Raw genomic sequence first — 55,852 nt, 5'->3', positions numbered from 1 at the left:
ACGATGTGCCTGAGCCTGATCGATCCGGCCACCGGACGCATCCGGATCGCCAACGCGGGCCACATCCCGCCGCTCGTGGTGCGGGACGAGGGCACGGCCACGTACACCGACGTGCGGGGACCGCTCCTCGGCCTCGGCCTCGACCGGCCGCCGCCGAGCGAGCTGATCCTGGAACGGACCGAGCGCCTGCTGATGGTCACGGACGGCCTCATCGAGACGCGGGGCATGGACCTCGCGGTGTCGATGGAGCAGCTGCGGATCGCGGCGGCGGGCGCGCCGCGAGGCGTCGCCGAGCTGTGCGACACGCTCCTCGCGTGCTTCGGGCACGAACGCGAGGACGACATCGCGCTGCTCGCGCTGCGCAGGACCAACTGACCTCGCACGGCGCGGGACGGCTTGCGGTGGACCGCCGAATTAACCGCCGCACGGGCCTGTACCCACACGCTTACCCGTCAGTACATTGACGCCATGTCTAATACGCAGAGCCGGGAGCCGAAGCCCGTCGCGTCCGAGCACATACCGCTCAAGGCACGCAAAGTCTCCTTCTCCTGGGAGGACACCCCGCTGCACTGGGTGCCTGGCGACCCCTTCGCCACGCACACGATCAACGTGCTGCATCTGCTTCTCCCGGCGGGCGAACGCTGGTTCGTCCACGTCTACAAGCAGGTCCTGCCGTACATCCGTGACGACAGGCTCCGCGAGGACGTGATCGGCTTCATCGGTCAGGAAGCCATGCACGCGCAGGCCCACGACGAGGTCCTGCCGCACCTCAAGGAGCAGGGCCTTGACCCCACGCCCTACACCGCCCAGGTCGACTGGCTCTTCGAGAAGATGCTCGGCGACAGGACGCTGCCGCCCGGCAAGGCCCGCAAGTGGTGGCTGATGGAGCGCGTCGCGATGATCGCGGCCATCGAGCACTACACCGCCTTCCTCGGCAACTGGGTCCTGAACGCGGACGAGCTCGACCGCAGGGGCGCCGACCCGACGATGCTGGACCTGCTGCGCTGGCACGGCGCGGAGGAGGTCGAGCACCGCTCCGTCGCCTTCGAGCTCTTCATGCACGTCGACGGCAGCTACCGCCGCCGCGCGCGCACCTGGGCCACCGCCTTCACCGCCCTGGTCTTCCTCTGGCAGCGCGGCGCACGCTTCTTCATGGAGAACGACCCGACACTCATCGGCGGCAAGGCGTCGTTCAAGGACTTCTACCAGGGCGGAAAGAAGGGCACGCTGCCCACGACGCAGGACATGATCCGCTCCATCCCCCGCTATCTCAGCCGCGCCTACCACCCCTCCCACGAGGGCAGCACCGCACAGGCCGTCGCCTACCTCGCCTCGTCCCCGGCGGCCACCGCCGCCGAGACCGCGACGGAATCGCTGCCGAAGGGAGCCCGCTGACATGCCCCGCATCCGCACCGTCCTGCTCGTCACGGGCGCCGCCCTGCTCGCCAAGCGGGCCATGCGCCGCCGCATCGACGCCTCCCCGCTGTGGCCGCTGCCCGCCCTGGAGGAGCCGGTCTCGGGCCGGCCGCGCTCCCGCGCGCTGCGCCTCCTCGTCACCCGCCACGAGACGATCGCCGAAGGAGTCGTACAACTGCGCCTGGAAGGCGACCACTTGCCCGCCTGGAAGCCGGGCGCCCATCTGGACCTGGTCCTCCCCTCCGGCCTCGTCCGCCAGTACTCGCTGTGCGGGGACCCGGAGGACACCTCCTCGTACACCGTCGCGACCCGCCTCATCGGCGAGGAGCAGGGCGGCCGCGGCGGCTCCCGCGAGGTGCACGAGCAGCTCCAGGAGGGCACGGAGGTCGAGGTGCGCGGCCCGCGCAACCGCTTCCCGCTGGCCGACGCCGAGACGTACGTCTTCGTGGCGGGCGGCATCGGCATCACGCCGATCCTCCCCATGCTGCGAGCAGTCGAGGCCGCGGGCCGAGAGTGGCGGCTGCTGTACGGGGGCCGCTCCCGGGCCTCGATGCCGTTCCTGGAGGACGTGGAGAAACTGGCGGGCACGACGGAGGGCCGGCTCACGGTCGTCGCGGAGGACGAGGGCGGCCGCCCCGACCTCGCCGCATTCCTCGCGGACCTCGCGCCCTCCACCGCGGTCCACGTCTGCGGCCCGGAAGGTCTGATGGAGGCGGTGGCGGCGACGCTGCCCGAGGGCGCCGAGCTGCACCTGGAGCGCTTCACGCCCCACACCTCCACGGAGGGCAACGGCACCTTCGAAGTGGAACTGCGCCGCAGCGGACGGACCCTCTCCGTGGCCGCGGACACCACGGTCCTGACCGCGGTGCGCGCGGAGCTGCCCAACACCGCGTACTCCTGCGAGCAGGGCTTCTGCGGAACCTGCCAACAGCGGGTCCTGGAAGGGGAGATCGACCACAGGGACGAACTGCTCACGGACGCCGAGCGCGCCGACTCGATGCTGATCTGTGTGTCGAGGGCGAGCGGTGACCGAATCGTCCTGGACATGTGAGACATCACCGCCATCATGTGAACGGTCGGGGCGCACCGGCCCCTTGGACGGCCGGATCTGCTCGGTAAGGTGTTCGCATGACTACCGGGGTGCGCCGCAGAATGGGTGTCGAGGAGCGGCGGCAGCAGTTGATCGGGGTCGCGCTCGACCTGTTCAGCCACCGCTCGCCCGACGATGTGTCCATCGACGAGATAGCAGCGGCCGCGGGCATCTCGCGACCGCTGGTCTACCACTACTTCCCGGGCAAACTCAGCCTGTACGAAGCGGCGTTGCAGCGCGCGGCCGACGATCTCGCCGAGCGCTTCGTGGAGCCGAGGGAAGGCCCGCTCGGCGCGCGCCTGCTGCGCGTGATGGGCCGCTTCCTGGACTTCGTGGACGGCCACGGCCCCGGCTTCTCCGCGCTGATGCGCGGCGGCCCCGCCGTCGGCTCTTCCACCACCAACGCGCTGATCGATTCGGTGCGGCAGGCGGCGTACGTCCAGATCCTCACGCACCTGGGCATCACGGACCCGTCCGCCAGGCTCGAACTGGTGGTCCGCTCCTGGATCTCGCTCGCCGAGTCCACGGCACTCATCTGGCTCGACGGACGCCGCATCCCGCGCGCCGAGCTGGAGCTGCAACTGGTGCACGACTTCGCGGCGCTCGCGGCCGTGAGCGCCGCCTACGACGACGAGATGGCCGCGATCCTGCGCCGCATCCTCGTCGAGGAGCCGCCGGACGGACCGTTCGCCGAGCTGGTCACCCGCCTGGTCGGCCTCGTCCCGCAGGAGCAGAGCAGTTGAACCACCGCATGGCCGGCGAAGAGGACATCCCCACCCTCGTCGCCCTCTACGACGGCGCCGCGCACTGGATGCGGGCCCGGGGGATCGACCAGTGGAAGCCGGGCGAGAAGGGCGCGGAGCACTTCCGCGGGCGGATCGCGTCGGACGAGGTCTGGCTCGCCTACGACGGCGAGATGGTCACCGGGGCGTACGAGGTGTGGTGGGCGGACGAGCCCGCCTGGGGCGAACAGCCGCCCGTCGCGGGCTACGTGCACCGCCTGATGACCCGGCGCGGCGCCCCGGCCGGAACGGGCCGCGCGATGCTGGCGCGCGCGGAACGGCGGATAGCGGAGGTGGGCAGGGAGCGCTGCCGCCTGGACTGCGTGTCGACCAACCCGCGGTTGCGGGAGTACTACGAGGCGGCGGGTTATGCCGTGGTGGGGGAGCTGCCGGGGAAGGTGGCGGTGGACGGGAGCACGTACGGCGTGATGCTCCTGGAGAAGGATCTGCGGGGCCCGGTCCCGTCCGCCTGACGGCTCAACGCAGCGTCGACACCTTCGTGCCGTCCGCGAGGCGCCCGGTGAGCCCGGCGCGAGCGCCCTGCTTCAGGGGCGCGGCCACGGTGTTGCCGGGGGTCTGCGAACCGCCGGACGCCCTGAGCGAGACGACGTCCTTGCTGCCGCCTCCCAGCAGGTACCAGTTCCCGGCGCGGGACTTCCACCGCACTCCCGCGAGCACCGAAGGCTCCCGTGCCCCGCATGCCGCGGAGTCCTCCGCCTTCGCCGCGACCGCTGCCGCGCCCGCCGCCTGGAACTGCGCGAGGGCCCGGCCTCCGTCGCCCCGCCATGTGTCGGCCCGGGTGCAGAGCCAGGCCGCGGAGCCGTTCGCCTCGGGCAGTGCCTGACGCGCGTACTGCCAGGAGTTGACGGACCGCACGCCGTTCGAGCGCGCGTCCGCGAGCGAGCAGGCGGCCGACGACCAGTTCGCGGCCGTTGCCTCGCGCGGAGCCTGCGGGCGGCCCGCGGTGAGATGGGCGGGGACGAGTTCGCCGAGGTCGGTGGAGAGACGGTTCACCCCGCTGTCGTCCCGCAGCTGCAGGGCGTTCCATGAGGTGCACGAGCGTGCTTGCGCCGGACTGGCGAAGGGCTCCGTGACCCCCTCGCCGTCCCGCTTCAGGGCGTCGGCGTTCCCCTCCGGCTTCAGCAGGTCGCGTACGGCGACTCCGCCGACCCAGGGCGCGGTCAGGTAGCGGACGTTGCCGTCGACCCGGCTGACGATCAGGGCTCCCGACTCGGCGCTGGTCGCGCCGTCCACGCGCGCGAAGTCGAGCGCGGCTCCGCTGGTGCCGTCCTTGGGCTCGGCGTACCGCACGATGCGCAGTCCGTCGTACAGCAGCACGACCCGTGCCGCGTCGACCTCGCCGGCGAAGAGCAGTTGCGCGGGTCCGGGAGGCGCCCCTGCCGCCGTGCCGGGCGTGGCGGAGACCTGCACCGATTCTCCCGGCCGTGCCCAGACGGCAAGGGCCCGCCGCAGCAGGGCGTGGTCGTCGATGAGCGCGCCCCGGGCGGGCCACACGGAGAAGTCGGCGCGGGCGGACTTCTTCCACGTACTGGCCGCGACCTTCGTCAACTGGCCAGGATCCAGGGCGGCTTGGCCCGCCGGGTTCCTCGCGTACGCGGGCGCGGCGGCTCCGTCGGGACCCCACCCGTCGCCGGGCAGGCCGAGCAGCGCCCCGCAGACCAGGGCCGCGGCGAGCGCGACGCCCGCGGCCTTCATGTGCTGCCTGCGGCGCATGAGGTCGGTGGGCCGCGCCTGGAGTGAGCAGGGGTCGAACTCGGGGGACCTGAGCAGGTCGTACGCCGCGTCCACGCCGTCGGCCTCGGCCATCGCGGCCGCGGGCTCGTCGACTCCGGCGGCGGCGAGCACCTTGCGTACGTCGCCGTCGGGGAGGCGTTCGAGGCCGCGCAGTACGAAGGCGGCCCGGGCGGGGCCCGAGAGCGCTGACAGCTCCTGGTCGAGGGCGAGTTCGTCGGCGCCTCCCGACCGCGGGAAGAGCCTCAGCCCCCAGACCTGCGGCAGCAGCGGCGGCAGCTGTGCGCGCTTGGGCCAGGCCTTCCGCCGGAGCGGAAGCCCCGCGTCGAGCGCCGTGCCGACGACGCGCAGCCGTACGTACGCGTACCCGGGGTCGCCGCCCCGCCCGTCCCCCGAGCGCTGCTCCGGGACGACCTCCGCATCGCCCGGCCTGCGGCTGCGGGGCAGCGCGCGCTGGGTCAGGGCGTGGGCGGTCAGGACCCGCCGGTTGCGCCCGAGGCTGGGCGTAAGGACCAGATAGGCGAGCCGCACCAGGCGTGGGTAGTGCTCGACGAGGGCGGCCTCGGCCTGCTCGACATCGACGACGCCGGAGAGATCATGGGGCGGGGAGGGGGACTTCACATTCGACGACACGTTCAGCAAAACGAGCGAATCGTCGGATGGTCACCTCTCTGTGAGCTCTCGAGCATAGTTGCCCATCGACCGCTGGTACCGGGGGAGGTGGGGCGCGAGGGCGCCGAGAACGAGGGCTAGGCCTTCGCGCTCACGCCCGAGGCCGGCGAGGCAGAGGGCGAGGACGGCGCGTACGGCATCGTCCAACTCATCGCTGGGGCGGTCGAGTTCGGCTTCGAGCAGTGCTACGCCTTCCTCCGGGTGGCCGATGTTCCGCAGGGAACTGGAGAGTTGGATCACGGTGCGGCGCCGCCGGTATCCGTCGATGCCGCGCTCCAACGCCTCGCGGTACAGGGGTACGGCGCGGTCGGAGTGCCCCGTGGAATCGAAGGCGCAGGCGCGCTCGAAGGAAGCGACAGGACTGCCGCCCGGCAACTCCTCGACCAACGCTTCGATGACCTTCCGGAACTCCTCGCCCCGGTCGTCGTACTCCTCAACCGTGGCCCACGCCTCGGCCAACCGCTGCTCCCACGCAATATCCATGGCCACACTTTCGCACGGGGTAACCATGCCGGGAGGTGACTCCACCGAACAGACCTTTCCCACCCACCCACCCGATTACCCCGCAGCGACCACCGAACAGCCGCAGTCGGCAGCGCGCCCCCCGGCCAAAGAGGACCGCGCCCCCCGGCCAAGGGGACCCGCCCCGCCCCACAGCCGGACGGCACCCGCCCCCGCCAAGCCCCGCATGGAACCCTCAGGTCACCCCCCACCCGCTGAACTCCACCGTCCCCCGCTCCCCATCGCCCCCGTTGGTCGCGCTCATGAACAGGCCCACGTCCTGCGCCGCCGCAACCCCCGGCACCGGCACGCTCGTCACCACCCGCCAGTTGGCCCCTTCGTCCGTCGAGCAGGAGCCCGTCACCGCGTTGCCCGTGCGCTCCAGGCGTAGCAGTACCGGTGCCTTGATCCCCGTGATGCGCTTGTACGTGTCCAGGGTTCCGTCGCCGTTCGTGTCGTACGACATGACCACCCCGTTCGCCGGAGTGACCGCGAGGTTGACGAAGCCCGGGGAGCCCGGCACCTCCATCGCGTTGCGTGCGATCAGGCCCGCTCTGGCCCAGGGGCCCGTCACCGCCTGGGCGTCGACCCGGACCGTCACCGAGACGCCGCCGCGCAGCGCGCCCTCCCGGTACAGCGTGCCGAACTCCGTCGTGCCCTTCCACAGGTCCGTGCCCGCGCCGTTGATCGCGTAGCGGCCGCTCAACTCCCCGAAGACCGCAGCGTTGTTGGAGTACTTCTTCCAAGCCGCGCCCACCGGCCCCGCCTCGAACAGCACGCCCTCGTGGACGGCCTCGACCCGCCGCTCGCCGGCCGGCCCGTACCGCACCTCGATCTCGTACGGAAGCGGCCGCAACGGACGGTCCAGTGGTGTTCCCGGCGCGCTCGCCCGCCACGCCACCTTGCCCGTGCCCCCGGGAGCGACCCCGGGCAGCGACACCGGGCCCAAGGGCTCCGCGTCGATGCCGGTCAGCCGGAAGTCGACGCGTCCCGTGGCCCGCAGCCCGTTGACGTTGCGGAAGACCGCCTCGAGGCGTGCGTGCCCGCCGGGCGGCAGCGACGGCGGGTCGGCGACGACCTCCAGCGACCCTTGGTAGGGCGCCCGGGCCAGCACGTCATGGACCCGTGAAGCGGTCCGGTACGGGTCGCCGATTCCCCGCAGGGGATAGTCCTTGCGCTCCCGGGTCCACGGCTCCTCCACCGCGAACCAGTCCACCGCCCGCGGCTCACGCCCCGCGGCCAACGCGTCGGCCAGCTCGTCGAGCCACTTCTGCCAGCGGGGCACGTAGAAGTCGGCCATCAGGCCTGACCACTCACGGTTCCCGTACTCGTGCAGCTTCCCGCCGTCGGACGTCGCCCGGTCGCCCCACACCGTGATCAGCACCTTGGCGGTCCGCTCGAACTCCGCCCGCTCGGCGTCGTTCGTCCCCATCCTCCGTGCCGATTCCACCCAAGGGCCCAGGAGGAACGCCGAGTTGGTCGCTGTCAGCTCGTCGGACAGCCGCATCAGCCGCAGCCACAGCGTCGACAGCGCGCGGAAGGTGTCCGCGTCCTTGCGCCGGTACGCGGTCCGAAGCTGCGGCAGCAACTGCCGGCTCCGGTGCGCGAGCGCCTGCCGGGCCACGTCCACCAGGTCGTACCGGTACGCCGCACTGCCCCGCAGCCCTCCACGTACCCCGAGGAGCCCGGCGAACGCCGCGTCGAACCGGGCCGGGTCGTACGTCAGCGCACTCGGCGCGTACTCGGCGGCGCGGTTCGCCGCCAGGTCGGGACGGGCCGCGAACAGCGAGTCGTGAGGGTCGCTCCGCTCGATGGCGGTGTGCCGGTAGGCGGTGTCGTGCAACGCCCGCCAGGCGCGCAGCGCGTCGGAGTCACGGCCGCCGTAGCGGAAGCCCGCGTACCCGTCGAACCACGACTTCAGGTCCAACTTGTCCTTGGACCAGGCGAGTTCGGAGAAGAGCTCGAAGGCGGCCGGGTCCCGGTCCGTCGCCTCCGGCATGAACGCCGTGCCCACGAGCGCGCTGCCGCCCTTGTCCCGCCACGCGAAGAACTTCTCGTTCCAGATGTGCGCGCGGGCGCCGATCGTCGTACGGCCCCCGAAGTTCGGGATGGTCCCGAACGCGTAGGGGGTGCCACCCCAGTCCTTCTCGCGGTCGGTGACGCTCGTGAACCGGTCGGAGACCCCGTCCACGATCAGCATCCGCCGCCGGTCGATCGCGTCGAGCAGCTCGGGCAGCGGATTGGACTGCCAGCCGAGGATCACCCAGGTCGCACCGGGGCGCGCCTTGTGCAGGGCCGCTTCCACGCCGCGCGCCGCGTCCGGCACCGGCACGTCCCCCGCGGTGCCGCCCTCGTGCAGCAGGTCCATCTTGAAGTTCTCGGCGGCCCCGAAGAGCTGCTCCTGGTGCCGGTAGAAGGAAGCGGCGACCTTCGCGAAGGACGAGGTCCTGGGGTCGAGCCAGTCGGGCCGCTTGAACCCGTGCCAGGTGCCCTGCGGCACCACCCGCGCGTCCCCGCCGTTGCGTGCCACGAAGCCGTCGGGGACGTGCCCGTAGTAGCCGGGAAGCACCGGCGCCATCCCCAGCGAGCGCAGCCGGTCCACGATCTTGCGACCGAGCTCGGCGCGGTCCGTGATGACTTCGGGCGACAGCGGCCCGCCGTACCCCGAAAGGTTCTGCAGCAGCCACCACGCCTGGTGCGAAGGCGCCGGCAGCCACGCGCGCGCCTCCGCGTCGCTGTAGCCGAAGTCCTGGAGAACCCGGTGGTAGACGGCCTCCGCCCCCGCGATCACCAGGACCTCGTTGCAGCCGTGCAGCGCGAGCACGTCGATCATCCGCTCCCAGTACGCCCAGTCGGCGTGCGGCGCGGTGTACCCGTCGTTCGTGTCGTTGAGGGCGAACCGGTGCGGCAGCGAGGTGGACCGCTCCAGCGGGCGCGAGGGCGCGGGCAGCCTGCGCGGCAGGTCGAGCTGGCTGCCGTTCCATGCGACATGGGCTCCGCAGACGTACTTCAGATACCAGTGGACCCCGGTGAGCAGCACGGCGGGCGTCGTACCGGACACATCGATCCGCCCGGTCGTGCCCGAAACCCGGAATCGGTCCGCGCCGCCCTTCGCGGGGACGAGTCTGAGACGGAACTGCTCCGCGTGATGCGGCAGGAGTCTGTTGAGCGCTGAGCGCGCGGAATCCGTATCGAGGGCGAGGGCGGGGCCCTGGACGGGCCCGTCGGCGGCGTGGGACGGAACCGTCACCCCGCCGATGGCGGCACCGAGGCCGATGGCCCCGGCTGTGCCGAGCACGGAACGTCGGGATGGATCGGACATGTGTACCCCCTGGGTCGGATGGTGCGGCGCACGGTATCCGCGTGGCGTCGTGCGCTCAACGGTGCATACGGAGATGGCGAGTTCACCTCGCCCGAAGGGACTGGTGGGACGATGAAGGCAGCGCGAAAGCCGCTTGCGGGCGCAGGCAGGGGCATGCGGGGGCGCATGCGTACGGGCATGGGTGTGGGACTGCTGATGATCCTTGTGGCATGCGGCTCCGACGGCGACGACGCGCCGCCGGACACGGCGAGCGGAAGCCTGGAGCAGCTGGCGGCCAAGGCGCGATGCAAGCCGGACATCCAGACGGACGCGGCCGAACTGCGGCAGGCCACCTGTGACAAAGGTGCCCGCCGCTACGTCCTAGTAACCTTTACAAATGCCCGTGGCCAGGCCGAATGGTTCGACGAGGCGGCCGATTACGGCGGTACGTACCTCGTCGGCGAGAAGTGGATCGCGGTCGGCGACGAGAAGGTGGTCATGCGGCTGCGCGGCCGGCTCGGTGGGACGGTGGAGAAGTCCTCGCACCACTCGGGGAGTAGCGGTGGTGGGGATCACGAGGACAAGAGCCCGGGGCACTCGGGCCACTCCGGTCACCAGTCGAGCTGACCGCGCAGCGGTACGGGGGTCAGCGCGGCTCAGTTGCAGCGCTGACCGCTGTTGATGCACTTGGCCATGCGGTTCATCAGCCTCTCGTCGAAGACGTTGATGAAGTCACCGTGATCGGTGATCGGCTTGTGCAGCTGCTCGGGGAACGAGTCGACGGCGAATCCCGGCCCTGGCGGCACGTCGTACACGATGCGCTGCACCAGCTGCGGAATGGCCTTGAACCCCTGCGGGCACGCGCCGCTCTCCGCGTCGGCGAAGGCCACATGCGTACGGTGGTTGGCGCTGTCGGTGTTCTGGCCGTCCCAGCAGCTCTGGAAATTGAACGTCCGGACGACCTGGCTGCCCTCGGGGCAGATCGGATACTTGTCCTTCAGCTGCCGGTCCTCGAAGCCGGTGCAGCTCCAGGACGCGTTGGCGTTCGCGTCACCGTTGGTCAGCGCCTTGGCGTCACCGGTGATGATGCGCAGGAAGCGCGGCATCGCGACGACCTTGCTTGTCGGATTACCGGCGAATTTCAGCGTGACCGAGGTCGGTGTCTGGATCTGGCCGACGTTCTGGTCCTTGCCGCCGCCGTCCGCGTCGGCGTCATTCTCGTCCTCTCCGTTCTGCAGCCTCAGGACCGGCCAGTAATAGGTCGACTTGTCCCCCTGGTTCCGGCACGTTGTGTCGCCGTTCGCGAGATCGTCGTCACCGGAGAAAGCGTCCGTGGCCTGATTTCCGACGTAATCGTGCATATGGTGAGCGCCATTGCTCACGCCGGGCGCCGCGATGACATTGTCCGGATTGAACTTGCCGTTCTCGTTCGTCCCGCATTTCGTGGTGAAGGTGCCGCGCGACGCGCCGCGCTGTTTGTCGGGGCGGTTGACGTTGGGCTGGACCGAGTTGATGTCGACGAAGTCGGCGGCCTCGGGGCCGTTGCCGTTCTGCTGACCCGGCGGCTGCTGCTGGTCGCCGCCGTCACCCGGGGGCTGCTCCTGGTCGCCGCCGTCCTGCGGAGGCTGCTGCCCGCCGTCCCCGTTGCCGTCGTCCTGCCCGGGCTGCTGCCCGGCCGAGTCGTCGGCCCGCATGGTGCACGGTGCCATGCCGTCGATCCCCTGAGGCGGCTGCCCGCCCGCCTGGTCGATGGAGGAGCCGATGCCCTCGATGGTCGGCCGCCGCTGCTCCTCAAGGGGTCCGAGCACGGCCTCGGCCTGCTCGGTGTTCTGCGCGTCGGCGAACTTCTCGTAGGCGGCGGTGATCTGGGTGTCCAGCTCCGCGAGCCGCCGGTCCACGTCCTCGCGGGCGCCGTCCGGCACGTCCGACAGCTGGGTGCCCACGTCCGGGCAGCTGATGGTGGCCATCCCCACCCCCGGACCGCCGCCCTGCTCGCCGGCCTGGGTCCTGGCGGACGGCGAACCGGAGCTTTCCCCGGCGTTCGCGTAGACATTCACCGCGACCATTCCGCCGCCGCCCAGGATGAGTGCCGCCGAGGCGGCGATCGCGCGCCCGGCGAGTTTTGATCGTTTTCGTGATGTGCGTCGTGGTGTGCGTCCCATGGGACTACGTACGCAACAGGAGTCGGCCCCGTTCAATCACGCGCGGAATTCCCCCGGCAATCTCTCCGGTGATCTCACGGGCGATCTCGCGGACGATCTCCGGAGTTCCGCTCAGCGCCCTTGATCCAGATAGGCGAGTACGGCGAGAACGCGCCGGTTGTCGTCGTCCGAGACCGAAAGGTCCAGTTTCCCGAAGATATTGGACGTGTGCTTGGCGATCGCCCGCTCCGTCACGACGAGTTCCGCCGCGATCGCCGCGTTCGACCGTCCCTGCGCCATGAGTTCGAGCACCTCGCGCTCGCGCGGCGTCAGCTTGCCGAGCGGTTGGTCCGCCGAACGCCGCGACAGGAGCTGCTGGATCACCTGAGGGTCCATCGCGGTGCCGCCCGCGGCGACCCGGCGTACGGCGTCGATGAACTGGTCGGCGTCGAAGACCCGGTCCTTCAGGAGATAGCCGACCCCGCCGTTCCCGTCGGCGAGCAGTTCGCGCGCGTACAGCTGCTCCACATGCTGGGAGAGCACGAGCACGGGCAGCCCCGGCCGTGCCCGCCGCGCGGCGAGCGCGCACTGGAGTCCCTCGTCCGTGTGGGACGGCGGAAGCCGGACGTCGACGACGGCGACGTCCGGCTCCAACTCGGCCAGGGCCTTGGTGAGTTCGGGCCCGGTCTCGACCGCGGCGGCGATCTCGAAGTCGAATGCCTCCAGCATCCTGACCAGGCCGTCACGCAGCAGGAAGAGATCTTCGGCTAGGACAACTCGCAAGGGATCTCCATGGTCACCATGGTCGGGCCGCCCGCGGGACTGCTGACGGCCAGTACGCCGTCGAATGTACCGAGTCGGCGTTCGATCCCGCTCAGCCCGGACCCCGCCCCGATGGCCGCGCCGCCCTTGCCGTTGTCGGTGACCGCGATGCGCAGCATGCCCTCCGCGTGGTGGATGTCCACCCAGACGCGGTCCGCGCCCGCGTGCTTGATGGTGTTGGTCAGGGCCTCGCTCACCGCGAAGTACGCCGCCGACTCCACCGGTTCGTCGGCCCGGCCGAACAGCTCCACGTCCACATCGGTCTGTACCGGAAGCCGCAGCGCGAGGGCCTTCACCGCGTCGCCGAGGCCGCGCTCGGCGAGCACCGGCGGGTGGATGCCGCGGACCAGGTCGCGCAGCTCGGTCAGCGCCTCGCCGGAGTTCTGCCGGGCCTTGGCGATCATTTCCTTGGCCTTCGCCGGGTCCTTCTCGATCATCGCCTCGATGGTCCCGAGGTCCATGCCCATCGCGACCAGGCGGGCCTGCGCCCCGTCGTGCAGGTCGCGCTCGATGCGGCGCAGTTCGGCGGCGGAGGAGTCCACGGCGTCGTGCCGGGTCTCGGTCAACCGGTCGACGCGCCGGGCCAGTTCACGCTCCCGCATGGAGGTCGTGGGCGCGAGCAGCGTCCGGGCGAGGAGGAAGTGACCGCGCACGATCGAGGGGTTGGCGAAGATGCCGGTGATGCCGAGCGCGGTGCCGAGCAGCGCCGCCATGTTGGCGGTGGACTGCGAGGTGACGTGGATGAAGCCGTACCAGTCGCCGCCGCCCGCGTTGTAGATCGGCTCCCAGACGCCGAACGCGAGGACGTAGCCGTACAGCATGTAGAGGAGCAGGGCGGGGGCGAAGATCACCGTGACGCAACCGGCGGTCATGTCGACGAGCAGCCACTGGAGATCCCGCCAGGTCGCCGGGTCCTTGAGCATCAGCGAGGTGCGCTCCACCTGCCCGGTGACTCCCCTGCGCAGGTCGGCGGGGAAGGGGCGGTACGGGGTCGGGATGCGTACGTCCGACCAGGCGCCGGCCTGGGCGCGGCGCAGGTCCGCCCACTTGCGTACGGCGGTCAGGACCACCGGGGTCGTGAAGACGCCGATGCCGAGCAGGATGAAGGCGATCGAGAGGACCGAAAGCACGAAGAGAGTGATCGAACCGGCGAGCGTGGCGATCGCCAGGTAGAGCCCACGGGCTCCCGCGACCACGGATTCACGGACCCTCGTCATTTTCTGATCCCCATCTCTTCGAACGTCATGGCCACATTCTCGCCGCAGAGATCGGTGCGGGTCATTGGGTCCGGCACCCGAGCAGGGGGTGTACCTGGCGACACCCCCGCACCTCGCCCTGTGCTTCTGACAGTGGGGGCTTCGGCGGCTGGGTGGGCGGGCCCCGGATTTCTAGCGTGGTCCACGTCATCAACCGGCTTATCCACTGCTTACTTATGGGGGCGAAACGCCATGAGGCCAAACCTCGCGGCTCGACTCGGGGTGTGGAGCGCACACCACCGCAAGACGGCCATCCTCGGCTGGCTGCTGTTCGTCGTGCTCGCCACGACCGTCGGCGGGGCCTCGGGCATGGTCACCGCGTCCGACGACGAGATGGGGGTCGGCGACTCGGGCCGGGCCGCGACGATCCTCAAGGACGCGGGCGTCGAAGAGCCCGCGGGTGAACTCGTCATGGTCAGTTCCAAGACCGCTGACGGCTGGCGGGACGCGGCGAGCGACCTCTCCAAGGCCCTGACCGCGACCGGCGAGACACGCGAGATGCAGGCGCCGCTGCCCTCCGAGGACGGCAAGGACGCGCTGCTCCGGTTCGAGATGAAGGGCGCGTCCGACGACGCCACCGACCGCGTGCAGCCGGTGCTCGACGCGGTGCAGAAGGCGAAGGACGAGGGTGCGGGGAAGGGCATCTCCGTCTACCAGTTCGGCGACGCGAGCTCCGAGAAGCACCTCAGTGATCTGCTCGCTGACGACCTCACGAGGGCCGAGTTCACCGCGGTGCCGCTGGCGCTCGGCATTCTCCTGGTCGCCTTCGGGGCCGTGGTCGCGGCGCTCCTCCCGGTCGGGCTCGCGCTGACCGCGTGCGTGGCGGCCTTCGGCCTGCTCTCGCTCGCCAGCCACCAGCTGCACCTCTTCGAGACGACGTACTCGGTGATGTTCCTGATGGGGCTCGCGGTCGGCGTCGACTACTGCCTGTTCTACCTGCGGCGCGAACGGGACGAGCGGGCGGCGGGGCATGACGCCGAGACGGCGCTGCGGATCGCGGCGGCCACCAGCGGGCGGGCCGTGCTCGTCTCCGGCCTGACGGTGATGGTCGCGATGGCGGGCATGTTCCTGTCCGGGCTTCTGCTCTTCAAGGGCTTCGCGGTCGCCACGATCCTGGTGGTGTGCGTGGCGATGCTGGGCTCGGTGACGGTGCTTCCCGCGCTGCTCTCCGCACTCGGCGACCGGATCAACGCCGGCCGCATCCCGTTCCTGAACCGCAAGGGCAAGAAGGGCGCACACGCCAGCGGCGGCATCGCGGGCAAGCTCCTTCGCCCCGTCCTCGCCAAGCCGAAGTTCTTCGCCGTCGGTTCGGCGGTCCTGCTGCTCGCCCTGGCCGCTCCCGCGCTCGGCATGAAGACCGAACAGCTGGGCCTGGAAAAGCAGTTCGGTTCGGACGCGCCGCTCTCGGTCTCCTTCCGTGAGATCACCCAGGAGTTCCCGGGTGGCCCCGCCCCGGCCCAGGTGGTCGTCAAGGCGGGCGACGCGGACGACATCCGGTCGAAGGAGATGCGCGACGCACTGGCCGCGGTGGTGCGGGACGCGGGCAAGGGCGCCGAACTCACCGTCCACAAGAGCGCGGGCGTGGCCGAGATCGACGTACCGCTCCCCGGTGACGGCAGTGACGCGAAGTCCAAGGAGGCGCTGGGCGAGCTGCGGGACGACGTGGTCCCGGCCGCCTTCGACGGTCTGGACGCGGAGGCGTACGTCGGCGGTGACCTCGCCGACTCCGAGGACTTCAGCGACCAGCTCAGCAAGGGCATCGTGCCGGTGTTCGCCTTCATCGCGGCGGTGACGTTCCTGCTGATGCTCTTCAGCTTCCGCTCGGTGGTCATCGCCGTGACGTCCATCGGCCTCAACCTCCTTTCGGTAGGCGCTGCTTACGGCGTGATGACCGCGGTCTTCCAGCACGGCTGGGGCGCGGAGCTGATCGGTTCGGAACAGGTGGGCGCGATCGAGAACTGGATGCCGCTGTTCGTCCTCGTGGTCCTCTTCGGCCTGTCGATGGACTACCACGTGTTCGTGGTCTCGCGGATCAGTGAGGCGCGTGACCGAGGTCTGGACAACCGCGCGGCGATCCGCGAGGGCATCACGCGGACAGCGGGCGCGGTGACGGGCGCGGCCGTGATCATGGTGGCGGTCTTCGCGGTCTTCGGCACCCTGTCCATGCAGGACATGCAGCAGATGGGCGTGGGCCTCGGCGTGGCGGTCCTGCTGGACGCGACGGTCGTACGGATGGTGCTGCTGCCGTCCCTGATGACGCTCCTGGGCGAGCGGAACTGGCGTACGCCGGGCTGGCTTTCCTGGCTGCCGGAGATCTCGCACGGCGAGGAGCGGGTGCCGGTGGCGCTGGAGCAGCCTGCCGGTCCGCCGGTTCCGTCCGGCACGGCGTAGGCCTCCCCGCGCCCCTGACAGCACGTCGGCCGGGCTGGATGACTCCAGCCCGGCCGACGCCCTGTTCCCCCGCTACAGTCCCAGCGCCTTCGCCTCCACCTCGGGGTCGAGCCCCTGCGCCCCCCGCTCGGGCCGCTGCGGGAGCGCCCCGCCGAGTGACTGGATCCAGGCCCACGTGTCCGCGACCGTGTCCGCGACGGGCCGCGCCCTGAGCCCCGCGGCCACCGCCTTCTCCGTCGACGTGCGGTGCATGGTGTCGTGCAGTTCGCCCGGCGGGAGCCACACGGGGAGCTGCGACCACGGCTCGATGCCGTGCTCGGCGATCACCGAGGGGTCGGTCCACCGCAGCTCCACGCCGGGCGCGCCCGCCACGGCCACGCATGCCTCCAGGAACTCCTCCATCGTGGTGTGCGCGATGGGGGAGATGATGTTGTACGGGCCGTGGAGACCCGCGGAGGCGGCGTCGAGGACCCACTCCGCGAGGTCCCGCACGTCGATGTACTGAAGGTCCAACTCCTTGGGCCCCGGGGCCAGTACGGGACCACCCCGCGCGACCCGGTTCAGCCACCACGGCAGCCGCCCGACGTTCTCGTACGGGCCGAGGATCAGCCCCGCGCGGGCGAGCACCGTGCGCTCGGCCCCGAACTCCGCCACGGCCGCGAGCTCCCCGCCACGCTTGTTCTCCGCGTACGCCACCGAATCCGCGTCCGGGTCCCCCTCGACCAGGGGGAAGTCCTCGTCCGAACCCGCCACCCCCGGATACCGGTAGACGGACCCGCTCGACACATACACAAAGCGCCCGGCCCGCCCCGCGAGCAGCCGCGCCGCCTCGCGCACGACGTGCGGCGCCCCCGACCAGGTGTCGACGACGACGTCCCACTCGCCGTCGAAGGAGGCGAGCGCGTCAAGGCCGCCCTCCGCCGTACGGTCACCGAGCAGCGACACCGTGCCCGCGGGTGCCTCGCGGTTCCCGCGATGGAAGACCGTCACCTCCCAGCCACGCGCAAGCGCCGCCTCGACGACGCCCCGTCCCACGAACTGCGTACCACCCAGCATCAGAAGTCTCATGACGAGGACTCTGCACGCTCCGCGCCCTCGGGGGAACCGGGTTCTGCTACCGGCAGAGCCCGGCCCGCCCCGGGAAACCGGAGGTCAGCGGGATACCGACGGCGCGTACTTGTAGCCCACGCGCCGCACCGTCTGGATCGTCTGGCGGTGCTCGGCCCCCAGCTTGCGCCTGAGCCGCGCGATGTGGACGTCCACGGTGCGCCCGTCGCCCACGTGCCCGTACCCCCACACCGTCGTCACCAACTGGTCGCGCGTGTGCACCCGGTGGGGATGGGCGACGAGATGCGCGAGCAGCTCGAACTCCAGGTACGTGAGGTCGAGCGGGCGGCCGTCGACCTGCGCCGCGCGCTGCACCGGGTCGATCCACACGGGCCCGCCGGAGGCCCGCGGAGGCTCGGGCTCGGGTACGGCGGCGGCCACCGGCTCCTGCCCGGCCGGTACGAGGACCAGGTAGCCGATCATCGGCGGCTGGCCCGGCAGCGTGGGCAGCGTGTGCTGGGGCGCGGGCAGCCAGGTCGCGCCCGGCGGCAGGAAGTCGGTGATCTGCGCCACCTCGTCCGGGGCGACGGCTCGCAGCCGCCCCCGGCCGGGGCTGTTCAGCAGCGCAGCGGTGGCGGTGGCGGTCGCGGTGGAAGCGGTGGATGCCGAGAAGGAACGGGAGTTCGCCATGAAAGTCAGCTCTTTCGCGCGGAGGAGTCGTCAGTCGTCTCAGTCGTCGAGGACGTACGTACGTCGTGCGCGTCAGGCGAAGGCCGGGTGAACGGCTTTAGAGGGCCTGCGCGTTCATCGCGCGGCAACACACCCGGTCGAAATCATGGTGCTGACGGGAAGGCCAGAACGGCTCGAGGTCGTGGTGACGACCTGTCGCGGTGTTCTCGTAGCTGCCCATGACCATGACCCCATTGAAGCAGATGGAAGGGCCCGCCGGGCTCCCAAGCCGAAGGGGGCGCCCACCGGTTCGGCGGGCGCCCCCTTCGGGAAACGTCATGGATGCGCGGGATCAGACCTGGCCGGCCTTCTCCAGGGCGGTGCAGCACGTCTCGACGAGCAGCCGCGTCACGACGTACGGGTCGACGTTCGCGTTCGGGCGGCGGTCCTCGATGTAGCCCTTCTGCTCCACCTCGACCTGCCACGGGATGCGGACCGAGGCGCCGCGGTCGGAGACGCCGTAGCTGTACTCGTTCCACGGGGCGGTCTCGTGCAGGCCGGTGAGGCGGTCGTCGATGCCCGCGCCGTAGTTCTTGACGTGGTCCATCGGCTTCGAGCCCTCGCCGAGGGACTCGGCGGCGGTGATGATCGCGTCGTAGCCCTCGCGCATCGCCTTGGTGGAGAAGTTCGTGTGCGCGCCGGCGCCGTTCCAGTCGCCCTTGACCGGCTTCGGGTCGAGGGTCGCGGAGACGTTGAAGTCCTCGGCGGTGCGGTAGAGCAGCCAACGGGCGATCCACAGCTGGTCGGAGACCTCAAGGGGCGCGAGCGGGCCGACCTGGAACTCCCACTGGCCGGGCATGACCTCGGCGTTGATGCCGGAGATCCCGAGGCCCGCCTTGAGGCAGTTCTCCAGGTGCGCCTCGACGACGTCACGGCCGAAGATCTCGTCCGCGCCGACGCCGCAGTAGTAGCCGCCCTGCGCGGCGGGGAAGCCGCCGACGGGGAAGCCGAGCGGGCGGTCGCCCTCGAAGAAGGTGTACTCCTGCTCGATGCCGAAGATCGGCTCCTGCGAGCCGAAGCGCTCCTCGATCTCGGCCAGCGCGGCACGCGTGTTGGACTCGTGCGGCGTCATGTCCGTGTTGAGGACCTCGCACAGGACGAGTACGTCGTCGCCGCCGCGGATCGGGTCCGGGCAGGTGAAGACCGGCTTGAGCACGCGGTCGGATGCGTGACCCTTGGCCTGGTTGGTGCTGGATCCGTCGAAGCCCCAGTTCGGGAGCTCGGCGCCGTCCGTCATGATCTTCGTCTTCGAACGGAGCTTGGCGGTCGGCTCGGTGCCGTCGATCCAGATGTACTCAGCCTTGAAGGTCACGGGGGCCATCCTTTAAATGCTCGGTACGGCGCAGAACGTGCGGGTGCTGCGGTGCCGTGGTGATGCCGCGCAGCTTGCCAACACGCGATTTCCCGTCCATTGCTCGAATGTGAACCCCGTGTTACCTGGGATGGATGTGGCTCACTTCACGCCCCTTCGCGCCCCTTCCGCGCCCAGGGCCCCTCACTTGATGACGGCGTTGGCCGCCGCGATCAGCAGCCCGATCGTCGCGTCCGCCGTGCCGAGCAGCACGGCCGAGCGCCGCCGGTAGCCCGCCCGGAGTGCGGCGAAGGTGCCCCAGCCGAGGAGGAGGGCCGCGTTCAGGAGGAGCGCGGAGTAGGTGACGGGCGCCTCGGGCCAGCCGAAGGTCCCGGCGAGCACGAGCAGCCCCACGGTGGGCCAGCAGGCGACGACCACCGGCCACTCGTCCATGAGCTCCCATGCCAGCTGCCGCCAGCGGTGCAGGCCGCTGCCGGGCCGGTGCGTGGACATGTGGTGCGCGTATCCGTGCGCGAGGGCGGCCGTGCCCGCGGTCACCATGATCCAGGCCGCGTCGTAGTAGGGCGTGTAGGCCTGCTTCCCCGAGTGCAGCGCCGCGATCAGCGCGCTCGCGAGGATGGTGCCGTATACACCTCCGAACATCAGGTTCCGCACGGGGGCACTCCATTCCGGCCGGCGGCAATGTGGAGTGCCCAACGCTATGGAGGCATATGTAACGTTTCGCCGGAGATAGCCCATCATTAGCCAGTCATCTGCGGCCCCGGCGCGACGCCCTGCGGCTACCGCGACAACGCGTCCCGCACCGCCTCCTCCGTGCGCCCCACCACCGCGGTGCCGTCGTCGGCGGTGATGATGGGCCGCTGGATGAGCTTGGGATGCTGGGCGAGCGCGGCGATCCAGCGGTCACGGCCGGAGGCATCACGCGGCCAGGCCTCGCGATCCTTGAGCCCCAACTCCTTGGCGGCGTCCTCCTGGGTCCGTGTGATGTCCCACGGCTCAAGCCCGAGCCGCTCCAGGACGGCCCGGATCTCGTCCTCGGTGGGGACGTCGTCGAGATAGCGACGAACGGTGTAGTCGGCGCCCTCCGCATCGAGCAACGTGAGCGCGCTACGACACTTCGAACAGGCGGGATTGATCCAGATCTCCATACCCCACACGCTACCGGCGCCCCACCGACGCACAGCCCCCGGACGCGGCTGGTCGGACCCCTTCCGCGGGAGAGGCTGTTCGAATTTGACCGGCGCCCCACAGGCACCTCGCGGACCTGGCGTGTCACCGGGGTAATTCCCCTGTTCAGCTGGCCATTTGGCCAGGGTTGTGGGCTCCCTGGATGTCAGTGCCGGGCAGTAAACTAGAAGCAGTGTTCGAGGGTTCCCGACGGGGGTTCCTGACCGCGACAGGAGGATGCCTGTGCCCGCTGCCGCACTCACATCGAAGTCGAAGCGCAACGCTTCCCGGCCCGTGTTCATCGACGCGACGTACGCACCACTGGAGAAGCGGCCGCTCCCGGCCGGACGGCCGCGCGAGTGGTACATCACGCACAACCGGCGCCTGAAGGCCATGCGCCTGGCGATAGCCCTGCTGGACTCGGGCGTCTATCTGCCGAACCAAGCCAACAACACCAGGATCCGGAGCATGGCGGAGGACGTGGGAATCCATCCGCCGTCGGACATCACCTGCCATATGGTGCGCGCCCTGATGAGGTACAGCCGCTGAGCTGTCGCGCGGACGCGTACGGGTGGGGGCCCAAGGCCCCTGCCCGTACGCGTAGTTCATGCTGGGCGCATGACTCAGCCGGAATCCGCCCCCGCCCAGCAGGAGCCCGCGGACGAGCTCCCGCTGCTCGTCACCGCCCAACTCCCGGACGGGGCACGGTTTCCCGTTCGCGGGATGAGAGGCAGCGACGCCTCGCCCCGCCCCGCGCCCGCCGTCCTGATCCTCCCTGCCATGGGCACCCCCGCCCGCTACTACCGCGCCTTCGCCCGCCAGTTGAACGCAGAAGGGCTCACCGCCCTGACCGTGGACATGCGGGGCCAGGGGGAGAGCACCCCGCGGGTGACGGACGCGGACGCCGTCGACCACGGCTACCGCACGATCGTGGAGCAGGACCTCGTCGCGGTCATCGAGGCGATACGCGCCGAACTGGGCCCGCAGCCCCCGCTGTACCTCCTCGGCCACAGCATGGGCGGCCAACTCGGGCTCGTACATGCTTCGTTGGGCATCGGACCCGGCGTCGACGGAGTCGTCCTCGTCGCCTCGGGCTCCGTCTGGTTCCGGGCGTACGGCCCCCTGCGCGGGCCCCTGCTGCTCATCGGCGAGCTGTTCGCCGCGGCCACGTCGACGCTGCTCGGCCGGTGGCCCGGGACCCGGCTCGGCTTCGGCGGCAACCAGCCCGAGGGAGTCATGCGGGACTGGGCACGGCAAGGGCGCACGGGCCGCTACTCGTCCCCCGGCTCCCCGCACGACTACGAGGCGGCCCTGCGCACCCTCGCCCTGCCCGTCCTCGCGGTCTCCGTCGAGGGCGACACCTGGGCCCCGGCAGCCGCCCTCGACCACCTCGTCGGCAAGGTGCCGGCGGCCCGCGTCACCCGCCTGCGGTACTCCGTGCGGGAAGCGGGCGCACGCCTCGACCACTTCGTGTGGACGCGGGCGGGCGGAGCGCTGGCCAAGAGGGTGGCGGCGTGGGCGGTGGCAGGCGGAAGCTGAGGCCCCGGCAAGGGTCACCCGTTCGGCGTACCCGGCATGCGTACGCGCACGTGGAGGCATTGGCTGCTCCTGAGGGGGAGGCTGTTGCCGGGAGCCGCCGACGGAGAGGGGCGAGGGCGATGACCACTCCGGACGAGCGCGCCCGCCAGGGCAAGGCCGCCCGCAAGCGCGCCTCCCGCTCCTCGCACGGGGCGTGGATACCCTCAGCGGACCGCGCCGACCCGGTGGCCGTCCTTGAGCGGCAGGGCGAGGGACGCGTCCAGGAGTTGCTGCCCATCCGATACGCCCGTATGGCAGCCTCACCCTTCGCCTTCCTGCGGGGCGCCGCCGCCGTCATGGCGGGAGACCTCGCCGTCCAGTGGCACACCGGCCTCACCGTCCAACTCTGCGGCGACGCCCACCTGTTGAACTTCGGCCTGTTCGCCTCCCCGGAACGCGCCCTGCTCTTCGACCTGAACGACTTCGACGAGACCTGCCCAGGACCCTTCGAATGGGACGTCAAACGCCTGGCCGCGAGCATCGCCGTGGCGTCCCGCGACAACGGCCACCCGGAGCGCGGGACACGCGATGCGTGCCTCGCGGCTGTGGCGGCGTACCGCACGTCGATGAGACGTCTGGCCGGACTCGGCGAACTGGCGGTCTGGTACGAACGGACCGACGCACACGACCTGTTGCCCCTCATCCGCTCCACCCGCCACCGCAAGCGCGCGTCGACCGCCCTCGACCGGGCCCGCCGCCGCACGAGCCTCCAGGCGCTCGGCAAGCTGACCGAAGAGGTGAACGGCGTCCGCCGCATCATCCACGACCCGCCGCTCCTCGAACCCGCGGGCGCCCCGGACCTCGCGGCGGTGCGCAAGATCTTCGGCGACTACCGCTCCACGCTCTCCGAGGAACGCCGACTCCTCCTGGACCGCTACCACTTCGTGGACGCGGCGCGGAAGGTGGTCGGAGTGGGCAGCGTCGGCACCCGCTGCTACATCGTGCTCCTCGCCGGGCGCGACGCCGAGGACCCGCTCTTCCTCCAGATCAAGGAGGCGGTCCGCTCGGTCGTCGAGGAGCACCTCCCGGCAGGGCCGTACGTCCACCCCGGCCACCGTGTGGTCGCGGGCCAGCGCCTCCTCCAGGCGGCGAGCGACATCTTCCTCGGCTGGATGACGGGTCCCCAGGGCCGCGCCTTCTACTGGCGCCAGCTGCGCGACATGAAGGGCTCCGCGGACGTCGAGGCCATGTCCCCCGCGGAACTGCGCTCCTACGCCCGCCTCTGCGGCACCGCCCTGGCCCGCGCCCACGCCCGCTCCGGCGACCGCATAGCCATCGCCGCCTACCTGGGTGGCTCCGACACCTTCGACCGGGCGGTCGCGGACTTCGCCCTGCGTTACACCGCGCAGAACGCCGAGGACCACGCGGCGCTGACCGAGGCGATCGCCTCCGGCCTGGTCAGCGCCGCCACCGGGACCGACTAGCGGATCCCGACTAGCGGATCTCGTCCGGGACCACCGTCAGCCACCGCTTGTCCGCGGTCACCTGCTGGCCGAGCTCCCGCTGCCGGTCGGCGTTCTTGCGCTTCATGCCGTCCAGTTCCTTCATGTAGTCGTCCTTGCGGTTGACCCAGACCCGCGCCCCGCCGTGCTTCACGTCCGCCGAGTGGAACAGCATCGGGCCGTCGCTCTTCGGGGTGTCGCCGGCCACCAGGACGGGCTTCTTCCACTCGTCGATGTACGTGCTGATGGCCGCGGGCTTGCCCTGGAACCAGGTCAGCGGCGCCCACAGGTTCGGCGTCAGCTCGCGCCCCGCGAGCTTCTTCTCGTCGAAGCGGCCCTCCGCGATCTCCTTGCGGGAGCTGGTGACCTCGCCGGTCTTGCGGTCCTTGAGCTGCAGGCCGACGCCGATGACGTTCTCGGGCTTCACGTCGTAGCCGTACTTGGGGTCGGCGAGGACCATGCGTACGAGGTCCTCGCTGGCCGCGCTGACGACGTAGACCTCGATGCCGTGGCCCCGCAGCGACTTGTAGAGCTCCTGCATGCCGGTGAAGAACTCGGGCGGCTCGACCTCGGTCTTCGTCAGCTTCCCGTCCTCGTAGTACTCGGCGGGGATCGGCTTGTCGTGGGCGAGGAGCTCGTCGACGTACCCCTTGAGCTCCTTCAGCGTGAAGCCGGAGAAGATCTGCGCGGCCCACGGGTAGCAGACCTGGTCGTCGACCTCGCAGAGCCGGTTGTAGTAGCTGTAGAGGCTCTCCTTGTGCTTCGCCGTGTCCTTGAAGGGGATGATCTTCAGCGACGGGTCCATCGACTTGCGGGTCAGCACCCCCTTCATCTCCAGGAAGGGCAGGAGGGACTCCTCCAGGTCGTTGCGGTACGTCGTGTTGTCCGCGTCGAAGACGGCGTACGCGCCCTTGTCCTCGTTCTTCGCGATGACCTTGCCCAGCTTCTTCGCGACCGGCTTCGGCCAGTGCTTCAGCTCGGACGTCGCGGTCTTCGCCGTCTTCGCCGTCTTCGCGGAGGCGTCCGCCGCCGTCGCGTCCGTGCTCGGCCAGAGCGCCGTCCCCGCGAGTACGGCCGCGGTGAGCGCGCCCGCCGTGCCGATGACGGCCAGCTTGGCCTTTGCCTTTACTGCCATGGTTCTGTGCCCCCTGAGAGCGGTCTGCGCCCCGTCCGGAGCGGCGGGTCATCGTACGAGGTCAGGCGGCAGATTCCCATGATCGACGTCACCGGACGGAACGGGCATGGGACCTCCTCGCGCGGGTAGCAGAGGCCGACGCCCACCACGCCCGCGGACCTGCCTCGGCGCCCCGCCCATCGCATACTGGAGGGCATGGAGACCGTCTCCCGGGAGTTCGTGCGGGCCGCCCCGCGGCTCGACGGCATGGTGGTGTCCGCGGTCGGCTACCGCACGGAGGGTGAGCGGCCCGGCCTGCACCGCGGCCTGCCGTCCCCGTACCTGACGCTGATCTTCTCGCTCGACGGCCCCGTCGTCAGCGGCATCACCCCCGAGCAGGCGGGCGGCCGCGACGCCACCCGCACGGACATCGTCCTCGGCGGCCTCCACCAGTCCCCGGCGTACGTCGTGCGGCCCGAGCACGAGGCGGGCATCCAGCTCGCCGTGCACCCGCTCGCCGCCCGCGCCCTGTTCGGCGTACCGGCGGCGGAACTGGCCGGCGAGCTGGTGACGCCCGGCGCGGAGGTGATGGGGCGCCGCGCCGCCGACGTACGGGAGATGCTGTGCGAGCAGGGCACCTGGGAGGAGCGGTTCGCTTCTCTGTCCGGCTACTTGAGGCAGCGCGCGGCCGACGACGCCTCCGGCGGATCCGTACGGCCCGAGGTCGCCGAGGCCTGGGCCTGGCTCGCCCGGCACCGGGGCGTCGGCACCCTGCGCGGCCTCTCCCGGCACGTCGCCCTCAGCGAACGCCGCCTCACCACGCTCTTCCGCGCCGAGACGGGCCTGAGCCCCAAGCAGGCGGGCCGCCTGATGCGCTTCCAGCGCGCACGGAACGCGGTCGTACGCCCGGTCGCGACGGGCGGCGCCCCCGACCTGGCCCGCATCGCCGCGGACTGCGGCTACTACGACCACTCCCACCTGGTACGGGACTTCCAGCAGTACACGGGGGTGAGCCCCAGCGGCTGGCTGGCCGAAGAGTGCCGGAATATCCAAGCCGGGAGCCATGGCGGGGGCGAAGAGTAGGAGCCATGAACACCACCGACATGAACACCACCGAGAAGCAGCAGCCCCAGTCCGCCTCCGCCTCCGCCGGACGCGCCCCCGACGTCTGGCCGACCCTCCAGGCGCACGACGCCCCCGCCCTGATCGACTTCCTGGTCGGCACGGTCGGCTTCCTGCGCACCGCCGTCTACGAGGACGGCGACCGCGTGGCCCACGCCGAGCTCGACTGGCCCGAAGGCGGGGCCATCATGCTCGGCTCGTACGACGAGAAGTCCGAGGGCTGGTGCCTGAAGCCGGGCACCTTCGGGGCGTACGTCGTCACCGACCACGTGGACGACCTCTACGATCGGCTCACCGCCGCGGGGGTCGAGATCATCCGGGAGATCGAGGACCAGCCGTACGGCAGCCGGGAGTTCGGGATCGCCGACCCCGAGGGCAACAAGTGGTCGTTCGGCACCTACCGCGGCGCACCGAGGCCCGAGCAGCCGTCCTGACCTCACGTGACAGCAGCCGGCCTGACCTCGCGTGGTAGCTTGCGAGCGCCAGTCAACCCACACCAGGGCCAGGGAATCCGGTGCGAATCCGGAACTGACGCGCAGCGGTGAGGGGGAACGGGCGGGGCCACGGCCACTGGGCGTCCACGGACGCCTGGGAAGGCGCCCCGTCCGGTCGATCCCCGAGTCCGAAGACCTGCTGGCACCTTCGCCCCCGCACCGGGCGGCGGAGGTGATGAAGCAGGCCAGGCTCCGCGTATGAGCCGTGAGACTCAAGGGATCGTGTGTCCTCCACAGCCCGTCGTGTACGTATGTCCGTCCTCCTCAGCACGGCCCTGGCCCTCACGCTGACCTCGTGCGGAGGCGGCTCGTCGGCCACCTCCAGCGGGGGCGGGAAGGCTAAGGGCTACCCACTGACCCTCACCTCCTGCGGCAAGAAGGTGGAGATCAAGGCGCCGCCGCGGCGGGCGGTCTCCCTCGATCAGGGCTCCACGGAGATCCTGCTCTCCCTCGGCCTCGCGGATCGCATGGCGGGCACCGGGACCTGGACGGACCCGGTGCTCAAGGGACTTGAGAAGGACAACGCCAAGGTCGACCGGCTCGCCGACAGCTACCCCTCCTTCGAGAAGGTCCTCGCCCAGGAGCCGGACTTCGTCACCGCCTCCTTCCTGGCGACGGTCAGCAAGGGCGGCGTCGCCGACCGCGCCAAGTTCGCCGAACTCGGCGTACCCGCCTATGTCTCGCCCTCCGACTGCGCGGGCAAGGACAACAGCGGCGACGGCGACGGCCGTCGCGACAAGACGCTGACGATGGACACGGTGTACGGCGAAGTACGGGACCTGGCCAAGGCGTTCGGGGTCGAGAAGCGCGGCGAGCGGCTGATAGCGGACCTCAAGGCCAGGGTGGCGAAGGCGACGAAGGCGATCAAGAAGGCTGACGCGTCGTCCGACACGAAGCTCCTCTACTGGTTCGCCAACTCCGACGCGCCCTACATCGCGGGCTGCTGCGGAGCGCCGGGCATCATCACGCGCGAACTGGGCGTGAAGAACGTCTTCGACGACACCCGCGAGGAGTGGCCCCAGATCAACTGGGAGACGGTGGCGGACCGCGACCCGGACGTGCTGGTCATCGGGGACCTCACCCGCAAGTCGCAGACGGCCGAGAGCGCGAAGAAGAAGATCGAGTTCCTGGAGTCCAACCCGGTCACCAAGAACCTGACCGCCGTGAAGAAGAAGCGGTACGTGCTGCTGAGCGGCCAGGCCATGAACCCGACGATCCGCACTGTGGACGGCGTGGAACAAGTCGCCGACGCCTTGCGCGAGTTCGGGCTCGCCAAGTGATGAAGGCCGCCCCGGGCGGCATACGTTCCGCCCTGCTCTGGACGACAGGCCTCGCCGCCCTGGCCCTCTCCGTGGCGGTGGCCGTCACCATCGGCCCCGCGGACATCTCCGTACCGGACGTGTGGTCGGCGGTGGCGGCCCACCTCGGCTGGGGAGAGGCGACGCTGACGCCGATCAGGGACGGCATCGTATGGAACCTGCGCATGCCGCGCACGCTTCTCGCGGCGGTATGCGGCGCGGGCCTCGCGGTCTGCGGAACGGTCCTCCAGTCCCTCCTGCGCAACCCTCTTGCCGACCCCTTCGTACTCGGCGTCTCCTCGGGGGCGTCCACGGGCGCGGTCGCGATCGTCGTCCTGGGGGTCGGCGGGGGAGTGGTGTCGGTCTCGGCGGGAGCCTTCGTAGGGGCCGTCGTCTCGTTCGCACTGGTCCTCCTCCTGAGCCACACCCTGGGCGGAAGCGCCGACAGGGTGGTGCTGTCAGGAGTGGCGGCGATGCAGCTGTTCTCTGCCCTCACCTCGTTCGTGATCCTGACGTCGGGCGACGCGGAGACGACGCGGAGTGTCCTGTTCTGGCTGCTCGGCTCGTTGAGCGGGGTGGGCTGGACGGACGTCTGGCTGTGCGCGGCGGTGCTCTTCGTGGCCCTCGCGATCTGCCTGACGCAGGCCCGCACGCTGGACGCGTTCGTGTTCGGCCAGGACGCGGCGGCGACGCTGGGCGTACACGTGGCTCGCACCCGCCTGCTGCTCCTCTCCATAACGGCCCTCCTCACGGCGGCCCTGGTGAGCAGCGCGGGCGCCATCGGCTTCGTGGGCCTGGTCCTGCCGCACGCGGCCCGCGTCCTTGTCGGCGCCGGGCACGCACGTCTGCTCCCGGTCACGGCGCTCGCGGGCGCGGTGTTCCTGGTGTGGGTGGACACGCTGGCCCGCACGGTCCTGGACCCCCAGGAGGTGCCGGTGGGGGTGGTGACGTCCCTGATCGGCGTCCCGGCGTTCGTCCTGGTCCTCTACCGCACGAGGAAGACGACATGACCCCGCACACCGAACCAGGCCTACGGGCGGACCGGGTCACCAGAACGACCGCAGGCCACCTCATCATCGACGGGGTGACCCTGGCCCCACCCCCCGGAGCCACGGTCGGCCTGCTGGGCCCGAACGGCTCGGGCAAGTCAACTCTCCTGCGCATCCTGGCGGGCGTCCTGGCTCCGACATCCGGGGTGGTCACCCTGGACGGCACGCCACTGCGCGACGCGGGCCGCCGCACGGTGGCGCGCAGGTTGGCGATGGTGGACCAGGAGGCCACGACACAGGTCGAGCTGTCGGTGGAGGAGGTCGTACGCCTGGGCCGCATCCCGCACCGCAGAGCGTGGTCGCTCCAGAGCCCCGAGGACGAGAAGGCGATAAGGGAGGCCCTGACCAGCACAGGCCTGTCCCACCGGGCCACCCAGTCCTGGCACACCCTGTCAGGCGGCGAACGCCAACGGGTCCAGATAGCAAGGGCGCTGGCCCAAACCCCCCAGGAGCTCCTCCTCGACGAACCGACCAACCACCTGGACATCCACCACCAACTGGACCTCCTGACCCTGGTGGCGAACCTCCCCCTGACGAGCGTCATAGCCCTGCACGACCTGAACCTGGCAGCGATGTTCTGCGACCACGTACTGGTCCTAAGAGAGGGCACGGCCCACGCGTCAGGCACCCCCGCAGAGGTGATCACGGAGGAGCTGATAGCAAAGGTGTACGGGGTGAGGGCGGAGGTGACAACGCCGGATGACGGCCCGGAGCCGCGCCCGTCGATCCGCTTCCTGCGCGGATGAGTTCCTCCGGCGACGGCTCAGCCCAGGGGATGCCGCCTATTGGGGCCGAGGCTCGTCGAGGTACTGGTCGGCCCAGGCGCTGATGATGTGAGCGGCCCGCTGCGCCTGCCCTCGCGCGGTCAACAGATGGTCCGCGCCTTCGAGCGAGATGAAGCTTCGCGGGTGCCGTGCCTCCTGGAAGATCTCCGCGGCATTGGAGATGTCGACGGTGGAGTCGGTGGGGGAATGCGCCACGAGGAGCGGAAGGTCCACCTCGCCGATCCGGTCGCGCAGGTGAGCCCGGCGCACGTCCTCGACGAAGGCGCGCTTGAGAACCAGAGTCCTCCCGCCGACGAACCACTCGTGCGCCCCGTCACTCAGGACGCGATCCAGGACCGAGTCGTACTGCCGCTCGACGTGACTGGGATCGACGGGCGCCGCGATCGTGGCCAGCGCGCGGAGGCCGACGATCTCGTGCGCGGCGGCGATCGCGGCGGCGCCTCCCCACGAGTGCCCCACGAGCAAATCCACCGGAGTCCCTCGCTCCGCCATGAAGGCCGCGGCACGGACGGTGTCCTGCACCTTGACGGTGAAGGAACCGTCCCCCCAGTCGCCCTCGGAGTCTCCGATCCCGAGATTGTCGAAGCGCAGCATGCCGATCCCCTCGCGCGCCAGCTGCTTGCAGACGCGCGAGGCGGCCGGTGACTCCTTGCCCAGGGTGAAGCCATGCGCGAAGAGCCCCCAACCCCGGATCTCGCCCTCCGGCAGGTCGATCACCCCGGCCAGCTCGGGACCGACGACGCTCGGGAATCTCACTTTTTCGTTCTTCATGTGCGGTGCTCACCTAGGCAGGAACTGATCGTGGGGCAGGGAGACGAGAGCGACACTAGCCGGTGCCGACGCGAGACCAACAGAACAGCGGGGCCGCCTCCCCGTTCCGGGAGACGGCCCCACTGTTCACGCTGACGCGGCGTCGGGCTCAGCCGACCCGCGGTTTAGATGTCGAAGTACAGCTCGAACTCGTGCGGGTGCGGCCGCAGCTGGATCGGGGCGATCTCGTTCGTGCGCTTGTAGTCGATCCACGTCTCGATCAGGTCGGGGGTGAAGACACCGCCGGCCAGGAGGTACTCGTGGTCCGCCTCGAGGGCGTCGAGGACCGCCGGGAGGGAGGTCGGGACCTGGGCGACGTTCGCGTGCTCCTCGGGGGCGAGCTCGTAGAGGTCCTTGTCGATCGGCTCCGGCGGCTCGATCTTGTTCTTGACGCCGTCCAGGCCGGCCATCAGGAGCGCCGAGAACGCCAGGTACGGGTTCGAGGACGGGTCCGGGGCGCGGAACTCGACGCGCTTGGCCTTCGGGTTCGAGCCCGTGATCGGGATACGCATGGCCGCCGAGCGGTTGCGCTGCGAGTACACCATGTTGACCGGCGCCTCGAAGCCCGGGACCAGGCGGTGGTACGAGTTCACCGTCGGGTTCGTGAAGGCGAGCAGCGACGGGGCGTGCTTGAGGATGCCGCCGATGTAGTAGCGGGCGGTGTCCGAGAGGCCCGCGTAGCCCTGCTCGTCGTAGAAGAGCGGGTCGCCGTTGGCCCACAGCGACTGGTGGACGTGCATGCCCGAGCCGTTGTCACCGAAGATCGGCTTCGGCATGAAGGTCGCGGTCTTCTCGTTGCGCCAGGCGACGTTCTTCACGATGTACTTGAAGAGCATCAGGTCGTCGGCCGCGGCGAGCAGCGTGTTGAACTTGTAGTTGATCTCCGCCTGGCCGGCCGTGCCGACCTCGTGGTGCTGGCGCTCGACCTGGAGGCCGTTCTTGTCCAGTTCCAGGGAGATCTCCGCGCGGAGGTCCGCGAAGTGGTCGACCGGCGGGGCGGGGAAGTAGCCGCCCTTGTAGCGGACCTTGTAGCCACGGTTGTTCTCGACCGCACCGGTGTTCCAGGCGCCCGCCTCGGAGTCGATGTGGTAGAAGCTCTCGTTCGCCGACGTCTGGAAGCGGACGTTGTCGAAGACGTAGAACTCCGCCTCGGGACCGAAGTACGCGGTGTCCGCGATGCCGGTGGACGCGAGGTAGGCCTCGGCCTTCTTGGCGATGTTCCGCGGGTCACGGCTGTACTGCTCGCCCGTGATCGGGTCGTGGATGAAGAAGTTGATGTTGATGGTCTTGTCGCGGCGGAAGGGGTCGACCCGGGCGGTCGACAGGTCCGCGCGCAGCGCCATGTCGGACTCGTGGATGGCCTGGAAGCCGCGGATCGACGAACCGTCGAAGGCGAGCTCCTCGTTCGGGTCGAACGCCGCTGCCGGGATCGTGAAGTGCTGCATCACTCCGGGCAGGTCGCAGAACCGGACATCTACGAACTTCACGTCCTCGTCCGCGATGAACTTCTTTGCGTCGTCGGCGTTCTGGAACATCCAACTCCTCCTACTCCCGGCCCCCAGGCGGGGACGGGGTTGCAGCTCGTTGTGCGGCCAGTGCGGTGGCACACGCTGGGACCCGACCATAGGGACGGGGGATTTCTCAAGCATGACCCATTTGTTTCGCCGAAGTTAACCGAGCCGGGTTCGAGCCAGGTGTCATTCGCCCTACCCCGCCCGTCCTCGTACGAAATCGGGCGCAGTACCGTGGACGGGTGGACAACAGGCAAGCAATCGGATCGTGGCTCTCCGGCCCTCGTGCGGCGGCAGAGGAAGCGGGCGTCGACTTCGGGTACCGCGGCGAGCAGCTCGGCCTGCCGGAGGAGGGGCCGGGATCGATCGCGCGCCCCGGGCGGCGCATGGGCGCCATCGCCGTCGACTGGGCCCTGTGCATGCTCATCGCATACGGCCTGTTCGCTCGCGGTGACCAGCAGGCGATGGGCAACTGGGCCCTCGGCATCTTCTTCGTCATGACCGTCCTGACGGTCGGCACGGTCGGCTGCACACCCGGCAAGGCCCTCTTCAGGCTCCGCGTCGTCGCCGAGGGCGGCGGCCGACTCGGCATCGGCCGTGTCCTCATCCGCAGCGTGCTGCTCTGCGTCGCCGTCCCGGCCCTGATCTGGGACCGCGACGGCCGCGGCCTCCACGACCGCCTCGGCCGCGCTGTCCAGGTGCGGATCTGAATCCTGTACGGGGACATCCTGTACGACGACGAAGGCCCCGGAACCGATCGGTTCCGGGGCCTTCGTCCACGTAGGTCCGCGTAGGAGATGCCTGCGCTCAGCCTCGCGGCATGCGCGGCGTGCGACCGCGTCCCGCACCCTTCGGCATCGGGCCCTTCGGCAGCGGCATGTTGCTCATCAGGTCGCCCATCGCGCGCAGCCGGTCGTTCGTCGTCGTGACCTGCGGGCCCTGGAGGACGCGGGGCAGCTTCAGAAGCGTCGTACGCAGCTTCTTCAGCGGGACCTGGCCCTCGCCGGTGCCGACGATGACGTCATGCACGGGGACGTCCGAGACGACGCGCGCCATCCGCCTCTTCTCGGCGGCCAGCAGGCTCTTCACCCGGTTCGGGTTGCCCTCGGCCACGAGCACGATGCCGGCCTTGCCGACCGTGCGGTGCACGACGTCCTGGCTGCGGTTCATCGCCACCGCCGGAGTCGTCGTCCAGCCGCGGCCGATCTTGTCGAGCACCGCGGCCGCCGCACCGGGCTGGCCCTCCATCTGCCCGAAGGCGGCACGCTCGGCCCTGCGCCCGAAGACGATCGCCATCGCGAGGAAGGCGAGCACGAAGCCGAGAATGCCGAGATAGATCGGGTGACCGATCAAGAAGCCGATCGCGAGGAAGACACCAAAGGTGACGATTCCCACAGCCGCGATGATGAGACCGATCCGCGGATCGGCCCTGCGGGTCATCTTGTAGGTCTGAGCGATCTGCTTGAGTCGCCCGGGGTTCGCGGCGTCCGCCGCGGTTTCCTTCCTCGCCATGTCGTGAAGTCTACGTGTCCCTGGAGGTGACTACGACGTGCGGGTTGTCATCGCCTCTTCGAGCACGCGCAGCGCCTCGGCCCGGTCCTTGGCGCGACGCCGGTCGTCGAGCACGGACGTCCAGGCGTTGCGGCGAGCGGTGCGCTGGCCGCTGCTCATGAGAAGCGACTCGACGGCACGCAGTGCGTCGGTGACGGACGGGATGGCGGTGGCGCGTACGGGCGCGGCCTGCATGGTGGGGCCCTCCTGAGCGGCTATGGGTAGGGCTGTACGTGGGGTAATTCCAGGGTCACTGATTGGTGTTACCAGGGCGTGACCGACCGGTCAAACACGGATGAAGCCTTGACGCCGGACCGCAAAACATTGACGCGGCCTCTACGGTCCCCCTCACCTGCGGGGACCGTAGAGGCCGCGTCATCTCGGCCACTACTCGTCAGTAGTCGCTTGTGCGCCGATTCACACAGTCGGCTCCCGGTCGGGCTCTCCGGGGAGGGATCAGACCGCCTGCGAGGCGACGTACGCCCCGCGCTTCTCGATCGCCATCTGGTAGAGCCGCCCGGCGCGGTACGAGGAGCGGACCAGCGGCCCGGACATGACGCCGGAGAAGCCGATCTCCTCGGCCTCCTCCTTCAGCTCCACGAACTCCTGCGGCTTGGCCCAGCGCTCCACGGGGTGGTGGCGCGGCGTCGGGCGCAGGTACTGCGTGATCGTGATGAGCTCGCAGCCCGCGTCGTGCAGCGCGTGCAGCGCCTCGCTGATCTCCTCGCGCTCCTCGCCCATGCCGAGGATGAGGTTCGACTTGGTGACCAGACCGGCCTCGCGGGCGCGGGTGATGACCTCCAGCGAGCGCTCGAAACGGAAGCCGGGGCGGATCCGCTTGAAGATGCGCGGCACCGTCTCCACGTTGTGGCCGAGGACCTCGGGGCGGGACGAGAAGACCTCGGCCAGCTGGTCGGGGTCGGCGTTGAAGTCGGGGATGAGCAGCTCGACCTTGGTCTTGCCCTCCGCGCGCTCCGCCGTCATCGCGTGGATCTGGCGCACGGTCTCCGCGTACAGCCAGGCGCCGCCGTCGTCCAGGTCGTCGCGGGCGACGCCGGTGATCGTGGCGTAGTTCAGGTCCATCGTGACGACGGACTCACCGACGCGGCGCGGCTCGTCGCGGTCGAGTGCCTGCGGCTTGCCCGTGTCGATCTGGCAGAAGTCGCAGCGCCGGGTGCACTGGTCACCGCCGATGAGGAAGGTGGCCTCGCGGTCTTCCCAGCACTCGTAGATGTTGGGACAGCCCGCCTCCTGGCAGACCGTGTGCAGGCCCTCGCTCTTCACGAGGTTCTGCATCTTCGTGTACTCGGGGCCCATTTTCGCCCGGGTCTTGATCCACTCGGGCTTGCGCTCGATCGGGGTCTGGGCGTTCCGGACCTCAAGGCGCAGCATCTTGCGTCCGTCGGGTGCGACTGCGGACACATCGGCTCCCTGTAGCTTCGATTCTTCGGCGCACACCAGGGTACGCCCGTGATGTCGTTGGGCTTACGTTCGGCCAACCTCTGGCCGACGGGGTGCATTCCCACGCGGCCCCGGCAGCCCCGGATCCCTAGGCGGTCGCCTTCTCGGTTTCCGGGCTCTCAACCGTCTGCTCGGCCGCCTTCTCCACGGCCCTCGGCTTGAGTTCCGCGTTCTCCAGGACGTCCCGCAGATGCTTCTCGGCGACGGGCAGGACGTCGGCGATCGTGACCTCGCGGCCCAGCTCGTACGAGAGGGACGTCACGCCCGCGTCGCGGATGCCGCACGGGATGATCTTGTCGAACCAGGTGTTGTCCGGGTTCACGTTCAGCGCGAAGCCGTGCATCGTCACGCCCTTGGCGACGCGGATGCCGATGGCCGCGATCTTGCGGTCCTCGCGGCGCTGGCCCGCGTTGGACGGGGCGTACTCCGGGCCGTTGAACCGGGCGTCGAACTCGTCGTCCTGCGTCCGGGGATCGAAGTCCAGGGTCAGGCCACCGAGCGCCGGACGCCGCTCCACCGGGTCACCGAGCACCCATACGCCGCTGCGGCCCTCGACGCGGGACGTCTCCAGGCCGAATTCCGCACACGTACGGATAAGCGCCTCTTCCAGACGGCGCACATGTGCTACGACGTCCACCGGGCGCGGCAGCTTCTGGATCGGGTAGCCCACGAGCTGTCCGGGGCCGTGCCAGGTGATCTTGCCGCCGCGGTCCACGTCGACGACGGGGGTGCCGTCCAGCGGGCGCTCGCTGTCCTCGGTGCGGCGGCCCGCCGTGTAGACCGGCAGGTGCTCGAGCAGCAGACACGTGTCCGGGAGTTCGTCGGCGAAGCGGGCGGCGTGCACGCGGCGCTGCTCGTCCCAGGCCTCCTGGTACTCGACCGAATCCGGGCCGAAGCCAAGTCGGACGAACTGAAACTCACTCACGGCAAGTGCCTCCCTAGAACCTGCACCAGAACGTGCACCAGAACCTGCACCGTGCACATATCGCGCCCCAGCCACTGTACGGGCAGCGGATTCTCGTCAGTCGTCCGGTCAATCCTCACACGATCGGATGAATGCGGGTCGAAGGCCGCTGGGAGGGCGGTGCGGGCCGTTACATTCACGCCGTTCACAGAGCCATAAGGGCTGCTCAAGGCAACGCCCGAAAGGCAGGAGACCGCACAGCTGATGACGGAACGACCTCCGCAGCGCACCCCCAACCGCCAGCTAGCCGCGCTCATCTCAGAAGCCGGGTTCTCCAACGCGGGGCTCGCGCGCCGCGTCGATCAGTTGGGCCTCGAGCACGGTCTCGACCTGCGGTACGACAAGACCTCGGTGACCCGCTGGCTGCGCGGGCAGCAGCCGCGCGGCACCACCCCCGCCCTCATCGCCGAGGTCTTCACCCGGCGGTTAGGCCGCCGCCTCTCCGCGCAGGATCTCGGGCTCGACGCGTGCGCGCCGGTGTACGCCGGTCTTGAGTTCGCGGCGAGCCCCGAAGAGGCGATCGACATCGTCGGCGGGCTCTGGCGCAAGGACTCCGGGAGCCATGCCGAGCTCCGGAAGATCGCGTTCACCCCGGCGGGCCTCGTCGTCCCCAGCAGAGACTGGCTGATCGGCCGAGCCGACGACCGGGTGAGCCGCGGCGACTACGCGTCGAGCGGCGCCCGCGTACCCACACAGGGCAGGCCGGCCATACCGCGCCAGCGCAAGGAGCCCGAGCGCGGCGTCGGGGCGAAGGTGACCAGCGGCGACATCTCGGCCCTGCGTTCCGTCGGCGAACTCTTCCGGGCGCTCGACCACGCGTACGGCGGCGGGCACGCCCGGCAGGCACTCGTGCGCTACCTGGAGCACGAGGCCGAGCCGATGCTGCGGGGGTCGTACGGCGAACAGGCCGGGCGGCGGCTCTTCGCGGCCGCCGCCGACCTGACCCGGCTCGCGGGCTGGACCTCGTACGACATCGCGGCGCACGGCCTCGCCCAGCGCTACTACGTGCAGGCGCTGCGGCTCTCGCAGGCGGCGGGCGACCGCGCGTACGGCTCGTACGTCCTGGTCACCATGAGCCGCCAGGCCGTCTACCTCGGGCACGGCAGAGAGGCCGTACAGCTGGCGCGGGTGGCACAGCAGGGCGTCGGGTCATCGGCGCCGCCTGTCGTACAGGCCCTGCTGCACTCGGTCGAGGCGCGCGGGCACGGTGTGCTCGGCGAGGTCCGGGCGTGCACGGCGTCGATGGTGCGGGCCGAGCGCGCCCTGGAGACGGCGCGGCCGGGGGACGAAGTCCCCTACTGGGCGCGGTTCTTCGACGAGGCACAGCTCGCGGACGAGTTCGGGCACTGTCACCGGGACCTCCAGCAGTACCGCGTCGCCGCCCAGCACGCGGAGCGCTCGCTCCAACTGCGCGCCCCCGGGTACGCCCGCAGCCGGCTGTTCTGCCGGATCGTGCTCGCCACGTCGCGCCTGGGCCTCGGCGAGCTGGAGCAGGCCTGCCAGCTGGGCGCCGAGGCGGCGCAGGCGGCGGGTGAGATGCGGTCGGTGCGGGCGGTCGAGTACGTACGCGACTTCGAGCGGCGGCTGGAGCCGTACCGCGACGCGGCGGCGGTGCGGGGGTATCGCGACCGGGTGGCGGCGTTGGGCTGACCTCCGAGGCGGTGTGTAAGGGGCGGGGCTGCGCAGCCCCGCCCCTTACACATGCGCTCGACCGGGGGTCAGCGCAGCCGTGCGACCTTCTCGGGGGACAACGCCTCGTCCCACGTGATGAGTTCGTCGAGGTCGCCCCGCAGGCTCGCCTTCTCCGTCCCGATGGACCGCAGCGGCAGGGGGATCGACGCGGCGACGGACCCGACCCGCTGACCGTCGGCGTACAGGGTCGTATGCCCCGGAGTCGTCACCCACGTCAGCCGCGTCCAGCGGTCGAGCGGCACCGTGTAGTCGAAGCTGAAGTCGGCCGCGCCGTACCGCGTGAAGCCGACCTTCCCGGTGCCGTGCTGCATCAGCTTCAGCGCGCCCGCCTTGGAACTGAGAAGCACCTGATCCCCGGTCCGGGCCGTCGGGCGGACCCGCACCGACACGGTCCACGGCTCGGCGACGTCGAGACCGCCGAAGCCCACGCCGTCCCGGTCGGAGTCGAAGCGCCACGCCTGGCCGCTCACGCCCTTGACCGGGGTGGGGTTGTTGATGATGTACGAGGTACCGGGGAGACCGCCCGCCACGTCCTCGGCGAGGATCGTGTTGCCGGGACTGCCCGCGTACGTCCAGCCGCTGGGGTAAGAGGCGTCGTCGAACGTCCAGTGGTGGCTCGGCCGGCCCTCGACCCTCGGCGGCAGCGGCGTCGGCGTGGTACCTGGCGGGTCGCCGATGCGGGCGGCACGGGTCCTGAAGTCGGCGAGCGTGTCCGGGGTCGCGGACTTGTTCCAGGCGCGGTCGGCGAGGATCGCGCGGGGGCCCGCCATGTGCTGCTCGAAGTAGCCGTCGTCGGCCCAGAAGTTGTAGTCGGCCCAGTTGGTGACGCCGGAGCCGAGCATGTCGGGGTCGGTGTTCGGCGCCCAGCTGTCGTACATCCAGGGCTCGTCCGGATACAGGTGGTGGTAGTTGTTCGGGGTGTCGTAGAACGGGCCGATGGCGATCTCGTCGTGTCCGGGGATCTCGGGCTCGGCGCCCGTGCCTTCCCAGGTGAGGAAGACGACCGGGTCGTGGACCTTCTGCTGCGGCGCGTCGAGGTGCTCGGAGCCGTTGTAGACGGCCGTGCGCTTGCCGTGCGAAGTGACCACGTCGTCAAGGGTGTTGATGTAGCGGTTGAGGAGGTCGCCGAGCGTGGACACGTCGGGCGCGCTCGCCAGGTGGTTCTTCACGCGCGGGCACTGCGCGAGCTGTCCGGGGACCTCCTCCGCGCCGATCGAGAACAACGGCGCGTCGAACCATCCCGCGAACTCGTCCACGATCTCTTTCGACTTCGCGATCGCCTTCTCGCTGGTCATGTCGATGATCCAGTCGGGCGTGAGGTGCGAGTGCGTGTGCTTGCCCGTGCACGCGCCGGCGCCGGACCCGAAGCCGATGCCGAAGGTCTCGCTGATCACGGTGGCGTGGCCGGGGAGTTCGAGGCCGGGCATCAGCTGGACGTGATGGCGGGCCGCAAAGGCCTTCAGGTGTTCGATGTCGGCGCGGCTGTAGCTGTGGTCCGGGTCGGCGAGGCCTGGGAACTTCGGGCTGTTCAGGCGGAAGCCCTCGGACTCGGAGAGGTGCAGGAAGAGGGTGTTGAGCTTCTGGTCGCCCATCCTGCGGATCAGATTCTCCAGGTAGGAGATCTTCCAGTACTTGCGGCCCGCGTCGAGGTGGACCATGCGGATCGCCTGCGCGGGGCGGTCGGTGGAGCGGGCGCGGGGGACGGCGCGGTGGTCGTCGGCCGTGGAGCGCAGGAGCTGGAGGAGCGTGCGGGTGCCGTAGTAGAGGCCGTGGGTGGACGCGGCTTCGATGCGGATCGGGCCCGCGCTGTCGAAGGCGTAGCCCTCGGCGCCGAGGTTCCCCTTGGCGGTGGGGTTCCCCTCGGCGGTGAGGCTGAGCGTGATGTCGCTGGTGGCCGGTCGGTCCGTGTGGGCGATCCGGGGCGTGATGCCGGTGACCTGCTTGATCTCCGTACGGAGCTGCTCGGCGAGCTTGCGTACGGATTGGCGTGCGGGGCCCGGGAATTCACTGCGGCCCGAGGGGAGCGCGGTGCTGGATCCGGCGCGAGGGTCGATCAGGATGCGGGTGCGCTCGGTGAGCTGCGTACGGCCGTCGAGCGCGGTCCAGTCGGTGGGGCGGGGGACCACGGAGGGTACGTCGACTTCTGTGCTTGCTGCGGCGGTCGGCAAAGATAGACCTCCCATGAATAGGCCGAGGATGAGTGATATCACCGGGATGGTACGACGCACGTGAGCCTCCCGCGGCTTGGCGATCCGGTGGGACCGTAGCCGTGGGATACCTGTGTGGCAAGGGGAGTTGCAGGGGTACGGGTGGGAAAGGGGAAGGAAAGGGGAAGCCCCGCGTGGGGGCGCGGGGCTTCCAGGGGTGACTTATAGGTCGGATGGATCAGTCGTGGGGTGGGGGCGAGGGCAGGGCCGCGGGCCGCCGGGGGCGTCAGGCCGCCATCGGCAGCTGCCCCGTCCCGTACGCGGGGTCCACGCCGAAGTCCGCGAGTGCGGCCCGTGCCGCGCGGCGGCCCGAGTGCAGGGCGCCCTGGACCGTGCTGGTGTCCCGGTGGTCCCCGCACACGTAGAGCCCCGAGAGCAACCGCACCGGGCGGCGCAGATCGTGCGGCGGCATCATCGCGGGCACCGCCTCGCGGGTGTGGTGGACGGCGAGGGATTCCCAGCGGGCGGTCGATGTGCCGTACAGATCGGCGAGATGGGTGAGGACGGCCCGCTCGTCCGGCGGCGGCCCGAGGACCGTCGACGAGACGAGCGCCCGGCCCGCGGGCGCGCGCGACGGGTCGACGTGGCTGATCACGGCCGTGTGCGCGACCGGGCCCGAACGGTCGGCGTCGAGCAGCAGCGCGGGCTCGGCGAGCGGTGCCTCGGGCGCCGCGTGGTGCAGCACCGTCACCTGGTGGAAGGACGGCACACGCAGGCCGGGCAGCAGTTCGGCGGCGGCGCGCGCGTCGGTGGCCAACAGGACGGCGCGGCAGCTCATTTCGCCGTGTTCAGCGGTCGTGACGGAGGTCGTGGATACGGCGGTGACGCGTACGCCGGTGCGGACCGTCCCCGGGGGCAGCGCGGCCGACAGGAGCTCGGGCAGCACTTCGGCGCCGCCCTCGGGCAGGCACAGGCGGCCGCGCGCGAAGGAGTGCAGGGCGAGGTCGGCGCACCGGCTCGATGTCGTCAGGTCCGGGTCGCAGAGGAGCGCCGAGAGCAGCGGGCGCAGGAAGCCGGTGACGGTGCGGGCGGGCAGGCCCCGGGCGAAGAGGGCCTCCGACGAGGGGAGTTCGGGGCGGGAGAGGAAGCGCTTCGGGTCCGTCGCCGCGAGCCTTCCGAGTGCCGTGCCGAGGCGGGCCTGGTCGAGCGCGCCGCCGAGGGGGGTGGTGCGGGGCGCGGTGGTCCGTGCCGCGGACCGTGCCGTTCGCGAACCCCTGGGGGCGCTTGCAAGGGCGCGCGCCGCGGTGAGTGCGCCCCTTGTGCGCCGGGCGCTCGTGGGCTCGACGGCTCGGTGGTGCCGGCCGTCGCTGTGCACCAGGACGCCGGGTACGAAGGGCCGCAGTACGAGTGCGTCGAGGCCGGGCGTGTGGCGCAACTCGGGGTACGACGTGGTGAGCAGCTGCCCGATCCTGTCGAGCCGGAACCCGTCGACCTTCTCCGTCGACATGCGCCCGCCGACGTAAGGGGCGGCTTCCAGGACGACGGTCGTTACACCCGCCCTGGTCAGCTGGTGGGCTGCCGACAGTCCCGCGACCCCGGCTCCCACGATGACGACATCCGCATGGTGCGCAGGCTCTAGCACGTGCCCCTCCCCGAGGTTGCGCGGCTGCTGGGGACGTCATGCCCTCAACAGGGCTCCGGAATCACCGAGTTCCGCATGAGGGTAGGAGCACGAACGGTCGGGGTCAGTCGCGCATCGACCGAGCACGGTCGCACGCCGGTCGCACGCGATCGCAGAAGCATCGCAGAAGCATCGCAGAAGCGAAGAACACGATCGAAGGCCTTCTTCCGCAGGCCGTCTACCGCAACGCCGCGCGGATCGTCTCCTCGATGCCCGGGAACGCGAACGAGAAGCCCGACTCCAGGAGCCGGGTCGGCAGGACCCGCTGGCTGCCGAGCACATCACCGGCCATCTCTCCGAGCACGACGCGCAGCGCGGGCTTGGGTGCTGTGAAGAGCGTGGGACGGTGCAGCACCCGGCCCATCGCGGCAGTGACCTCGCGGTTGGTCAGCGGATCGGGCGCCGTCAGATTGACCGGACCCGCAAGTGAATCGGTGTCGAGCAGGTGCCGCAGGGCGGCCACCGCGTCGTGCAGCGAGATGTAGCTCCAGTACTGCCGGCCATTGCCGAGGCGCCCGCCGAGCCCCGCCTTGAACAGCGGAAACATCCGCTGCCAGGCCCCGCCCTCGCGCGCCACCACCAGGCCGTTGCGCGAGAAGACCGTGCGGATGCCCGCCGCGTGCGCCGCGGCGGCCGCGCCCTCCCACTCCACGCACAGGGACGGCAGGAAGCCCTCTCCGGAGGGCGCGGTTTCGTCCACCGCGCGCTGACCGGTGTCTCCGTAGTAGCCGATCGCACTCGCGCACAGGAACACCCGGGGCGGCTCGTCCAGCGAGGCCGCCGCCTCGGCGAGTGTCGCGGTGCCGAGCACCCTGCTGTCGCGGATCTCCCGCTTGTAGGCGGCCGTCCAGCGGTGGTCGCCGATCCCGGCTCCCGCCAGGTTGACCAGCGCGTCGCAGCCCGCGAGCCCCGCCGTGTCGACGTACCCCCCTTTGGGGTCCCATCGCACCTCGTACTTCGTACGAGGTGCCCGGCGCACCAGCCGCACCACCTCGTGACCGTCGTCGGCGAGGGCGCGCGTCAGCGCCGTTCCGATGAGGCCGGACGCACCGGCCACTGCGATACGCGACAACCGCGGTGAGGGGGCCGGCTGCTCGGACTCGGTGGGCTCCATGAAGCCATCCTGCCCCGGAAACCCGCCTAAAGGCGTCAGACGCCCGTCGTACAGTGACGCCCATGCCGGACACGCACATACGTACCGCTCTGCCGGACGACGAAGAGGCCCTCGCCCGCATCGACCGCGACACCTGGTCCACCCTGCACGCGGTACAGCCTGCTCCGCAGCCTCCGTACCCGCCGTTCTTCAGCGAACGCTTCGGGCCTCACGACCACTTGGTCGCCGAGCTGCGCGGCGTGGTCGTCGGCTACATACGGCTCGGTTATCCCACCTCCCTCCTCGCCAACGCCCACGTGCGCCAGATCCTGGGCTTCGCCGTCGTCGACGAGGTGCGCGGCCGGGGAGTGGGCCGCGGTCTCGTCAGGGCCGCGGTGGAGGAGGCCCGCCGTCAGGGCGCGCGGCGCATCACACTGCGGGTGCTCGGCCACAACACTCCGGCCCGGACGCTCTACGCGTCCGAGGGCTTCGTGGTCGAGGGGGTGCTGCCGGGCGAGTTCTTCCTCGACGGCTCGTACGTGGACGACGTGCTGATGGGCCGCGTGCTCTGACACTCCGGGGCCTCACACGACCCCCGCCCGGGGTTCGCCACCCGACGGACCGGCCCGGCGTGCGGCGGGCACGCGCGCGTAGGAGCGTGGGGAGGCCGACCGGAAGGAGCGAACCGATGTTCAGGGTCGCCGCTGCCAGCCGGCGGGACAGGGAGGAACCCGGCTGGCTGCGCGGCGCGCCGCCACCCCCCTGGGTGCGCTGGCCTCCGCCCGTGCTCCTGGTCGTCATCTGCGTCATCCAGCTGGCCACTCCGGAGGCGGTCGACCTCAGCTTCCTGCTCGCCGCAGTGCCACCGCTCGCCGCTCTGTCGTACGGCGCCTCGATCACGGCGCTCTTCGGCGGCACCGTGGTGCTGTTGCTCTACGTGCCCGGCTTCGGGCTCGGTCGCCCCGGGGACAGCGATGTGCTGACGGTCGCCTTCGTGGCGCTCCTGAGCATCATGTTCGCCTGGGTACGCAGTCGGCGCGACGCCCAGCTCGTCACCGTCCGCACCGTCGCGGAGGCCGCCCAGTTCGCCGTCCTGCCGCCGCTGCCGGAGCGCGTGGGCCCGGTGCGCTGCGCGGGCCTCTACCGCGCGGCACAGGGCGGAACGCTGGTCGGCGGTGATCTCTTCGACGTGCGCAAGGGGCCCAGTGGCGTACGGGCGCTGGTCGGCGACGTGCAAGGGCACGGCCTGGCCGCCGTCGGCACCGTCGCCGCGCTGCTCGGTGCCTTCCGGGAGGCGGTGCTCGACCAGCCCGACCTGGAGGGGGTCGCCGCCCGGCTCGACCGGCGCCTGGTGGTCGACTCCGAAGAGGCCGAGCACGCCGAACTCTTCGCCACCGCCGTGCTCCTCGAATTCCGGGTCGACGCCCCTGAGCTGCGGATCGTCTCCTGCGGCCATCCGCCCCCGCTGCTGCTGCGCGGCGGGGCCGTCGAGGAGCTCGCCGTGGCGCCGGGGGCTCCGCTCGGCCTGGGGATCGCGGGTGTCGCACCGCCCGAAGAGGTGACCGTGGGCCTGAAGCCCGGCGACCGGCTGCTCGTGGTGACCGACGGGGTGACCGAGGCGCGGGACGCGGGCGGCGACTTCTATCCGCTGACCGAGCGCCTTCCGGTGCTCTGCGCCGACCTGCGGGACGACCCGGCGGCGATGACGTCCGCGGTCTGGAAGGACCTGGTGCGGTTCTCGGGAGGGGTCGGCGACGACGTGGCTCTGCTGGCGTTCTCGCTGGACCTGGAGCTGGGGCTGCGGAGGGATCCGGAGGCGTAGCTGTAGCTCTAGCGGGGGCGCAGGGCCTCAGGTGTCGCTCCTGGGGGCGGCCAGGAGCCGCAGCCCGCCCGTCAGTTCGCGCAGGCAGCGCACCGCGAGGACGGCGGGGGAGCCGGGCCCCTCGGTGGGCGCGTCCGTGGCGGCCCAGGACTCCAGGGCCAGGCGGATGGCGTCGGTGGCGGCCGCGGCCGCGAGGCGTACGTCCAGTTCGTCGGCGTCGTCCCCGGCCAGGCGGGCGAGCACGGGCACGAGCTGCTCCTCGGACTCCTGGTTCACGCGGTACCAGACGGCGCGCAGCGCCGGGTCGCCCTGCGCGGCGCGCAGTAGGCCGCGGGTCCACTCCAAGGACTCGGCCGCGCGGTCGTCCGCCGCGGTCAGCGCGTCGGCGATGGACCGCTCCAGGGCAGTGGGTACCCCGGCGGCCGGGTCGAGATCCGCCAGGTGGGCCCGCCACTCGGCGGCGCCGCCCGCGAGGAGCGGGGCGACCGCGTCCTGCTTGTTGCGGAAGTACCGGTAGAAGGTGCGCAGCGCCACTCCGGCCCGGCCCGCGATCTCCTCGGCCGTGGTGCCGTCCGGGCCGCGCTCGGCGAAGAGCTCGGCCGCGGCGCGGGCGATGTCCAGCTGCGTGGCCGCTTTGCGGCGCTCGGTCAGCGACGGGTGTGTGCTCACCCTCGTAGCCTACGCGCGATTCTCACCCTGATACATGAATTGTCGGCATGGCAAAACGTGCCAGAGGGACGTACATTGAAATCAGATCGGGAAAGGCCGGGTCCATGGACGGATCCGGGAGCCCGGAGTTGATCGGAGGCATTTCATGAACCGCTACGCAGGCCGTCGCGCACTCATCACCGGCGGTGGCTCGGGCATCGGGCAGGCCACCGTCCTCCGGATCCTCGACGAGGGCGGCAGCGTCGTGGCCGCCGACGTCAGCGAGGCGGGCCTGAAGGACACCTCCGAGAAGGCGGGTGCAGCGGCCGACCGCCTCACCACCCTCGTGGTCGACATCGCGGACGAGACTTCGGTGCGCGAGTGCGTCGCCGCCGCCGTCACCGCGCTCGGCGGCCTTGACGTGCTGGTGAACGCGGCGGGCGTGCTCCGCTCCTCGCACACGCACGAGACCAGCCTGGATTCCTTCAACCGCGTCATCCAGATCAACCTGGTGGGCACGTTCCTGGTGATCCGCGAAGCGATCCCGGCGCTGCTCGACGGCGAAGACGCGGCCGTCATCAACTTCAGCTCCACGTCAGCGATGTTCGCCCACCCGTACATGGCGGCGTACGCGGCGAGCAAGGGCGGCGTCCAGTCCATGACGCACGCGCTGGCCAGTGAGTACGGCAAGCAGGGGATCCGCTTCAACTCCGTTCAGCCCGGCTCCATATCCAGCGGCATGACCGACGGCAGCGGCGCCAGCAAGCAGAGCGTGGGCCCCGGTCTGCCCGAGGACGCCGACATGAGCCTGTTCATGAAGCTGGCCCCGGCCATCGGCCAGGGCTTCGCGGGACCGGAATCCGTGGCCTCGGTCGTCGCCCTGCTCGGCTCGGAGGACGGCAAGTTCATCACCGGCACCGAGGTCCGGGTCGACGGCGGCACGCACTTCTGACGGAGGAGAGAAAACGGAGGAGAGAAACATGAGCGACGCAGGCGGGCCCTACGCCGGCGGGCCTGATGCAGGCCAGCCCTTCGTGGGCCAGTCCCTCGCGTGCGAGACCTTCGGGGGCAAAGTCGTCGTCATCACCGGTGCGTCCGCCGGTATCGGCTCCGGCCTCGCCCGGCATGCGGCGGACCTCGGGATGCGGCTCGTCCTGGCCGACATAGCCGCCGAGCGCCTCGCGGGCCTGGCCGAAGAGCTGCGCGCCTCCGGAGCCGAGGTCGAGTCGGTCGTGACGGACGTGTCGGAGCCGCTCTCCGTGGACGCCCTCGCGGACCGCGCGTACGACCGCTTCGGCGCGGTCGACATGCTGATCAACAACGCCGGGATCATGGCGATGGGCTACTCCTGGGAGATCCCCGCCGAGCGCTGGGACGCCGCCCTGCGGATCAACATCGGCGGCTGTGTGAACGGCATACGGTCCTTCGTGCCGCGCCTCCTCGAGCAGTCCACGCAGAGCTGGGTGCTCAATGTGTCCTCGGTCGGCGGACTGCTGCCGAGCCCGCTGATGGCGCCGTACAGCGTCACCAAGTTCGGGACGCTCGCGCTCACCGAATCCCTCGCCTACGAGATGCAGATGAAGCAGGCGCCGGTGCGGGTCTCCGTCGTGCTGCCGGACTCGGTCAAGAGCGAGATATTCAAGGCCGCGCGGCCGGGGGACGGCACACCGCCCGAGATAGCGGGGTTCAACGAACAGCTCCAGGCGCGCGCCGACACCCAGGGCATCACACCCGCGGAGCACGCCCGCCGTGTCTTCGAGCAGGCCGCCGAGGGCCGCTACTGGATCACTCCGCAGCCCGAGATGATCGACGCGGCACTCCAGCCGCGCACGGACATGATCCTTTCCCGGACGAATCCGCGTCTGGACCTGGGCGGGGTCTGAGCGCGGCGCGAGAACGGGCCAGGGCCAGGGGGCAAAGCCAGGGGCAGGTTCATCCGATTGGCGGAGCGTGGATCGCGGGGGGAGCGGGTGGGCCGGAGAGTCGGACCATGCGTGTCTTCCGTGGGGTGTCCGCGGCGCGCGTGCCGCCGGTGGTGCGCGTGGTGCTGGGTTGTGTGCCGGGGGCCGCTGCCGTGGGGTTTCTCCTGTTGTGTGCGTTGTTCGTGGGGCCAGGGGTGCCGGGGGCGTCGGGGCAGGTGAGTGACGGTCCGGTGGCGTTCGCCGGGCTCGGGGAGCGGGCGGGCGTGACCGGGCGGCACTCCGTGATGCCGGCGGCCGCGGCGCCGGTGCGCAGGGCGGTGGACCATCCGGCGGCGCAGCCTCACGTGGTGCCGCGCGCCGAGTGGCTGGCCGGGGCGGTGGGGGAGCCGCCGCCCGCCCGGTATGCCGACCGGGTCCAGGCGGTGTTCGTGCACCACACGGACACACCGAACGGCTACGACTGCGCCGACGCCCCGCGCACCATCCGTTATCTGTACGCCGGTCAGACCGGGGGGAGGCAGTGGGACGACATCGGCTACAACTTCCTCGTCGACCGGTGCGGGACCGTCTACGAGGGGCGTGCCGGCGGCATCGAGAGGGCCGTCGTCGGGGCGCACACGCAGGGCTTCAACCGGGGGTCGGTGGGGATCGCGGCGATCGGGACGTTCACGGCGGGGAGCCCTGTTCCCCGGGCGATGACCGATGCCGTGGCGGCGCTGGTCGCGTGGAAGCTCGGCCTTTCGGGCGTGGACCCGCGTTCCACGGTGCGGCTGGTCTCCTCGAACAGCCTCAGCAAGTACCCGGCGGGGGCGAGGGTGCGGTTCAGCTCGGTGTCCGGGCACAACGACGGCTACTCCACGTCCTGCCCGGGAGCGGCGCTGACGGCCGCGCTCCCGGCGATCAGGGAGACGGCCGCACGGTTGCAGAACCGCTGAGCAGGACCGGTGAGCAGGCAGGACCCCCGGAGGCCCTCGCCCCTCAGTCGCCCCTCAGTCGACCTCGCCGAAGCGTTCCCACAGTTTCGGGTAGCGCTGGGCCATCGCCGCTTCGTCCTCGAAGTCGAGCGGCGTCCCCTGTGGCTCCGTAGGGGCGGGAGCGATGCCGAGGTCGGGGGTGACGACGCCGGTGAGCTGCTCGTACGCCTCGTCCGCGGCGTAGCCGAGCTCCTCCCCGTCACCGTCGATGTCCTCGTCGAAGTCGTCGAGGAGATCCGCGAGCGAGTCCGGGTCGTGCAGGGCTCCCTCGAAGACCTCGCGCCCCTGACCGATCAGCCAGCAGCGGAAGTAGTCGAAGGCGTCGTCACTGGCGCCGCCGAGGAGGACCCAGGAAGCTCCCCACAGATCCCAGCGGTACGCGCGGTTGTAACGCGCCTCGAAGTGACGGGCGAAGTCGAGCACCATGTCCGGCTCAAGCTCGAGGAGCTTCTCGGTGAGCAGGTCGGCGTGGTCCTCGGGGTCGCCCTCGGCGGCCACGCGGGTGCGGTCCACGATCTCCCAGAACTCCGTCTCGTCCATCACGGGACAAGCATCGGTCCTGGGGAGTGGGTACGCACGCGGAGTGCGGCGGATGCGACTGTGTCGTTATGCGTGCACATGCCCGTGGAAAACCCGACAGCAGGTGTCGGCATTGGGTGACAGCCTCAAAGCCATGGACGCAGACATGGACAGCAACCACGCAGGCACGGGCAGCAACCACGCAGACATGGACAGCAACCACTCACCCGCGCATCCACTGGCCGGAAAGATCGCTCTCGTCGCCGGTGCCACCCGCGGCGCGGGCCGGGCCATGGCCGTGGAGCTCGGCCGCGCCGGAGCCACCGTGTACGCGACAGGGCGCACGACCCGCGAGCACACCAGCGAGGTCGGCCGCACCGCGGAGACCATCGAGGAGACCGCGGAGCTGATCACCGCCGCGGGCCGGGAGGCGGGCGGACCCGGCACCGGGATCGCCGTACCCACCGATCATCTGGAGCCCGAGCAGGTCGAGGCACTCGTCGACCGGATCGACCGCGAGCAGGGCCGTCTGGACATCCTGGTGAACGACATCTGGGGCGGCGACGTCCACGTCGAGTGGGACAAGAAGATGTGGGAGCACGACCTCGGCAAGGGGCTGCGCCTGATGCGCCTCGGCATCGAGACCCACATCGTCACCAGCCGGTACGCGCTGCCGCTGCTCGTCAGAAACCCCGGCGGCCTGGTCGTCGAGGTCACCGACGGGACCGAGGAGTACAACGGCCCCCACTACCGCAAGCCCTTCTACTACGACCTCGCCAAGGCGGCCCCGCTGCGGATGGCGAAGGGCCTGGCCGAGGAGCTCGAGGAGTACGGCTGCACTGCGCTCTGTCTGACCCCCGGCTGGCTGCGCTCCGAGGCGATGCTCGACACGTACTTCAAGGTGACCGAGGAGAACTGGCTGGACGGCCGCAAGCAGAACCCGCACTTCGCGATCTCCGAGACCCCGACCTTCGTCGGCCGGGCCCTGGTCGCCCTCGCCGCCGACCCCGAAGTGGCCCGCTGGAACGGCACGTCGCTCTCCAGCGGAGGTCTCGCCAAGGAGTACGGCTTCACGGACGTCGACGGCTCGGCGCCCGACGCCTGGCGCTACATCGCGGAGGTCGACCAGGAGAGCAAGGAGGCGGACGTCACCGGTTACCGCTAGTCGCCCGGGATCGGGTGGATGCCCCCCGGCTGACGGCATCATGGGGGCATGCGCGCTGCCCGCCTCATCAAGATGGTGCTTCTGCTCCAGGCCCGCCCCTCCATGACCGCCGCCGAGCTCGCGGGTGAGCTCGAAGTGTCCGAGCGGACCATCACGCGGGACGCCCAGGCCCTTTCGGAGGCGGGCGTCCCGGTGTACGCGGACCGGGGGCGGGCCGGCGGCTACCGCCTCATCGGCGGCTACCGCACCCGGCTCACCGGCCTCGGACGCAGCGAGGCGGAGGCCCTGTTCCTGTCCGGAGTGCCGGGCGCGCTGCGGGAGATGGGCCTGGAGGACGCGGCATCGGCGGCCCGTCTGAAGGTGTCGGCGGCGCTGATGCCCTCCCTCCGGGACGCCCCGCAGAACGCCTCGCAGCGGTTCCACCTGGACGCGCCGGGCTGGTTCAAGGAGACACCGGCGCCCGAACTGCTGCCCCCGCTGGCGGACGCGGTGTGGGACGACCGCCGCGTCACCGCCCGCTACCGGCGCCAGGACGCCGAGGTGGAAAGGGAGTTGGAGCCCTACGGCCTCGTGCTCAAGGCCGGGGTCTGGTATCTGTGCGCGCGGGTGCCCGACACGGGTTCGTTCCGGGTGTACCGCATCGACCGGTTCACCGCGATCGCCGCCGGTGAGGAGCGCTTCGTACGCGACGAGGAATTCGATCTGCCGGGCTTCTGGGAGGAACGGGCCGAGCAGTTCACGCGGCAGCTCCTGCGCTCCGAGGTCGTGCTCCGGCTCTCCGAGGCGGGCGTACGACAGCTTCCGTACGCCACGGATTCCGCGTCCACGCGCGAGGCGCTGGAGACCGCGGGCCCCGTGGACGAGGAGGGCTGGGTGACGCTGACCCTTCGGGTCGAGAACGAGGCTGTCGCGTATACCCAACTCATGGCGCTGGGCCCGGAGGCGGAGGTCCTGGAGCCGACGACGCTCAGGGAGCGATTCGCAGAAGCGGCCCACAGCATGGCTGATCGCTACCGGTAACCGGGTGGTGGGCGGGCGGGAAGGAATCCGCCGCGAAGCGGCGGCCCAAAAGCGCACCCGCACACAGGAACGGGCCCCCGCCACAAAGGCAGGGACCCGCACCCACATCAAGCATCAAGCCAAAGGCCTACAGCCCATACTTGGCCCGAGCCTCCTTCACCGCGGAGGCGGGAACCTCGCCCCGCCGCGCCAGCTGTGCAAGAGCGGCCACGACGATCGACTCCGCGTCGATGCCGAAGTGGCGACGAGCCGCGTCACGCGTGTCGGAGAGGCCGAAGCCGTCCGCGCCGAGCGACGAGTAGTCCTGCTCGACCCACTGCGCGATCTGGTCGGGAACCTGCCGCATGTAGTCGGAGACCGCGAGCACGGGACCCTGAGCGCCCTCAAGAGCCGTACGCACGTACGGAGTCCGCTCCTCGCCGCGCAGGATCGCCTCGTCCGCCTCCAGGGCGTCGCGGCGCAGCTCGGTCCAGGAGGTCGCGGACCACACGTCGGCGGCCACACCCCACTCCTCGGCGAGCATCTTCTGGGCCGCGAGGGTCCAGTGAATGGCCGTACCCGAACCGATCAGCTGGATGCGCGAGGCGTTGGCGGCAGGCGAAAGACCCGCCGTCTCAGCCGTGTTGAAGCGGTAGAGACCGCGCACGATGCCCTCGTCCACACCCGCGGGCTTCGCGGGCTGCGGCATCGGCTCGTTGTAGACGGTGAGGTAGTAGAAGACGTTCTGGTCCTCACCGGGGGCGGCCTCGCCGTACATCCGGCGCAGACCGTCCTTGACGATCGCCGCGACCTCGTAGGCGAACGCCGGGTCGTACGACATGGCGGCGGGGTTCGTCGCGGCGATCACCGGCGAGTGGCCGTCCGCGTGCTGGAGACCCTCACCCGTCAGCGTCGTACGACCGGCGGTGGCGCCGACGAGGAAGCCGCGGCCGAGCTGGTCGCCGAGCTGCCACATCTGGTCGGCGGTCCGCTGCCAGCCGAACATCGAGTAGAAGATGTAGAACGGGATCATGGCTTCGCCGTGCGTCGCGTACGACGTCGACGCGGCGATGAAGTCCGCCATCGAACCGGCCTCGGTGATCCCCTCGTTGAGGATCTGGCCGTCCTTCGCCTCGCGGTAGTACATCAGCTGGTCGCGGTCGACCGGCTCGTACGTCTGGCCCTTGGGCGAGTAGATGCCGAGCGACGGGAAGAGCGACTCCATGCCGAAGGTGCGCGCCTCGTCGGGGACGATCGGCACCCAGCGCTTGCCGGACTCCTTGTCGCGGATCAGGTCCTTGACGAGGCGTACGAAGGCCATGGTCGTCGCCATCGACTGCGAGCCGGAGCCCTTGTCGAACGACGCGAACGACTTGTCGGCCGGTGCGGGCAGCGGCCCGATCGGCTGCGTGCGGCGGGCCGGGGCAGGACCGCCGAGGGCGGCACGGCGCTCCTGGAGGTAGCGGACCTCGGGGGAGTCGGCGCCGGGGTGGCCGTAGGGCACCACGCCGTCGACGAAGTCACTGTCCGAGATCGGCAGCTCAAGGAGGTCGCGCATGTCCTTGAACTCGTCCACCGTGAGCTTCTTCATCTGGTGGTTGGCGTTCTTGGACTCGAAGCCCTTGCCGAGCGTGAAGCCCTTGACCGTCTGCGCGAGGATCACGGTCGGCGCGCCCTTGTGGGTGAGCGCCGCGCGGTAGGCCGCGTAGACCTTGCGGGCCTCGTGGCCGCCGCGCGAGAGGTGGAAGCACTCGCTGATCTTGTCGTCGCTGAGCAGCTTGCCCAGCTCGACGAGCGCGGGCTCGGAGCCGAAGAAGTGCTCGCGGATGTAGGCGGCGTCGCGCGTCGCGTACGTCTGGAACTGCGCGTCCGGTACCTCGCGCAGGCGGCGTACCAGGGCGCCGTTGGTGTCGAGCTGGAACAGCTCGTCCCAGGCGTTGCCCCACAGGACCTTGATGACGTTCCAGCCCGCGCCGCGGAACTGGGCCTCCAACTCCTGGACCACGCGGAAGTTGGCGCGGACCGGGCCGTCGAGGCGCTGCAGGTTGCAGTTGATGACGTACGTGAGGTTGTCGAGACCCTCACGCGCGGCGAGCGCGAGGGCCGCCGTCGACTCGGGCTCGTCCATCTCGCCGTCACCGAGGAACGCCCACACGTGCGAGGCGGAGACGTCCTTGATGTTGCGGTTGGTGAGGTAGCGGTTGAAGCGCGCCTGGTAGATCGCCGACAGCGGGCCGAGGCCCATGGAGACGGTCGGGAACTCCCACAGCCAGGGCAGACGGCGCGGGTGCGGGTAGGACGGCAGGCCGTCCCCGCCCGACTCGCGGCGGAAGTTGTCGAGCTGCGCCTCGTTCAGACGGCCGTCGAGGAAGGCGCGGGCGTAGATGCCGGGGGAGGCGTGGCCCTGGATGTAGAGCTGGTCGCCGGACCCGTCACCCTCCTTGCCCTTGAAGAAGTGGTTGAAGCCCGTCTCGTACAGCCAGGCGGCGGAGGCGAAGGTGGCGATGTGGCCGCCGACGCCGTATTTGCTGCCCCGGGTCACCATCGCGGCCGCGTTCCAGCGGTTCCACGCGGCGATCCGCTGCTCCATCGCCTCGTCGCCCTCGATCGCCGGCTCGGCGGAGGTGGGGATGGTGTTGACGTAGTCGGTCTCAAGGAGCTTGGGCAGCGCCAGGCCCGCGCCCTCGGCGCGCTCCAGCGTGCGCCGCATCAGGTATGCGGCTCGGTGCGGCCCGGCCGCCTGGGTAACGGCGTCCAGGGAGGCCTGCCATTCGGCGGTCTCCTCGGGGTCGCGGTCCGGGAGCTGGTCGAGCTCGCTCGGCTGGATTGCGGAGGGGTCGGTCATGTCGCCGCCTTCCTGAGTCGGAGGGGGTCCCCTGTTCGGTAAGGGGTGGGGGTGCCCTAGGTCTTTGGCAGGACAGGGCGTGGAGCTCTGGTGAGAGCCCGTCGGAGACTCTAACTCCGTGATCGATGATCGATCAAAGGGTTGAAGGCGAAAACTGCTTCATATTGAGAAAGTAGGCATCCGGTGCCATTAATGCGGGCACGCGGTGCCTTCGATTCGAAGGATCCTTGCAGGTGAGAGCACGTATGAGCGCCCGCGTGCTCCTACGTCAGGCGCGCGGCGCGCAGCCAAGGACGTGGGCCTTCACCAGCTCCGCGATCGCGGGATCCCGCCGCTGGAACGCCGAGACGAGTGCTTCGTGCTCCTCGGCGTACGACTGCTGCACCGTCCCGAGCCACCGGATCGAAAGCGCGGTGAAGACCTCGATGCCGAGGCCCTCCCAGGTGTGCAGCAGAACGGAGTTGTCCGCGGCCCGCACCAACTCCCGGTGGAAACCGACCGTGTGGCGCACCTGGGCGGTGCCGTCGGAGGCCCGGTCCGCCTCGTACAGGGCGGCGACATGGGGTTCGAGAGCCGAGCAGTCGTCGGCCAGGCTCTCCGCCGCCAACTCGGCGGCGATGGCCTCCAGACCCGCACGGACGGGGTAGCTCTCCTCCAGGTCCGCCGCGGTCAAGTTCCGTACGCGCACGCCCTTGTTGGGAGCCGACTCGATGAGCCGCAGCGTCTCCAGCTCCCGCAGCGCCTCCCGTACGGGGGTCTGCGAGACCTCCAGCTCCACGGCGATGCGCCGCTCCACGATCCGCTCGCCCGGCTGCCAGCGCCCGCTGACGATCCCCTCCACGATGTGCTCGCGGATCTGTTCGCGCAGCGAGTGAACGACGGGCGCGGTCATGTGGGCTCCTCCGGCGGGGGCAGCGCCCCAGGGCGTGGTGACCCCTAGACAATACGGCGACGCCCCCGCTCGGAAACCTCCGAACGGGGGCGTACGCGCTGATGAGACGAGTCTTACAGCCCTGGGGGCCGCAGCACCAGCGGCGGAACTACAGGCCGAGCTCGACCTCGAACTCGCCGGCCTCAAGGATCGCCTTGACCGTGGTCAGGTAGCGGGCGGCGTCCGCGCCGTCCACCAGACGGTGGTCGTAGGAGAGCGAGAGGTACGTCATGTCACGGACGGCGATGGTCTCGCCGAGGTCCGGGTGGTTGATGACGACCGGACGCTTCACCGTGGCACCGATGCCGAGGATCGCGGCCTGGTTCGGCGGCACGATGACCGTGTCGAACAGGGCACCGCGCGAACCGGTGTTGGAGACCGTGAAGGTGGCGCCGGACATGTCGTCCGGGGTGAGGCCACCGCCACGGGCCTTGCCCGCGAGCTCGGCGGTCTTCTTGGAGATACCGGCGATGTTCAGGTCACCCGCACCCTTGATGACCGGCGTCATCAGACCCTTCTCGGCGTCAACGGCGATGCCGATGTTCTCCGAGTCGAAGTACGTGATGGTGCCTTCGTCGTCGTTGATCCGGGCGTTGACGACCGGGTGGGCCTTCAGCGCCTGAGCGGCGGCCTTGACGAAGAACGGCATCGGGGAGAGCTTGACGCCCTCACGGGCCGCGAACGCGTCCTTCGCCTTGGCGCGCAGCTTCATCAGCTTCGTGATGTCGACCTCGACGACCGAGGTCAGCTGGGCCTGCGAGTGCAGCGCCTTCATCATGTTGTCGCCGATGACCTTGCGCATGCGGGTCATCTTGACCGTCTGGCCGCGGAGGGGAGAGGCCTCCAGGGCCGGGGCCTTCGAGGCGGCCGGGGCGGCGGCAGCGGGAGCCGGAGCGGTCTTCTTGGCCTCGGCGGCCGCGATGACGTCCTGCTTGCGGATGCGGCCACCGACGCCGGTGCCCTTGACGTCCGCCAGGCTCACGCCGTGCTCGCCCGCGAGCTTGCGGACCAGCGGCGTGACGTACGCACCGTCGTCGGACGGGGAGGCCGGGGCGGCCGGTGCGGCAGGCGCCGACGGAGCCGGAGCGGCGGGCTGAGCCGGGGCGGGCGCGGCCGGAGCGGGCTGAGCCGGAGCGGCCGGAGCCGCGGGCTGGGCCGGAGCGGCGGCGGGCGCGGCAGGCTGCGCGGGAGCCGGGGCGGCCTCCTGCTTGGGGGCCTCCTGCTGCGCGGGGGCGGCCGGGGCCTCCTGCTTGGCCGGGGCCGGAGCGGCACCGGGAGCACCGATGACGGCGAGCTTGGCGCCGACCTCAGCGGTCTCGTCCTCGCCCACGACGATCTCGAGCAGCACGCCCGCGGCCGGGGAGGGGATCTCGGTGTCGACCTTGTCCGTGGAGACCTCGAGCAGGGGCTCGTCCTCCGCGACCTCCTCGCCGACCTCCTTCAGCCAACGCGTGACGGTGCCCTCGGTGACCGACTCGCCCAGTGCGGGCAGCGTGACGTCGGTGCCGGAGGCGCCACCGGCCGGAGCGGCCGGAGCGGCAGGGGCCTCGGCGGCGGGAGCCGGAGCCGCGGGGGCCTCGGCGGCCGGGGCCGGAGCCTCGGCCTGAGCGGGCTCGGCGGCCGGGGCGGACTCGGCGGCGGGGGCGCCGCTGCCGTCGTCGATGACGGCCAGCTCGGCGCCGACCTCGACGGTCTCGTCCTCGGCGACCTTGATGGAGGCCAGGATGCCTGCGGCCGGGGAGGGGATCTCGGTGTCGACCTTGTCGGTCGAGACCTCGAGCAGCGGCTCGTCGGCCTCGACGCGCTCGCCCTCGGCCTTCAGCCAACGGGTGACAGTGCCCTCGGTGACGCTCTCG

Annotated in this window: 50 protein-coding genes and 1 riboswitch (2 of these 51 cut by a window edge); of the genes, 24 read left to right on the top strand and 26 right to left on the bottom strand. The window is 70.6% G+C overall.

Annotation, left to right across the window (positions count from 1 at the left end; all coding sequences use genetic code 11):
- From ACWGI2_RS11245 to ACWGI2_RS11225, 5 genes are all read left to right on the top strand, one after another.
- Positions 1-375, top strand: the final stretch of a protein-coding gene (locus ACWGI2_RS11245) for a SpoIIE family protein phosphatase (protein ID WP_453694994.1). Its footprint begins 1,251 nt before the window's first position; only the last 375 of its 1,626 coding nucleotides appear in the window; the start codon falls outside the window, past its left edge; its stop codon occupies positions 373-375.
- Positions 376-468: 93 nt separating this feature from the next.
- Positions 469-1,395, top strand: a complete 927-nt coding sequence (locus ACWGI2_RS11240; RefSeq protein ID WP_453694993.1) for a metal-dependent hydrolase — start codon at positions 469-471, stop codon at positions 1,393-1,395.
- Position 1,396: 1 nt separating this feature from the next.
- Positions 1,397-2,467 (top strand): PDR/VanB family oxidoreductase, encoded by a 1,071-nt coding sequence (locus tag ACWGI2_RS11235; RefSeq protein ID WP_453694992.1) that lies wholly within the window; start codon positions 1,397-1,399, stop codon positions 2,465-2,467.
- Between the two features lie 77 nt (positions 2,468-2,544).
- On the top strand, positions 2,545-3,249 hold the full coding sequence (locus ACWGI2_RS11230; protein ID WP_453395179.1) for a TetR/AcrR family transcriptional regulator: 705 nt from the start codon (positions 2,545-2,547) through the stop codon (positions 3,247-3,249).
- A gap of 8 nt (positions 3,250-3,257) precedes the next feature.
- On the top strand, positions 3,258-3,761 hold the full coding sequence (locus tag ACWGI2_RS11225; protein ID WP_453695720.1) for a GNAT family N-acetyltransferase: 504 nt from the start codon (positions 3,258-3,260) through the stop codon (positions 3,759-3,761).
- Positions 3,762-3,765: 4 nt separating this feature from the next.
- On the opposite strand, the gene ACWGI2_RS11220 is transcribed toward ACWGI2_RS11225, so the two are convergent.
- From ACWGI2_RS11220 to ACWGI2_RS11210, 3 genes are all read right to left on the bottom strand, one after another.
- On the bottom strand, positions 3,766-5,682 hold the full coding sequence (locus ACWGI2_RS11220) for a hypothetical protein (RefSeq protein ID WP_453694991.1): 1,917 nt from the start codon (positions 5,680-5,682) through the stop codon (positions 3,766-3,768).
- A gap of 21 nt (positions 5,683-5,703) precedes the next feature.
- Positions 5,704-6,195 (bottom strand): tetratricopeptide repeat protein, encoded by a 492-nt coding sequence (locus ACWGI2_RS11215; RefSeq protein ID WP_453395177.1) that lies wholly within the window; start codon positions 6,193-6,195, stop codon positions 5,704-5,706.
- Between the two features lie 214 nt (positions 6,196-6,409).
- Positions 6,410-9,535 carry an alpha-N-acetylglucosaminidase gene (locus tag ACWGI2_RS11210; protein ID WP_453694990.1) on the bottom strand — a complete coding sequence of 1,042 codons (3,126 nt, stop codon included), beginning with the start codon at positions 9,533-9,535 and terminating at the stop codon, positions 6,410-6,412.
- A 111-nt stretch (positions 9,536-9,646) separates the two neighbouring features.
- Between ACWGI2_RS11210 and ACWGI2_RS11205 the strand changes: the two genes are divergently transcribed.
- Positions 9,647-10,141, top strand: coding sequence for a hypothetical protein (locus ACWGI2_RS11205; RefSeq protein ID WP_453395175.1), 495 nt, complete (start codon positions 9,647-9,649; stop codon positions 10,139-10,141).
- 29 nt (positions 10,142-10,170) lie between these two features.
- On the opposite strand, the gene ACWGI2_RS11200 is transcribed toward ACWGI2_RS11205, so the two are convergent.
- From ACWGI2_RS11200 to ACWGI2_RS11190, 3 genes are all read right to left on the bottom strand, one after another.
- Positions 10,171-11,676: a DUF1996 domain-containing protein gene (locus ACWGI2_RS11200; protein ID WP_453694989.1), complete on the bottom strand. Its 1,506-nt coding sequence runs from the start codon at positions 11,674-11,676 to the stop codon at positions 10,171-10,173.
- Positions 11,677-11,787: 111 nt separating this feature from the next.
- Positions 11,788-12,438: a LuxR C-terminal-related transcriptional regulator gene (locus ACWGI2_RS11195; RefSeq protein ID WP_399386211.1), complete on the bottom strand. Its 651-nt coding sequence runs from the start codon at positions 12,436-12,438 to the stop codon at positions 11,788-11,790.
- The gene (locus tag ACWGI2_RS11190) at positions 12,423-13,694 is read right to left on the bottom strand and encodes a sensor histidine kinase (RefSeq protein WP_453395173.1); all 1,272 of its coding nucleotides are present in this window, start codon (positions 13,692-13,694) and stop codon (positions 12,423-12,425) included. Before ACWGI2_RS11190 ends, ACWGI2_RS11195 begins: the two co-directional genes overlap by 16 nt.
- Positions 13,695-13,925: 231 nt before the next feature.
- Here ACWGI2_RS11190 and ACWGI2_RS11185 point away from each other — a divergent pair, with 231 nt between their 5' ends.
- The gene (locus ACWGI2_RS11185; RefSeq protein WP_453694988.1) at positions 13,926-16,124 is read left to right on the top strand and encodes an MMPL family transporter; all 2,199 of its coding nucleotides are present in this window, start codon (positions 13,926-13,928) and stop codon (positions 16,122-16,124) included.
- Between the two features lie 72 nt (positions 16,125-16,196).
- Here the strand turns inward: ACWGI2_RS11185 and ACWGI2_RS11180 are convergent, their stop codons facing one another.
- The 5 genes from ACWGI2_RS11180 to ACWGI2_RS11160 all read right to left on the bottom strand — a co-directional run bounded on the left by ACWGI2_RS11180 (position 16,197) and on the right by ACWGI2_RS11160 (position 20,360).
- Positions 16,197-17,192, bottom strand: a complete 996-nt coding sequence (locus ACWGI2_RS11180; RefSeq protein WP_453395171.1) for an NAD-dependent epimerase/dehydratase family protein — start codon at positions 17,190-17,192, stop codon at positions 16,197-16,199.
- 84 nt (positions 17,193-17,276) lie between these two features.
- Complete coding sequence (locus ACWGI2_RS11175) at positions 17,277-17,861, bottom strand: winged helix-turn-helix domain-containing protein (protein ID WP_453694987.1); 585 nt, start codon at positions 17,859-17,861, stop codon at positions 17,277-17,279.
- Positions 17,862-18,192: 331 nt separating this feature from the next.
- Complete coding sequence (gene glnII, locus ACWGI2_RS11170) at positions 18,193-19,212, bottom strand: glutamine synthetase (protein WP_453694986.1); 1,020 nt, start codon at positions 19,210-19,212, stop codon at positions 18,193-18,195.
- 183 nt (positions 19,213-19,395) lie between these two features.
- The gene (locus tag ACWGI2_RS11165) at positions 19,396-19,866 is read right to left on the bottom strand and encodes a hypothetical protein (RefSeq protein WP_453395168.1); all 471 of its coding nucleotides are present in this window, start codon (positions 19,864-19,866) and stop codon (positions 19,396-19,398) included.
- Between the two features lie 125 nt (positions 19,867-19,991).
- Positions 19,992-20,360, bottom strand: a complete 369-nt coding sequence (locus ACWGI2_RS11160) for an arsenate reductase family protein (protein WP_453694985.1) — start codon at positions 20,358-20,360, stop codon at positions 19,992-19,994.
- 262 nt (positions 20,361-20,622) lie between these two features.
- Here ACWGI2_RS11160 and ACWGI2_RS11155 point away from each other — a divergent pair, with 262 nt between their 5' ends.
- The 3 genes from ACWGI2_RS11155 to ACWGI2_RS11145 all read left to right on the top strand — a co-directional run bounded on the left by ACWGI2_RS11155 (position 20,623) and on the right by ACWGI2_RS11145 (position 23,381).
- Positions 20,623-20,928, top strand: coding sequence for a hypothetical protein (locus ACWGI2_RS11155; RefSeq protein WP_160504685.1), 306 nt, complete (start codon positions 20,623-20,625; stop codon positions 20,926-20,928).
- A gap of 69 nt (positions 20,929-20,997) precedes the next feature.
- Positions 20,998-21,918, top strand: coding sequence for an alpha/beta hydrolase family protein (locus ACWGI2_RS11150; RefSeq protein ID WP_453694984.1), 921 nt, complete (start codon positions 20,998-21,000; stop codon positions 21,916-21,918).
- A gap of 119 nt (positions 21,919-22,037) precedes the next feature.
- The gene (locus ACWGI2_RS11145) at positions 22,038-23,381 is read left to right on the top strand and encodes a DUF2252 domain-containing protein (protein WP_453395165.1); all 1,344 of its coding nucleotides are present in this window, start codon (positions 22,038-22,040) and stop codon (positions 23,379-23,381) included.
- Between the two features lie 10 nt (positions 23,382-23,391).
- On the opposite strand, the gene ACWGI2_RS11140 is transcribed toward ACWGI2_RS11145, so the two are convergent.
- Positions 23,392-24,534, bottom strand: a complete 1,143-nt coding sequence (locus ACWGI2_RS11140; protein ID WP_453694983.1) for a haloacid dehalogenase-like hydrolase — start codon at positions 24,532-24,534, stop codon at positions 23,392-23,394.
- 195 nt (positions 24,535-24,729) lie between these two features.
- On the opposite strand from ACWGI2_RS11140, the gene ACWGI2_RS11135 reads away from it, so the two are divergent.
- The 5 genes from ACWGI2_RS11135 (at position 24,730) to ACWGI2_RS11115 (ending at position 29,222) form a co-directional block, all read left to right on the top strand.
- Entirely contained in the window at positions 24,730-25,596 is an 867-nt protein-coding gene (locus ACWGI2_RS11135) for a helix-turn-helix domain-containing protein (protein WP_453694982.1), read from the top strand.
- A 20-nt stretch (positions 25,597-25,616) separates the two neighbouring features.
- Positions 25,617-26,069 carry a VOC family protein gene (locus ACWGI2_RS11130; RefSeq protein WP_453695718.1) on the top strand — a complete coding sequence of 151 codons (453 nt, stop codon included), beginning with the start codon at positions 25,617-25,619 and terminating at the stop codon, positions 26,067-26,069.
- 32 nt (positions 26,070-26,101) lie between these two features.
- A riboswitch (cobalamin riboswitch) is annotated at positions 26,102-26,287 on the top strand.
- A 93-nt stretch (positions 26,288-26,380) separates the two neighbouring features.
- A complete protein-coding gene (locus ACWGI2_RS11125; RefSeq protein ID WP_453694981.1) occupies positions 26,381-27,409 on the top strand; it encodes an ABC transporter substrate-binding protein in 1,029 nt (342 codons plus the stop codon).
- Positions 27,409-28,437 (top strand): FecCD family ABC transporter permease, encoded by a 1,029-nt coding sequence (locus ACWGI2_RS11120; protein WP_453695716.1) that lies wholly within the window; start codon positions 27,409-27,411, stop codon positions 28,435-28,437. Before ACWGI2_RS11125 ends, ACWGI2_RS11120 begins: the two co-directional genes overlap by 1 nt.
- Positions 28,434-29,222 carry an ABC transporter ATP-binding protein gene (locus ACWGI2_RS11115; protein ID WP_453694980.1) on the top strand — a complete coding sequence of 263 codons (789 nt, stop codon included), beginning with the start codon at positions 28,434-28,436 and terminating at the stop codon, positions 29,220-29,222. The genes ACWGI2_RS11120 and ACWGI2_RS11115 overlap by 4 nt, the downstream gene beginning before the upstream one ends.
- Before the next feature lie 36 nt (positions 29,223-29,258).
- On the opposite strand, the gene ACWGI2_RS11110 is transcribed toward ACWGI2_RS11115, so the two are convergent.
- Both ACWGI2_RS11110 and glnA read right to left on the bottom strand, forming a co-directional pair.
- Positions 29,259-30,032 (bottom strand): alpha/beta hydrolase family protein, encoded by a 774-nt coding sequence (locus ACWGI2_RS11110; protein WP_453694979.1) that lies wholly within the window; start codon positions 30,030-30,032, stop codon positions 29,259-29,261.
- A 164-nt stretch (positions 30,033-30,196) separates the two neighbouring features.
- Positions 30,197-31,606: a type I glutamate--ammonia ligase gene (glnA, locus tag ACWGI2_RS11105; RefSeq protein WP_453694978.1), complete on the bottom strand. Its 1,410-nt coding sequence runs from the start codon at positions 31,604-31,606 to the stop codon at positions 30,197-30,199.
- A 218-nt stretch (positions 31,607-31,824) separates the two neighbouring features.
- Here glnA and ACWGI2_RS11100 point away from each other — a divergent pair, with 218 nt between their 5' ends.
- A complete protein-coding gene (locus ACWGI2_RS11100; protein ID WP_160504650.1) occupies positions 31,825-32,292 on the top strand; it encodes an RDD family protein in 468 nt (155 codons plus the stop codon).
- A gap of 97 nt (positions 32,293-32,389) precedes the next feature.
- On the opposite strand, the gene ACWGI2_RS11095 is transcribed toward ACWGI2_RS11100, so the two are convergent.
- The 4 genes from ACWGI2_RS11095 to lipB all read right to left on the bottom strand — a co-directional run bounded on the left by ACWGI2_RS11095 (position 32,390) and on the right by lipB (position 35,519).
- Positions 32,390-33,094: a DUF4191 domain-containing protein gene (locus tag ACWGI2_RS11095; protein WP_160504649.1), complete on the bottom strand. Its 705-nt coding sequence runs from the start codon at positions 33,092-33,094 to the stop codon at positions 32,390-32,392.
- 30 nt (positions 33,095-33,124) lie between these two features.
- Positions 33,125-33,328 carry an SCO2195 family GlnR-regulated protein gene (locus ACWGI2_RS11090; protein WP_160504648.1) on the bottom strand — a complete coding sequence of 68 codons (204 nt, stop codon included), beginning with the start codon at positions 33,326-33,328 and terminating at the stop codon, positions 33,125-33,127.
- Positions 33,329-33,589: 261 nt separating this feature from the next.
- Entirely contained in the window at positions 33,590-34,555 is a 966-nt protein-coding gene (locus tag ACWGI2_RS11085; RefSeq protein WP_160504647.1) for a lipoyl synthase, read from the bottom strand.
- A 127-nt stretch (positions 34,556-34,682) separates the two neighbouring features.
- Entirely contained in the window at positions 34,683-35,519 is an 837-nt protein-coding gene (gene lipB, locus ACWGI2_RS11080) for a lipoyl(octanoyl) transferase LipB (RefSeq protein ID WP_453694977.1), read from the bottom strand.
- A 243-nt stretch (positions 35,520-35,762) separates the two neighbouring features.
- Here lipB and ACWGI2_RS11075 point away from each other — a divergent pair, with 243 nt between their 5' ends.
- On the top strand, positions 35,763-37,208 hold the full coding sequence (locus tag ACWGI2_RS11075) for a regulator (protein WP_160504645.1): 1,446 nt from the start codon (positions 35,763-35,765) through the stop codon (positions 37,206-37,208).
- A gap of 68 nt (positions 37,209-37,276) precedes the next feature.
- Here the strand turns inward: ACWGI2_RS11075 and ACWGI2_RS11070 are convergent, their stop codons facing one another.
- The 3 genes from ACWGI2_RS11070 to ACWGI2_RS11060 form a co-directional block, all read right to left on the bottom strand.
- A complete protein-coding gene (locus ACWGI2_RS11070; protein WP_453694976.1) occupies positions 37,277-39,418 on the bottom strand; it encodes a family 20 glycosylhydrolase in 2,142 nt (713 codons plus the stop codon).
- 265 nt (positions 39,419-39,683) lie between these two features.
- Positions 39,684-41,039 (bottom strand): NAD(P)/FAD-dependent oxidoreductase, encoded by a 1,356-nt coding sequence (locus ACWGI2_RS11065; RefSeq protein WP_453694975.1) that lies wholly within the window; start codon positions 41,037-41,039, stop codon positions 39,684-39,686.
- A gap of 217 nt (positions 41,040-41,256) precedes the next feature.
- Positions 41,257-42,192, bottom strand: a complete 936-nt coding sequence (locus ACWGI2_RS11060) for a TIGR01777 family oxidoreductase (protein ID WP_453694974.1) — start codon at positions 42,190-42,192, stop codon at positions 41,257-41,259.
- Positions 42,193-42,254: 62 nt separating this feature from the next.
- On the opposite strand from ACWGI2_RS11060, the gene ACWGI2_RS11055 reads away from it, so the two are divergent.
- Positions 42,255-42,743, top strand: coding sequence for an N-acetyltransferase family protein (locus ACWGI2_RS11055; RefSeq protein ID WP_453694973.1), 489 nt, complete (start codon positions 42,255-42,257; stop codon positions 42,741-42,743).
- A gap of 116 nt (positions 42,744-42,859) precedes the next feature.
- Positions 42,860-43,993: a PP2C family protein-serine/threonine phosphatase gene (locus ACWGI2_RS11050; protein WP_453694972.1), complete on the top strand. Its 1,134-nt coding sequence runs from the start codon at positions 42,860-42,862 to the stop codon at positions 43,991-43,993.
- 27 nt (positions 43,994-44,020) lie between these two features.
- Here ACWGI2_RS11050 and ACWGI2_RS11045 read toward each other — a convergent pair whose 3' ends face one another.
- Positions 44,021-44,662 (bottom strand): TetR family transcriptional regulator, encoded by a 642-nt coding sequence (locus ACWGI2_RS11045; protein WP_453694971.1) that lies wholly within the window; start codon positions 44,660-44,662, stop codon positions 44,021-44,023.
- Between the two features lie 145 nt (positions 44,663-44,807).
- Here ACWGI2_RS11045 and ACWGI2_RS11040 point away from each other — a divergent pair, with 145 nt between their 5' ends.
- The 3 genes from ACWGI2_RS11040 to ACWGI2_RS11030 all read left to right on the top strand — a co-directional run bounded on the left by ACWGI2_RS11040 (position 44,808) and on the right by ACWGI2_RS11030 (position 47,498).
- Entirely contained in the window at positions 44,808-45,593 is a 786-nt protein-coding gene (locus ACWGI2_RS11040; protein ID WP_453694970.1) for an SDR family NAD(P)-dependent oxidoreductase, read from the top strand.
- 28 nt (positions 45,594-45,621) lie between these two features.
- Positions 45,622-46,524 carry an SDR family NAD(P)-dependent oxidoreductase gene (locus ACWGI2_RS11035; RefSeq protein ID WP_453694969.1) on the top strand — a complete coding sequence of 301 codons (903 nt, stop codon included), beginning with the start codon at positions 45,622-45,624 and terminating at the stop codon, positions 46,522-46,524.
- Between the two features lie 107 nt (positions 46,525-46,631).
- Positions 46,632-47,498 carry a peptidoglycan recognition protein family protein gene (locus ACWGI2_RS11030; protein WP_453694968.1) on the top strand — a complete coding sequence of 289 codons (867 nt, stop codon included), beginning with the start codon at positions 46,632-46,634 and terminating at the stop codon, positions 47,496-47,498.
- A 54-nt stretch (positions 47,499-47,552) separates the two neighbouring features.
- On the opposite strand, the gene ACWGI2_RS11025 is transcribed toward ACWGI2_RS11030, so the two are convergent.
- Entirely contained in the window at positions 47,553-48,077 is a 525-nt protein-coding gene (locus ACWGI2_RS11025) for a DUF4240 domain-containing protein (protein WP_453395876.1), read from the bottom strand.
- A 187-nt stretch (positions 48,078-48,264) separates the two neighbouring features.
- Between ACWGI2_RS11025 and ACWGI2_RS11020 the strand changes: the two genes are divergently transcribed.
- Both ACWGI2_RS11020 and ACWGI2_RS11015 read left to right on the top strand, forming a co-directional pair.
- The gene (locus tag ACWGI2_RS11020; protein WP_453695714.1) at positions 48,265-49,221 is read left to right on the top strand and encodes an SDR family oxidoreductase; all 957 of its coding nucleotides are present in this window, start codon (positions 48,265-48,267) and stop codon (positions 49,219-49,221) included.
- 48 nt (positions 49,222-49,269) lie between these two features.
- On the top strand, positions 49,270-50,241 hold the full coding sequence (locus tag ACWGI2_RS11015; protein WP_453694967.1) for a helix-turn-helix transcriptional regulator: 972 nt from the start codon (positions 49,270-49,272) through the stop codon (positions 50,239-50,241).
- A 127-nt stretch (positions 50,242-50,368) separates the two neighbouring features.
- On the opposite strand, the gene aceE is transcribed toward ACWGI2_RS11015, so the two are convergent.
- The 3 genes from aceE to sucB all read right to left on the bottom strand — a co-directional run.
- Positions 50,369-53,065, bottom strand: a complete 2,697-nt coding sequence (aceE, locus tag ACWGI2_RS11010; protein ID WP_453694966.1) for a pyruvate dehydrogenase (acetyl-transferring), homodimeric type — start codon at positions 53,063-53,065, stop codon at positions 50,369-50,371.
- Between the two features lie 268 nt (positions 53,066-53,333).
- Complete coding sequence (locus ACWGI2_RS11005) at positions 53,334-53,957, bottom strand: GntR family transcriptional regulator (protein WP_363307267.1); 624 nt, start codon at positions 53,955-53,957, stop codon at positions 53,334-53,336.
- A 148-nt stretch (positions 53,958-54,105) separates the two neighbouring features.
- On the bottom strand, positions 54,106-55,852 hold the 3' portion of the coding sequence (gene sucB, locus ACWGI2_RS11000; RefSeq protein ID WP_453694965.1) for a 2-oxoglutarate dehydrogenase, E2 component, dihydrolipoamide succinyltransferase. It continues 32 nt past the right edge of the window; 1,747 of the gene's 1,779 nt are visible here — the last part of the coding sequence; the start codon falls outside the window, past its right edge; the stop codon is at positions 54,106-54,108.

Source organism: Streptomyces sp. NPDC054866 (assembly GCF_053610745.1).
Note: the sequence above shows the minus strand (reverse complement) of the source record. Positions and strands in the feature narration are given on the sequence as shown.

Bases quoted from the DNA above. Each gene is read 5' to 3' on its own strand.
- ACWGI2_RS11240 (WP_453694993.1), top strand. From the start codon at position 469: ATGTCTAATACGCAGAGCCGGGAGCCGAAGCCCGTCGCGTCCGAGCAC.
- ACWGI2_RS11235 (WP_453694992.1), top strand. From the start codon at position 1,397: ATGCCCCGCATCCGCACCGTCCTGCTCGTCACGGGCGCCGCCCTGCTC.
- ACWGI2_RS11230 (WP_453395179.1), top strand. From the start codon at position 2,545: ATGACTACCGGGGTGCGCCGCAGAATGGGTGTCGAGGAGCGGCGGCAG.
- ACWGI2_RS11225 (WP_453695720.1), top strand. From the start codon at position 3,258: ATGGCCGGCGAAGAGGACATCCCCACCCTCGTCGCCCTCTACGACGGC.
- ACWGI2_RS11215 (WP_453395177.1), bottom strand. From the start codon at position 6,195: ATGGATATTGCGTGGGAGCAGCGGTTGGCCGAGGCGTGGGCCACGGTT.
- ACWGI2_RS11210 (WP_453694990.1), bottom strand. From the start codon at position 9,535: ATGTCCGATCCATCCCGACGTTCCGTGCTCGGCACAGCCGGGGCCATC.
- ACWGI2_RS11205 (WP_453395175.1), top strand. From the start codon at position 9,647: ATGAAGGCAGCGCGAAAGCCGCTTGCGGGCGCAGGCAGGGGCATGCGG.
- ACWGI2_RS11200 (WP_453694989.1), bottom strand. From the start codon at position 11,676: ATGGGACGCACACCACGACGCACATCACGAAAACGATCAAAACTCGCC.
- ACWGI2_RS11190 (WP_453395173.1), bottom strand. From the start codon at position 13,694: ATGACGAGGGTCCGTGAATCCGTGGTCGCGGGAGCCCGTGGGCTCTAC.
- ACWGI2_RS11185 (WP_453694988.1), top strand. From the start codon at position 13,926: ATGAGGCCAAACCTCGCGGCTCGACTCGGGGTGTGGAGCGCACACCAC.
- ACWGI2_RS11180 (WP_453395171.1), bottom strand. From the start codon at position 17,192: ATGAGACTTCTGATGCTGGGTGGTACGCAGTTCGTGGGACGGGGCGTC.
- ACWGI2_RS11175 (WP_453694987.1), bottom strand. From the start codon at position 17,861: ATGGCGAACTCCCGTTCCTTCTCGGCATCCACCGCTTCCACCGCGACC.
- ACWGI2_RS11160 (WP_453694985.1), bottom strand. From the start codon at position 20,360: ATGGAGATCTGGATCAATCCCGCCTGTTCGAAGTGTCGTAGCGCGCTC.
- ACWGI2_RS11150 (WP_453694984.1), top strand. From the start codon at position 20,998: ATGACTCAGCCGGAATCCGCCCCCGCCCAGCAGGAGCCCGCGGACGAG.
- ACWGI2_RS11145 (WP_453395165.1), top strand. From the start codon at position 22,038: ATGACCACTCCGGACGAGCGCGCCCGCCAGGGCAAGGCCGCCCGCAAG.
- ACWGI2_RS11140 (WP_453694983.1), bottom strand. From the start codon at position 24,534: ATGGCAGTAAAGGCAAAGGCCAAGCTGGCCGTCATCGGCACGGCGGGC.
- ACWGI2_RS11135 (WP_453694982.1), top strand. From the start codon at position 24,730: ATGGAGACCGTCTCCCGGGAGTTCGTGCGGGCCGCCCCGCGGCTCGAC.
- ACWGI2_RS11130 (WP_453695718.1), top strand. From the start codon at position 25,617: ATGAACACCACCGAGAAGCAGCAGCCCCAGTCCGCCTCCGCCTCCGCC.
- ACWGI2_RS11125 (WP_453694981.1), top strand. From the start codon at position 26,381: ATGTCCGTCCTCCTCAGCACGGCCCTGGCCCTCACGCTGACCTCGTGC.
- ACWGI2_RS11120 (WP_453695716.1), top strand. From the start codon at position 27,409: ATGAAGGCCGCCCCGGGCGGCATACGTTCCGCCCTGCTCTGGACGACA.
- ACWGI2_RS11115 (WP_453694980.1), top strand. From the start codon at position 28,434: ATGACCCCGCACACCGAACCAGGCCTACGGGCGGACCGGGTCACCAGA.
- ACWGI2_RS11110 (WP_453694979.1), bottom strand. From the start codon at position 30,032: ATGAAGAACGAAAAAGTGAGATTCCCGAGCGTCGTCGGTCCCGAGCTG.
- glnA (WP_453694978.1), bottom strand. From the start codon at position 31,606: ATGTTCCAGAACGCCGACGACGCAAAGAAGTTCATCGCGGACGAGGAC.
- ACWGI2_RS11095 (WP_160504649.1), bottom strand. From the start codon at position 33,094: ATGGCGAGGAAGGAAACCGCGGCGGACGCCGCGAACCCCGGGCGACTC.
- ACWGI2_RS11090 (WP_160504648.1), bottom strand. From the start codon at position 33,328: ATGCAGGCCGCGCCCGTACGCGCCACCGCCATCCCGTCCGTCACCGAC.
- ACWGI2_RS11075 (WP_160504645.1), top strand. From the start codon at position 35,763: ATGACGGAACGACCTCCGCAGCGCACCCCCAACCGCCAGCTAGCCGCG.
- ACWGI2_RS11060 (WP_453694974.1), bottom strand. From the start codon at position 42,192: ATGGAGCCCACCGAGTCCGAGCAGCCGGCCCCCTCACCGCGGTTGTCG.
- ACWGI2_RS11055 (WP_453694973.1), top strand. From the start codon at position 42,255: ATGCCGGACACGCACATACGTACCGCTCTGCCGGACGACGAAGAGGCC.
- ACWGI2_RS11050 (WP_453694972.1), top strand. From the start codon at position 42,860: ATGTTCAGGGTCGCCGCTGCCAGCCGGCGGGACAGGGAGGAACCCGGC.
- ACWGI2_RS11040 (WP_453694970.1), top strand. From the start codon at position 44,808: ATGAACCGCTACGCAGGCCGTCGCGCACTCATCACCGGCGGTGGCTCG.
- ACWGI2_RS11035 (WP_453694969.1), top strand. From the start codon at position 45,622: ATGAGCGACGCAGGCGGGCCCTACGCCGGCGGGCCTGATGCAGGCCAG.
- ACWGI2_RS11030 (WP_453694968.1), top strand. From the start codon at position 46,632: ATGCGTGTCTTCCGTGGGGTGTCCGCGGCGCGCGTGCCGCCGGTGGTG.
- ACWGI2_RS11025 (WP_453395876.1), bottom strand. From the start codon at position 48,077: ATGGACGAGACGGAGTTCTGGGAGATCGTGGACCGCACCCGCGTGGCC.
- ACWGI2_RS11020 (WP_453695714.1), top strand. From the start codon at position 48,265: ATGGACAGCAACCACTCACCCGCGCATCCACTGGCCGGAAAGATCGCT.
- ACWGI2_RS11015 (WP_453694967.1), top strand. From the start codon at position 49,270: ATGCGCGCTGCCCGCCTCATCAAGATGGTGCTTCTGCTCCAGGCCCGC.
- aceE (WP_453694966.1), bottom strand. From the start codon at position 53,065: ATGACCGACCCCTCCGCAATCCAGCCGAGCGAGCTCGACCAGCTCCCG.
- ACWGI2_RS11005 (WP_363307267.1), bottom strand. From the start codon at position 53,957: ATGACCGCGCCCGTCGTTCACTCGCTGCGCGAACAGATCCGCGAGCAC.